Below are 57391 nucleotides of genomic sequence, written 5' to 3' on the forward strand. Positions count from 1 at the left end.
TCCCCAAAGGGGCGAGGTGGGGGCTTTCTGCCGTGCGTGTGGAGAGGGAGTCCCTCGGTCCCTTTGTCTCCTTGTCCTCTCCCCCAAACAGCAAAAAGCCGGGAGCTACCCGGCTTATGCCTCTCCTCTCGATTTTTGGGCCTGCCTCCACTACTGGAGCCGCAGAGCGATCCAAGCAATGCACTTGCGCTTTGGTTCGCAAGGTGTTTCCAGTCAAGCTCAATTCATGATCCGTGCCGCAATTGGCCGCCGGCGGAAACCCGGCAGAAGGGCCAGGCGGTAACCTTCATGCATGGCGAAAAAGCGGCCCATCAGAGCGGATGACCTGCTCAAGATCCAGTACCTCGGCGACCCGCAGATCAGCCCGGACGGCCGAATGCTCCTCTTCTCGAAGAAGCATGTGGGGAAGAAGAACAACTACGTGACGAACCTGTTCTCGGTGGATCTGGGTGGCCACGTTCAACAGTGGACCCAGGGTGAATCAGGCGCGGGCCACGGCCGTTTCAGCCCGGACGGCAGCCAGATCGCCTTCATTGGGGGAAGGGACAAGCCGGGCGCGCAGATCTATCTGCTGCCGGTGCACGGCGGCGAGGCGCGTAAGCTGACGGATCTGCCCGAGGGCTCGCTCGGAGAGTTCCGCTGGAGCCCCGACGGCAAGCGCATTGCCTTCACGTTCCGCGAGACCCACCCCGACTGGACCGACAAGGCCAAGAAAGAGCGCGAGGCGAAGGGGCTCTCGACCCCGCCCCGCACGTGTGACGACGCCTGGTACCGCCTCGATGGCGACGGCTATTTTTTGGGCCAAAGGCACGCCCTTTACACGGTCGAGGTCTCGGGCGGAAAGGTCAAGAAGCTCTATTCAGGTGGCGACCTTGGCATGTATAGCTTCGACTGGTCGCCGGACTCCAAGTCGCTCGCGGTGGCCCACGCCTTCGAGAACAAGCCGCTCTTCAAGCCCGATAACGATCAGATATTCGTCGTCACGCTCGACGGCAAGTCGTCGCAGCTCAAGGGTCTGCCCAAAGGTCCGAAATCCTCAGTTCGCTGGAGCCCAGATGGCAACTGGATTGCCTATGCCGGGGATGATCATGAAGACGACCCTTGGGGGGTGCGCAACACCAAAATCTTCGTCGTCTCACCGAAGGGCGGAGCGCCAAGGTGCCTGACCGACAACACCGACTACTGCTTGAGCGCGGCAACCCTCAGCGACACGAAGGAAGCCGGGTTCGACGCCGTGCTTGAATGGGCGCCCGATGGCCAGGCGCTCTATGTCCAGGTGGGCTGGCATGGCGAGCAACAACTGGGGATGGTGCCCCTGGCCAAGGGTGGCGTGGAGGTGCTGACCAAGGGCAAGCACTCAGTGACGGTGGGCAACGTATCCAAAGACGGCTCGAAGGTGGCCTGCCTCTGGGGCGACGCGCTGCACCTGAACGAGGCGGCCGTCTACGATCTCGACACCCACCCTGCTTCGCCGAAGGTTCTTACGAAGTTCAACCAGAAGTTTCACGACGAGGTGGCGCTGGCTGAGCCCAAGGACTTCTGGGTGGACTCGACCCACAAGGCCAAGGTCCACGGTTGGGTGATGAACCCGCCGGGAGCCTCCGCGAAGAAGAAGGCTGCTGCAGTGCTTGAGGTTCATGGCGGGCCGCACGCCCAGTACGGCTGGGCGTTCTTCCATGAATTTCAGCTTCTCGCGGCGAACGGCTACGTCGTGGTGTATTCGAACCCGCGCGGTTCGAAGGGCTATGGCGAAGGGTTCTGCGACGCGATCCGAGGCGATTGGGGCAAAAAGGACTGGGACGATATCCAGGCGGTCACCAAGCACATGGGTTCGCTGCCGCAGGTGGACCCGGGCCGCATCGGCATCATGGGCGGCAGCTATGGCGGCTATATGACCAACTGGGCGGTCGGCCACAGCAAGGCCTACAAGGCGGCGATCACGGACCGGTGCGTCTCGAACCTGGTCAGCATGGCGGGAAACAGCGACTTCCCGATCAACAAAAACTCCTACTTCCGAGGGATCGCCTATGGCGATATCAAGGACATCGAGCCGCTGTGGGCGCAGTCGCCGCTGGCATTCTTCAAGAAGGTGAAGACGCCGATGCTCATCATCCACTCGGAGGGCGACCTTCGGTGCAATGTAGAGCAGGGTGAGCAGGTGTTCAACGCGTTGCAGGCAGAGGGGGTGCCGTCGAGGTTCGTGCGGTACCCGCAGAGCACGTTCCACGGCATGTCGCGCAACGGCCCGCCAGACCTGCGCCTGCACCGCCTCGGAGAGATTCTGAGCTGGTGGGAGAAGTGGCTTAAGTAGGGACTACGAGCCCAAGTGAAGCATAGGAAGGGGGTTCCAACCCATGTAGCCCAGGCGTCTCGCCTGGGTAACTTCGTCGAGGCATCGTATAGCTTACTCCTTCCCTTTCGGTGCGACCGTGCAGGAGCCCCTTCGCGAGCGTCAGAATCCTAATTCGTGTCTGAGCCCAGATACTTGAACTTTTCAATAGAAGGCCCGGCGAAGCGCCGACGCAAGCTTCCTCATTGGGAGGCTGACGGCGTCGTGTATTTCATCACCTTTCGTCTGGCCGACTCCATGCCGAAAGAAGTACAAGAGCGCGCTAAAGAGTACAAACAGATCCTCGATCGGGTCCGAAAGATCGGTACAGCCGAAGACATCTCACGAGCGGAGCGCGAACTCCTCCGATACGTCGAGAAACACCTGGACGCAGGCTACGGAAACTGTATCTTGAAGACGCCTGGAGCTTCACAAATCGTCTGGGAAGCACTTCACTTTGGAGAGGGGTCCGGGCATCATCTCTACGCTTGCGCTGTGATGCCGAATCACGTACATGCCGTGGTCTCCCTTGAGCCTGACCTAACCTTGGACAGACTCACCCATTCTTGGAAGTCCTACTCGGCGCACAAAATTAACGCGACGCTCGGAAGGTCGGGCAGGCTTTGGGAGCCAGAGAGCTTTGACCACATCGTCCGCACCCCGGCCGCCCTTCAGCGATTTGTCCGGTACGTTGCCGAGAACCCGCGCAAAGCGGGTCTCTCGAATTGGGAATGGGTCTTTCCTAGCTTGGACGCGACCTGACAAAGCTTAGATCATGTTGTGGTGAGGCTTACGGTCAGGTGGTGAAATTGCCCAGGCGAGACGCCTGGGCTACATGGGCTGGGCTACGTGAGGTGGGCTACATCGGCTGGGTTTCGGTCGATGGTTGTTTCTCTGGGAACATCGTTGCTAAGCAAAGGGCCCGAGTCTCAATCCTTATATGGATCGAACTCGTTTTCCCCGGCCATCGCCACGCCGATGGGCGTGAGCGTGTGGAGCACGCGCACCGTGCCTTCGTGCTGCGCAAGCACCTCGGGGAGGCGCTTGTAGCAGTGGGGTGACTCATCGGTCCCCGCGCCGCGCAGCTCGACTCCGGCCTTGCGCACCCAGTCGTCCATCATCTCGCGAGAGATGAGTCCGCCGGAGCGAACGCCCTTGCGCTTCTTGCCTGCGGCTTGGGTGCGCGACATCACGCGCCCCGCGCCGTGCACGGTCGAGTAGAGCGCCTTCTGGGAATCCTCCGATTCGACCCCTTCCAGGATCACGGAGATATCGCCCATCGAGCCGCCCACGAACCCCTTCTGTCCTGGAAAGGCGGGCGTGGCGCCCTTGCGGACCACCCACACCTCATAGCCGCCATGCAGCTCCTTCCAAGCGAAGTTGTGGTGGTTGTGGACCTCCTCGAGCACGTTCGCGCCGAGGATCCTCGCCACCTGCGCGCACACCCAGTCGCGCCCCGCGTAGGCGTAGAGACCCGCCAGGCGCATCTGCTCCAGGTAGTCCTCGCCAAGCGCGGACTTGACTGAAAACACGACCGGATCGACGTGCATGCCGTCCGACCCGCCGCCGGCCTCCATGAAGTGCTTGGCGATGGTGTGCCCGATACCGCGCGAACCGAAGTGCACGCCGCACCAAACCCTGTCCTGCTCGTCCACAAGAAGGTCCACATAGTGGTTTCCGCTCCCGACGGTGCCCAGCTGGTTCTGGGCCATCTGCTTCTTCTCTTTGGCCGGGTAGAGCTTCCACGCCGGGTCGTCGAAGAGCTCGTGCTCAACTGGAGTCAGGTTGCGCCGTCCGATGCCGAACTCGAGGTTCGCCCAGACGTCGTTCATGATCGTTCCGATGTTCTTTCGGGCTTCGTCGGCAGGCACGTCGAGGCGCACGGCCTTGTTGCCGCACGCGATGTCGTAGCCGACACCCGACGGGCTGACCGCCTCCACATAGGCGATGACGCCACCGATCGGCATCGAGTAGCCGACGTGGTGGTCTGCCATGAGGGCAGCGCCGAAAGCCCCTTGCGCGCAGCGCTGAATCTGCCTGAGCGCATCCTGGTCGATCGGCACGCCCCAAACAGGAACGTTGTCGATGATCTTCATTGGTTCTTCTCCTGAACCCATCCCGAAACACCCATCCATTGGGCGCAAGGAATTTGGACGCGCTTTCGGCAGAGAAGTTTCGTGGGCGCTTTCACTTTGGGGGAATCGTGCCGCCGACCTCAACGCCCCTCGGGCGCTTCTTCTCTTCCTCGATCGCGGCGCGGATGGCCCTTACATACCGGGCCGGAAGTTGTTCCCATATGCCCACCCAGGGAGTGGCCTCGACGACGTCCTTCAGAGAGACTTCAACATAGAAATCGGAGCCAAACTCGACGAGGTAGGTGTATTCTCGCCAGCGTCGGGCACGTATCATCGAGTCGCCGGGCTCGTAGTTGATGTATTCGAACTGACGGCTCGGGTTCAGTACTTCCCAGGCGAGATCCTGCGAGGTTCGGTTTCCCAGACCATTTACCTTCCGCCTAGAGCAAAGGTCGAACTCGAAGACTTCCTTCGAGGTGCGGCTCAGGAGCGAGGTCGGTGGGATGCCAGCCCGGAAGACCTCGCTTGGTTCGTAGTACTGGATGCGCTCGAACGGTTCCGGCGCGTCTTTGTTCGGATTGGTCTTGGTCTGAGCCTTGGAATTCGGCGTTCCTCGCCTGAGGTTGGAGCCAGACTGGAGCGCATAGTGGCCTACCAATTCGCGAGCTGAAGACTGAATGGCCGAAAGCGGGAGCTGCGCCCCCGACCCCAAATCTCCGTGTTGCATCGGAGTCAGCGTTCCGTGCAGCTTTAAGAAGTCAAGCTCGAAACCATGGGGGATTTCAAAGTCGGCCCAGGCTTCGATGAACGACACTAGGGAGGTAAGGTGCGCGATCGAGCCCCAGCTCTGGTTCGTCACAGCATAGGCGGCCAGTTCGTCCAAGCTTGGCCTGCCGCCGTCAATCACTTTGCGCGCAATGGGGCCGAGTGTCCGGCGAAGACCACCCTCACGGTAATTGGTCTGCGGTGCGACTGGCTCGATGAGGAGCCAGTTCGGCTGGGGCCGGGTCTGGATCGCAAACCACCGAGTTCCGAGTTGACGGTCAAAGCCTTCGGCTGACATGGGCCCCCTTGCAAGGGTGTATGGCGACAGCAATGGAGCCTGCCAGCTCGGCGCAGCAATCACATCGATTCTGTCTGCCTTGGCTCTACCGAGTATCAAGTCGGACATGAGCGCCTCCGCCAAATCCCGTGTTTCGGGTTGACTCAATAGCTGTCTGAGACCTGGTGACAGGCTTTTGTAGGCAAAGGCGGGTGCGCTGTTCCGTCTCGATTCTCCAACCTTCACACACTCCTGGCCAAGAAGCGAAACCTCAATAGGCTCAACGCTTGGCGATTCTGAAGGGTCCTTGGCCCGGTTTAGGGCGGGAGGATTGACGCCGGAGATGTTGACTAAGGCCCTCTCCAGCACTGCTCCCTCGTTGTTCACCAGCAGGGCTTCGGCATAGCCCGAATTGTAGTAGTCGGGCCGGTTGATCGTGAAGAGCAACTTGGCATTAGGTGTTTGTACTAGCCTGGGCAGTCCCAGATTTTCGGGCTTCATACCTTGGCTAACATAGAACTCTGAGACCGGCCGGATGGCCTCGACCCATCGTTCCCACATAGAGTAAAACTCTATCAGGAAAGGGCGAAGCTCCTTCGGCATAGCAGTCTGTATGGGATTCTGTCGTTCGGCGAAAACAATGCGGCTGTACGGACGCAACGAGGCGATCTGAATCGGATCAATGTTTGCAAGGAGTGACCGGCAGAGCCAAATCAGCGGACTTTGGAAGTGCAGCGCGTCTCGACGGTTTTGGAGGGCCAGCGCGGAGTCATCATTTGTCAATGCGGATTGAGTGAGAGCTTCCAATGAGCTCTTGAGTGAAGCCGCAGCGCTCTGGTCGAAAGTGGGCAGCTTATCCAGCGCCGCCCGCAAGTCCTCTTGGAACTTGGCGATCTTGCCTGCCTGGATGGCATCGCGCCTTCGATCGCACTCTCTTTCGAGTTCGAGGGTCCTGACCAACCGCCATCCTGCTGGCTCGGAGCGCCACTCCGCCTCGAGCACACGGGCCAGGAGCGAGAGCACTTCGGATGTGGGCTTCTGGTGAACCCTTAGAATCACCGGCTCACCGGCGAGCTTCGGCGAGGGCAAGAGCTTGAGCCCGGTGGCCTCGGAGAGCTGCTCGAGAGCAGGTCCAAGGAGTTTGCCCCGAATCTCCAATGTAATGGGCTTTGCGGAAAAAGGCGTCGGTCCTTGTTGCGATGCGGCAACCGTGAGAACCAAGATTGAGAAAAGGCTTGCGATCATCTCGGAGTTCGAGCACACTCCCGCTCTCCATCATACAACTCTATGAGGGCTATGAATCTTACAAATCAGTCCGGTTTGATGGTCTGCGATTGGACGTTAATCTCACGGTGTTTCAACGCGTTGATCATCGCCTTACCCGGGATGCTGAGTTCAAACGGCGTGCAGCCTTTGCGCACCCGGCCGTGGGCCATCTCGATCGCGCAGATCGCGACCGGAAAGCCGGTCATGCGCTGCATTGCCGTCAGTCCTGTGGCCTCGTCGTAGCGCTCGTGAAGGTCCAGCCGCAACAAAGCCTTCCGTTCGGTCTCTCCATCCCTTTGTCCCTCCGTCTCCCTGTCCCCTTGTCCCTTCTCAGAGCGCAGGCTAAAGCCTGCGGCTACGGGTGTCATGTCCCCCTGTCCCTTGGCCCCTCTGCCGCTGACTTCGACCCGGAGCAGCAACTGATCCTTGTATCCCGGCTCAGAGAGGAAGGAGCCGATCAGATATTCAAAGAGTGCTCTCGGCTTGACGGGCCGACCTTCGACCTCCACTTCATCGATCCCCCAGAACCCGAGGTCGCGAAACAGCTTCATCTTCTCCCAGTGGCCGGGAAACCTGAGAGTGCGGTACTCGTAAGTCTTCAGCGGCCGCGTGCTGAAGCCCGCTTCCCTTAAAAGGCGGGCTAAAGCCCGCCCTCCGTCTGCTTCAGCGCCGTGGAGGGTCGGATGCTCACCGAAGAGGAACGGCGCGGTACCCGTGCCGCCGCTGGTGGTCGAGGCCTCCATCTTGCCGAGACCGGGCCAATCGAGCTCCTCCAGGTCCGTGAGCGACTCCATTTCGACCGCCTGGCCATCCGTCACCCCGAACGCCTTGTCGGCGTACTCGCTGATTAGGCCCTCGACGTTGAACGCCAGCGCGTAGTGAAACGGCGGTTTGGGGTCGAGCGGGAGGCCTCCGCAGTAGAGCTTGGCCTCTTCGGGCTCTTGGAACTGCGAGATCAGGTGGACCGCCAGGAGATTGATCAGGCCCGGCGCGACCCCGCCATCGGTGACGATCGAGATACCTCGGCGCTTAGCCTCGTCGTCACGCGCTAGGGTCCTGAGCGCGTCCTCGGTATCGCCTCCCATATCGACCAGGCTGCAGCCCGCCTTCAAGGCGGCCTCGGCAGCCAGCGGATGAAGATGGTAGGGGATGCAGGAAAGGCAGACGTCCACGCCATCAAGCAACCTTGCCATAGACTCCGGCGCGTGCACGTCGACGTCGAAGCAGGCGAAGAGGTCCGTGCCGGCAAGTGCCCGAAGCCGCTCGGCCGCAGACTCCGCGGATTTCAGCGACGCGTCTGCCAAGCGAATCTCCCCGGCGTCACCGTGCAGGGCGAGGTCATAGGCGGCGGCGAGCCCTTGGACTCCAGAACCGAGGATGGCGTAGGTGAACGGCACGAGAGTATTGTGCTCGCCGAACTAACGGACCCGCTTGCCCTCGACCCAGACCTCTACGGGCCGGATTTCGGACCAGTTGGGATTGGGAGCAAAAGGCGACTGGTTGAGCACGATGAAATCGGCGCGAAAGCCCGGAGCGATTTTGCCGATTTCATTCTCCATAAACATGGCATAGGCTGCCCGGCTGGTGTAGCTGCGAAGCGCCTCCGCGACCGTCAGGTTCTCCTGAGTCATCCAGAACCTGCCGTCGAGGGTCTTGCCCGTGACTGCCGCTTCTACCCCCAGAAACGGGTTGATCGAGACGACCGGCCAGTCAGACCCAAAAGCGAGCACGGCGCCCGAATCGAGAAGCGACTTGAAGGCATAGCTGGACTTGCTTCGCTCAAGGCCGATGCGCTGCTCGGCATAGCGGGCGTCGTCGGCTTTATGAAAGGGCTGCATGCTCGCGATCACGCCGAGCTTTCCGAACCTGGGGATGTCGGTGGGGAGCAGGTGCTGGGTGTGCTCGTCGCGGCATCTTGCGTCGCGGAGCTTTGGACCATAAGCTCTTTCCAGAATATTCAAGAGTTGGTGATTGGCTTCGTCGCCGATGGCGTGGCAGATCGTCTGAAAGCCGCTCTGCTGGGCTGCCCGGCAATTCGATTCGAAGGCGCCGTCGGTCATTCCGGCGCGCGGGAGGCCCCGGTTGGCCTCTTGTCCGGGAAGGTTGTCGGCGAAAGGCTCGTGCATGTAGGCGCTGCGCGAACCCAGCGAGCCGTCCATATACGCCTTGAACCCACCAACCTTCATCCAGCCCGACTTGCCCGCGAACGCCTTCATCCGATTTGCCCCTGAAGCGACCGAGCCGACCGTAGGGTAAAGAGAGAACCGGACAGACATTGGCCCTTTGGCGAGCCGCTCGTAGACGTCCAGGTCAGAGAGCGAAGGAATGTCGCTCACGGCGGTCACGCCGTAGCGGTTCGCCTCGCCCATCGCCCTCTTTAGGGCCGCCAAGTTGTCCTCTTTCGAGGGTGCGGGGATGAACTTCGCCACAAGGCTCGCAGCGGTGTCCACTAGGATGCCCGTGGGTTCGCCGGTGGCGGGGTCCCGTACGATCCTGCCGCCCGGAGGGTCCTTCGGTCCTTCTTTGGTGATGCCGGCGAGCTTGAGGGCGGCGGAATTCGCCAGCCCCGAATGGCCATCCATTCGCTCAAGCCAGACCGGCCGCCCGCCACTTGCGGAGTCCACCCATTCCTTCCTTGGGTCCTCTCTGACGGGCCAGCTTTCCACCGACCAGCCACCGCCCTCGACCCACTGGCTCGGGCGAAGCGTCTTGGCATAGGCCTCGATCCGGGCGATGAAGTCCGCCTTGTCCTTTGCCGGGCGAAGGTCCAACTGAGCCAAACTGGTTCCCCCTCCCAGCATGTGCGTATGGGAGTCGATCAGCCCGGGAAGGACAGTTCGGCCCCTTGCGTCGATGCGCCGGGTTTTGCGCCCAATGTAGGCCGCGCTTTTGGGGCCGACATAGACGAAAGTACCGCCACGGATTGCCGCAAAAGGAGCCATCGCGGGAAGGCCATCGCTCCAAATCTGAGCGTTTTCAATGACGATATCCGCCGGTGCTGCGAGGGCGACGGCGAGGAGGAAGGCGACCATGTGCGTGTTCTACCCTTCCGGGACTATCGTTCCCTCCTCAAAGACCTTCAAAATGACAGGAGATGGATCGTCGGCATGCCAAGGCTGAGTTGCTCAAGGTTTTGCCGGGCATTGGCGATTTGCTTCGCGCTCTGCCGCTGGAGTCGGCGATGCCCGACCTGTTCCCCCAAACGCCCCAAGAAGGACGGGCGAGCGTCGCTGCGCGCGAATTCTTGGCGACAGAGCCGGCCGCTTCGAGTCCAGCGATCCAAGCGGGAATCTGGCTCTATCTCGACGCCCTTCATGTCAGCCATTCGATCAGCCAAGGCATACCGGGCCCGACCGGCGCGGCGTGGCATGCGATCATGCACCGAAGGGAAGGCGACTTCTGGAACAGCAAGTACTGGTGGCGCCAGTGCCTGAACCACCCGTTCCGAACCCTGCTAGACCGTTATGATCCGTTCTCGTTTGTGGATCAGGTGGAAGCCGCGAATCCCGAGGGGCTTGAGGCGCTAGTCGAGAGGCAGCGTGACGAATGGCTCGCGCTCATGCTATGGTGTGCAAGGCAAGCCGTCGACCGAAGGTAGTTTCGAGGGGACGGATTCTTGACTGGCGCGTATACATAAGTGAGCCCGTGAAGCCCCGCGGGCAGGAGAACCTTGCCTCATACTGCTCTCTCGACCCATTTGGAGTACGACGTTCGGCGCGTTCGATCGGATTTCCCGTGCCTCGATCAGGAGGTTCGCGACAGGCCGCTGGTGTATCTGGACAGTGCTGCCACGGCGCAGCGCCCAAGCTGCGTCATCGGGGCTGTCGAACGCTATTACAGCACTTATAACGCCAGCGTCCATCGTGGGGTGCATGCCCTGGCGGCAAGGGCCACCGATGCCTTCGAGGGGGCCAGGCGTTCCCTTCAGGGCTTTGTGAACGCTAGGAGCGCCGATGAGATCGTCGTTACCAAGGGCTGCACCGAAGCACTGAACCTGGTTGCGTCGAGCTACGGATCCGCCCAAATTAAGCCGGGAGACCAGATCTTGGTGTCCACGCTGGAGCACCACAGCAACATCGTTCCCTGGCAGATGGCGGCTCAGCGTTCCGGCGCCGTAGTGCGTCCGATCCCCATCGACGATGCGGGAGTTCTGGATCTCGAAGCGCTCGACCGGCTGCTTCGGCGCCCGACGGCCGTCGTCGCGGTGAACCACGTCAGCAACGCTCTGGGAACGATCAATCCTGTCAAGGAGATCGCCACGCGGGCCCATCGGGCCGGAGCGATCATTGTGGTGGATGGCGCTCAGGCGGGCCCGCACATGCCGATCGACGTTCAAGCGCTCGATGCCGATTTCTATGCGATTTCTGGCCATAAGATGTATGGACCCACCGGAGTTGGAGTGCTCTATGGCAAGCTGGATCTGCTCAGGGCCATCCCGCCCTATCAGGGCGGCGGCAGCATGATCCACACGGTCACATTCGAAAAGACCACTTACGCCGAGCCGCCGGCCAAGTTTGAGGCCGGGACCCCTCCCATTGCAGAGTTCATCGGATTGGGGGCGGCCGCTGAGTATGTGCTTGGACTCGGCCGCGAAAACATCGTGGCCCATGAACACGAGGTGCTCGAATACGGCCGCGGCCTGGTAGGCGAAGTCGAGGGCGTTCGGATCGTCGGCAACGCGCCGGATCGCTGCGGGATTCTCTCATTCGTGATCGATGGGGTTCATCCGCACGACGTTGGAACGGTGCTGGATACGGAGGGTATCGCTGTGCGCGCGGGCCATCATTGTGCTCAGCCGCTGATGGATCGTTTGGGGCTGGCGGCTACAGTTCGAGCTTCGCTCGGGATGTATTCGACGAAGGAGGAAATGGAGGTCCTTGTGGCGGGGATCAGAAAGGTGAAGGAGGTGTTTCTGTAAGGAATCTGGGCCTTAGGGCATTGGGGCATTTGGGGATCGGGGATTGGAGATTGGGCCAATCATTCCAAAGTTCCGGGTGTCTCACAGCCATTTCATCCGAGAAGCCCTTCGTTTCTCTTTCGCCCGACTCCGGTCGCCCCTCCTCTCCCCCGATCTCACTTTTGAGAACAAAAATCTGAATCAGAGATTCAGAAAACAGGGATCCGCACCACTAAACAAGGAATCCGCAATCCGAAATCCGAAATCGACATGTCCGACCTACGCGATCTGTACCAAGAAGTGATCCTTGACCATAACAAAAGGCCAAGGAACAAGGGCGCCATGGTGCAGCCCACGAGCCAGGCTGCCGGCGTGAACCCCCTCTGCGGGGATCGGGTCACGGTGTATCTTGAAGTCAAGGACGGAATCATCGAAGACGTCATGTTTGATGGTATAGGCTGCGCGATATCCACGGCGTCGGCTTCGTTAATGACCGACGCGGTGAAGGGCCTCAAGGTAGAAGAGGCCGAGAAGCTCTTCGAGAGCTTTCACAAAGGCATGACCGAGGACCCCGGCGCCCTGGAGTCCGTGAGTGAGGACCATCCCGAGCTCATGGCGCTGGGCGGAGTCTGGGAGTTTCCTGTCAGGGTCAAGTGTGCGACGCTGGCCTGGCACGCCATGCACGCCGCGCTCTCAGGCGAAAGAGAGGTGAGCACCGAATAATGCCCGAGCCCATTCCTCCTCCAACTTCCGACACAGGGGCCAAGACCCTCAACCCCATCGAGAAGACCTTGCTCGAAAACGAGGTCATCGACATGCTGCGCACCGTCTTCGACCCCGAGATCCCGGTGAATGTGTACGACCTTGGACTGATTTACGAGGTCAACGTGAGCGACAAAGCCGAGGTGCATGTCGTGATGACGCTCACCACCCCCAACTGCCCCGTGGCCGACATCCTGCCCCAGGAGGTCGAGGACCGCGTCCGGCTCATACCAAGGGTTCGGTCGGCCTGGGTCGAGCTCACCTGGGACCCGCCTTTCACGCTCGATCGCGTCTCGGACGAAGTCAAACTGATGCTCGGCCTGCTTTGATCCGCTAGCGAAACGCAATTCGTTGCCGCTATGACGTCCATCATTACGTAGAATTAAGTATAGAGACCCAATGCGGTCTCTCAGGAGTCGGCTCCGTTGAAGTTTAGTACCCAAGAGGAATACGGTCTGCGATGTCTGGTTGCGATCGCGCGAAACAACGCGGATCATGATCTGACCATCCCGAAGCTCGCGAAAATGGAGAGCCTGAGCGAACCCCACGTCGCCAAGCTGCTCATGATCCTCCGGAAGGGAGGCTTCGTCAAGAGCACTCGCGGCCACACGGGCGGCTACACGTTGGGCATGCCGGCTGAGGAGATCGTGATCGGCAACGTCCTGGGGTGCCTCGGTGGGCGCATTTATGAAAAGGGCTTTTGCGAGCGCCACAGCGGCCTGAGCTCGATGTGCATCCACGAGAATTGCTGCTACATCGGCGAGCTTTGGTACCGGCTTCAGGAAGCGGTGGACAACGTGCTGATGAACGTGACCCTGGCCCAACTGCTCTCGCGCGAGCCTCGCGTATCGCCTCTCAAGATCAAGCCCAACTGCAGGCCGAGAAAGCCCGTCTTCGAGGGCCGGCTGGCCGAGCGCAAGATCAATGTCTGAGGCCGCGTTGCCTTCGTTTCCCGTCGCCGTCTCGCCCGCAGCGATCCCTCATCTGCGCCGCGTCTTGACCCGTGACGGCCGGCCGGACGTGTTTCTGCGCATCGGGGTGAAGGGGGGCGGCTGCTCGGGGTTTGAGTATGTGCTCAAGCTTGAGAGCGCCAAGCGCGCGAGCGACCTTGAAGCGGATTGGGACGGAATTCGTATCGTGTGCGACCCAAAATCCGCGAAGTTCCTCGAGGGTTCGACGCTCGTTTACACGGGCAACCTGATCGGGGGCGGATTCAAGTTTGAAAACCCCAACGCGGCGCGAAGCTGTGGCTGCGGGACCAGCTTCATGCCGAGGTAGGCCGCCGGGCCTGGCCGGCAGGACCAATCCCCACTTCCAGCGAACCTAAGTCTATGCCCGAAGCGCGGACTTGGAACGCCAATTGGATCGGCTATCACAAAGACCCCAGAGAGGACCTCGGCGTGTTCGCCTTTCGTCGCCGACTCGACCTGGCGAAGGCGCCCCAAAGCTATCTGATCCGCGTCTCTGCCGATCAGCGCTACAAGCTCTACGTCAACGGCGAGCTCGTCGGCTTTGGGCCGCAGCGCGGCGACGAGCTGCATTGGTTCTATGAGACGTATGACCTGGCGCCGTTTCTGAGAAAGGGCGAGAACTGGATCGCGGCGCTCGTTTGGAATTTCGGGCGCTGGGCGCCGATGGCGCAGCACACGGTGCGCACGGCTTTCGTACTGGAGGCCGACGCCTCAACCCTTTCCGAGAAGGGCAAAGACCCGATCACGCCGGAAGCGCCGCTCCCCGAACCGGAAAGCGGTAAGCGCAGCACGCTCGATATCTCCACGCCGGACGGTTGGGAGGTCTATCGGATCGATGGTTGGAGCTTCGACATGATGCACGCTGGAGTCGGCGAGTATTACATCGACGTCGGACCCGGCGAGATCATCCAATCGGGCTACGAAACGCCCAAGCTCACGAATCTCGCGCCCAAGGAGCCCGGAAAAGGGCTGGATTGGAAAAAGCCCCATGTCATCCACCATGCCCAAGACCGCGGCGCGAACGGCGGCGGCACGCCCTGGATGCTGATCCCGCGGAGCCTTCCTCCGATGAAGTATGAGCAGCGCGTCGAGGCCCCCAGGGTCCGGCGCGGGTTTGCAGGAGACGTTGAGGGAGGTGAGTTCAAGGATGGGGAACCACTTTGGGGCCCGGATAAGATGGGGCAAGACAGGAAGCTGGTTCTGACCCCCGATCGTCCCCTGCTGCTGGACTATGGCGAACTGCTCACCGCCTACCCCAGGCTCTTCCTTTCCTGCGAGGGCGATGCGGAGGTCACCCTGACCTACGACGAGGGGCTATGGGCGCCCGATGGGTCGAAGGGTAATCGCAACGAGGTTGAGGGCAAGGAAAGCCGAGGGTATCAAGATAAGTTCCTTGTGAAAGGCTGGTCGGAGGTTTTTGAACCGCTCTGGTGGCGGACCTATCGGTACCTGAAGATCGAGGTTTCTTTGGGAGTGCGCGAGCTTGCTCGCGCTTTGGACGATAAGGGATCTGACGGTGATGGAGAAAGCGCGAGCAAGCTCGCGCACTCCCAAAGAGCGCACTCCCAGAGCGGGGTGGTTCTCTATTCCATCGACGCGATCGAGACCGGCTACCCGCTCAAGGCGGAGTCGTCGTTTGAGGCGGACGACCCGTCGGTCAAGCCGATCTGGGACGTCGCGATCCGCACCGCCGAGCGGTGCGCCGGGGAGACCTACTTCGATTGCCCCTACTATGAGCAGCTCCAATACGCAGGCGACACGCGCATCCAGGCGCTCATCGGCTACTACTTGGGCCGCGACCGGGCGCTGACGAGAAATGCTGTGGAGACGCTCGGCTGGTCGCTGATGGACAACGGCCTGACGCAGTCGCGCTACCCCAGCCGCCAATGCCAGGTCATCCCGCCGTTCAGTCTGTGGTGGGTGATGATGGTGTGGGACCAGTTGCTATACGACGACCCTTCGGCTCTGCCGGACTTCGTTTCATTCCAGACTCTGAGTAGGATATTGGGCCGATTCAGGAAGATGGCGAAGGAGCCAGGGCAGTTCTGGCAATTCGGAGATTGGGTTCCCTCTTGGCGTTGGGGAGTGCCGCCTGGAGGAGCCCAAGCGCTGATGCACCAGATCACGCTGGAGATGGCGACGACGGCCGCGGAGAGGATCAAGGGATTTCTGGAGGTTGGCGAAGCCAAGAGGCGAGGAATCAAGTTCTGGCAGAGCTGGCCGCGAACGAGCCAATGGTGGACCGGCGACGGCGGCTATGAGAATGCGCTCGCCAACAACCCCAAGAAAGGTGTTGACAACGCGCCGTCAGAGCATGCTGAGGCACTCCTCCGCGTGCATCATGCGATGTACGATTACGACCTTGTGGGGAGTGATCCCTGGCCCACCGAGGCCCTCGCCAAGGCCAACGCCGCCAAGTGCACCTACTACTTCAGCTACTACAAGCACCTGGCGATGTTCGGGCGGCCGGTGGAGGGGATCGCCGGGTCGGGCCAGTCGGACAAGTCAGACAAGTCGGACAGGTCAGACGGGAGAAAGGCCCCCTACCCCTTCGACTACCTCCAGGAGCTTCAGCCTTGGAAGGAAATGATCGAAAACGGCCTCTCCACCTTCGCCGAGAACCCCGAACCCACGCGCTCGGACTGCCACGCCTGGAGCGCGCACCCCATCCTCGGGTTCTTCCAGATCGTCGCCGGAGTGACCAGCACCGCGCCCGGCTGGAAGAAGGCGCGAATCATGCCGCATCCCGGCTCGCTGAGGCGCTTCGACGCCAAGATCGCCCATCCGGATGGCGAGCTGCGCGTCAAGTGGGAGGACGGCCGCTTCACCATCGACTCGCCGATCCCGTTCGAATTCCGATGGATGGGTAAGCGCGAGGAGCTGGAAGCGGGGAAACATAAGCTGTGAGCACGTTCGCGATTATCGGCCTCGGCCGCATCGGCGGCGGCCTGGCGATGCAGGCTTTGGAGAAGGGGCATCGGGTCGTCGGGCTGGATGTGGCGGGGGCTTCTGAGGAACTGCTGAAGGCCGGGCTGGTTGAGGCTTCGGACCTGTCGGACCTGTCGGACAAGTCGGACCCTTCACTCGGACCCCGCATCATCTTCCTCTACATCCACGCCGGACCTGCGGTGGACGAGGAGCTGGCCAAGCTCGCCGAGCACCTGAAGCTCGGCGACATCGTCCTCGACGGCGGCAACTCCTATTGGGGCGACTCCAAGGTCAGGGCGGCCCGCATGGCCAAGAAGGGCATCCGCTTCCTCGACCTCGGCACCAGCGGCGGACTCTCCGGCGCGCGAAACGGCGCTTGCTTCATGTGCGGAGGCGAGAAGTCGGCGTTCAACGCCGTCGAGCCGATCCTCAGGGACCTTGCGGTTCCCGGCGGGGTGGTCTATGCCGGACCCTCCGGCTGCGGCCACTACGTCAAGCTCGTGCACAACGGCATCGAGTTCGGCATGCTCCAGGCCATCGGCGAGGGGATCGACCTGCTCGAGCAGTTTCCCGAAGATCTTCCGATCGCCGACGTGGTGGGCTGTTGGCGCAACGGCTCGGTGGTCCGGTCCTGGCTGGTGGACCTGATGCACGAGGCGCTGTCCGGTCCCCCCTCCCTTGTTTTTGCCGAAGGCGAAAATGAGGGAGGGGTTGGGGGAGGGAGACCTATCCCCGACCAGGCCGCCCGGAACCTCCACCCCCAACCCCCTCCCCCTATCGCATCCCGACAAGGGGAGGGGATTCTCAACTCCACTCCCGGCTTCATCGAGGACACGGGGGAAGTGAACTGGCTGGTCGAGGACGCCCTCAGGATGGAGGTGCCCATTCCGGTCATTTCGGCTTCAGTCATGCAGCTCTTCGCCTCGCGCGACGACCGCCGCGCCTGGGCTCGCGCGATCGCCCTCATGCGGAGAGGGTTTGGCGGACACCCTTTGGGACGCATGCCCGCGCTGGGGGAGGAGCGGCGCATATCGAAGGTGGGTCTTCGTGAAGGGGAAGCATAGGTACGGGGACAAAGGGACGGAGGGACAAAGGGACGGAGGGACAAGGGGACAGGGGGGACGGCAGGCGCGGGTTCCGTGCCCGCGTCCGGGCCATGGCCATGCGAGGAACAGCGCGTGTCTGATCCTAGCTTTTCAGCAGCACCGGGCAGAGACTCATCGGCGGAGCGGTGAAGGTGACTCGGCCCCTCGCGACCGTTGCCTGCACTGGCTTTGGTTCCACGAGACCTTGCGCGGTGTACGCCGACGCCATTGCTTTCCTTGCGACGAAGCCCTTAATCGCAAATTGGAATGCGAGGGGAGAGGAATTGCGGTTGATCACCACCAAGGTAGCCCAACCCGGGGTCTTGGGGTCCATAGCGGCATACACCGCTGCCTTCTCAACGGGTACGCCGCTGACGGCAAGTCCGAGACTGCCAAAGCGTCGCCCTCTGCCATCCATGTCGAGGAAAGCCCGATAACCCGCCAAAGTGCCTGTGTCGCCGGGCCTGAACCCCCAATTCGCCGCTGCAAACACACCGTACTTGCCGAACAGGCCCAGTACGTCGGCTTGGGCGATCGCGCCGGAGATGTCCGCTTTGCCGCCGAAATCGTATTCCGTGATTGCCAGCTTTGTACCCGGATACTGCTTCCTGATCTGCTCTTGAACACCTGGCAGGAGAGCAATCGGCCTGCCCTTCAAGAAGTCCTTTGTGATCCAACTGTCCTCGACGTAGGTGGGGTCCCAGAGGGACCGGGGAGCTTGGACCCGCGCCACGGGGGTGCCTGGCTTGTCGGGGCCGCCACCGGTGATGCGCACGCCGTCGCCCTTGGCCTCGGGGTACCAGTGGATGTCCAGAACGTCCAGCAGGCGCTTGCCCGCCTTGCGCTCAGCCTCTTTCATCGCGGCCAGATACACGTCCAGGAAGTCCCGCCCTTGAGCGTCCGGAGCGTCCTGAAACCTCCTAAAACCCATCCAGCCGTAGTTCGCCGGGCCGAAGATCAGGGCCTTCGGCGCGACCGCCTTGATCGCGCTCGCATAGGCGACGTTGTTGTCGATGATCTGCTGGTAGGTCAGCGGCTTGGGGCAAATCCTGGCATGGGTGCTGAACCAGAGGTCCGGCTCGTTGTCGAGCGAATACCAGACAGGGGTTTTGGGGGACTTGACGCTCTCGATGTGGCGGACCAGTTCGTCTTGATAGACGGCTTTGTCGCCTGTGTTCGGCGGAAACTCGAAATTGCCGTCCGGCTTTCGGGGATAGGACCTGAGAAACCTCGTTTCCAAATAGTTGGGGGTGTTCGCGACGTCGCCGTCACCGCGTTTGTCCGCGCTCACGTAGCCGAGGGTCGGCACCGTAAGGAGCACCGTGGCGCCGCGATTCTGAGCGGCTTTCATGAAAGTCTTCAGCGTCCAAGCGGGCTCGTAAGAGGAACCCATATAGTTGTCGTTTTGGTGCCGGAAGTCGTTGCCCGCGTTGCTGGCATTGGTCTCCCAGTTGTAGGCGGACATCCGGTTGCCGCCCTGGCGCGCGAACGGGATGGCGATCTTGAAACCCTCCCATTCAGGGTAGTTCACGCCATAGATATAGGGCGAGATGGCCGTTTTTTGGGTTGCGTCGATGGTGACGGCCAATGGAGTCTGAGAAAGGACCGCAGGGGCAAGGAGGAGAGTCAGGATCATTGAAGTGCCTCACCTCATTGAGCCATATCGGGCAGTGGATTCGCCTGTCGGGGCGTATCGGCATCCCGGCAATTGTGCGAGTCTTGACGCCAGAAAGCCAAGGAAATTGCCTGGACCGAGGCTTTTGGGCGCATACTAATTGCAGCTTGGCCACGCGGCTGGAGCGACGCTTGTCTTGTGAGATCGCTATTGGGTGATCGGAGCGCCGATCCGCGCAAGTTGCGCTCGCGTCGCCGGTTCTGATTGGAGGAACGGATATGGTGTTTTGTATTAGGTCGCTTGCGGCATGCGCTTTGGCTGCAGCACTCGTTGGTTCAGCTTCGGCAGATGTCATTCTCAGCCAGCCGGATTTCAGCGACTTCGGTTTCTATTCGCTTTCGGCGCCGGGCGATGGCATCAGCGAGCGTCAGGCAGAGAGCTTTGTCCTCACGCAGACGATGGTGCTGACGTCCGCCGGTTGGTGGGGCTACTCCGACAACTTCACGGTTTCGGACCTCAGCAACCAGAGCGCGTGGCGCATCCAAATCTTCGATGGCACCGCCAGCGCGGTGGGAGGGTCGGTGTTCGACGGCTCCGTGGCCATCGGCAACACCGGGGCGACCGACACGGGCTCCACGAGCATCACCGGCACACCGATTTATCAGCAGTCGGCGGGCCTGCCTGCCGTGCAGCTTGGCCCGGGCACCTATTGGATTTCCATCAGCGCCGACTTCATCGATGCCCAAGGCAGCTATTGGAACTGGTGCATCACGACCTCGACCTACGACAACACTTCGGCTTTTGAAGAGAACGTGAACTCAGGCGTTTGGCATGTGGCGTTCGACGATTTGGCGATTCAGCTCGAGGGACGCCCCGTTCCTGAGCCGGCCTCTTGGCTGGCGCTAGGGGGGTTGGCTCTGCTGGCCGTCAAGCGGCGCAAGTAACTGGCCGGCGGGCAACAAGATGTGGGCCGTAGCCTTCTGGCTGCGGCCCATTTAACCTTTGGGCGGCCGCCACCCCACAGGCGGTTCACTGCGTTCACCGACCTCTCCCCCACGGGGGCGAAGGGGTCTCCGGAGCTACGCCCTTCTTGTGTTGCGTCTTCGGACCTACAGCTTGTAGCGGATCAGGGTGACGCTGTAGCCGTCCACGGTGATCTGCCCATCCAGAGGCTGTGCTACACGCTGGACGAAATCCACTTTACGCGGCTTGCCGGGATCGTTGTAGGCCATCGGGTCGCTGTTCGTCATCACCCACTGTGTTCCTCCGGTGGTCTTGAGAACCCCTTTGATCTTCAGCGGGAACGTGACCTTGTCGGGCATCGGGTTGACGATGGCGAGCGTAAAGGCCTTGCGGTCCGAAGTGAACGCCGCCGAGACGTCGAGCGGATCGGGCGCGCCGCCCACCTCGACCGGGATCGTCCCAAAGTGCTGGCGATAGAGCTGGAGGACAAGCCCGGTGGTCTCCATTTCGGCATCGGTCTGGGTGGTCTTTATCGCGCCGATGACGTTCACCGTCTGGGCATACATCGCCATGAAGATTGCGTCGGTGTTGCGGAAGAACTCATGTAGGCCCTTGGCGATGCCCATGCCGTCCTTCCAAAAATACCGCGTGCCCAATTCGCCGAAGACGTGGGGGCCGTACCAGTAGTTCCACTCATCCATGGCGATCTGGACCTTTTTGCCTTTCATCGCGGGGATGGTCTTCATCAGCTCGCGGTGGTTGTTGGCCTTGCGCCGGATCTGCTCGGCGATCTGGCCGACGTGCCCAAAAACGCTGGGGCGCTCCTGGCAATAGAAGTGCTCGCTGATGAGGTCGATGTTATCGGCGCAGTTCGTGAACATCCCTCGCGTCCAGTCCCAGTTGTTCTCGCCCACGGCGATGACCTTAATCGAAGGGTCTACCTTTCGCATGGCCTGCACATATTGGTTGTGCCGCTTGGTGTATTCGTCGAGAGTCACGTGGCCAAGCTGCCAGTCGCCATACATCTCGTTGCCGATCCCCCACCACTTCACGTTGAATGGTTTCGGGTGGCCGTTCGCGGCGCGCTGTTTGCCCATGGGCGAGCTTGCCGGCGCGTTGCAGTAGGCGAGCTGCTCGGTGGCCCATTCCAACTTGCCGAGGCCCGTGTTCACCACCACCTCGGGCTCGGTGCCGATCTCCTTGCAAAAGTCGATGAACTCGTGCAGGCCAAAGTCGTTAGAATCGATGCCTTGCCAGGCCGGGTTCTTGCGGGTGGGGCGCTTGTCGCGATCGCCGAGGCCGTCGCGCCAGTTGTAGCCGCTGACGAAATTGCCTCCCGGCCAGCGATAGACGGGGGAGTTGAGGTCCTTCAGGAGCTTGAGGGTGTCCTTTCGCATCCCGCGGACGTTGTCGGCGGGCATGAGGGAGACAGGACCGATCGAGACCACGTCGCCGGTGGCTTTCAGCTCAAGAGTCGCGTCCTTCATGCTTGTTTTGGCCCGAAACTCGAAGGGCACTTTTCGCCACGCCTGGGTTCGCGGAGAGATCGCCTGTGGGTCTTTCGGCTTTTGAGGCTCGATCTTGAACTTGTGGGATTGGCCGCCAAGAGAAACGCTGACGGTCGATTGCCCGGCTCCCGGCCGAACCCACAGGTAGCCTACGTACTTCTGACCGGACGTGAGCGCCAGTCCGGATTGGCTTAGGGTTGTGGATGTTTCACCCCCAACGAGTCCAATGGAATGCTCGCCGGAAAGCGGGTCGATCGTGTCGAGGGTGAAGCCGTTGCCAGACGACTTCCAGGGCGAGTCCTTGGAACTCGGCGCATAGAAGAACTTCCGATCCTGAAGCATCTCCGCCCATATGCCGCCGTAGATGCACCGCCCCAGGTGCTCGATGAACTGGCCGTAGATGTATTTCGAAATGGGGTCCTTGGTCTTGCTGAGATCGATCGTGGCTTCGGGTTTCATTTCTTTGGTTTTGAGGAGCTCCAAGCTCAGGTCGTCGAACCAGGCTTTGCCTTTGGCGGTGCCGTAGTAGCCGACGAGGCAATTGACGAGCAGGCTGTCGTCTGCGCCGGTGTCCAGATCCATCTGAACCTTGGTCCAGTCGTTGGTCCCGGTCAGGGCAGAGGTGTGTTCGGGGCGGCCGTGCAGGTTGATGAGGGCGCCTTGGCCCGTCAGTTTCGCGATCCCATCGGTCTTGATCCAGGCCGTGAGCCGATAGGTCGAGAAGGGGCGAACCGTGGCCGAGGTCTGCCAGCCGCCATCCACTCCGGCATCACTCTCCACCATCGCGCAGAGGCCCCCGCCCCTACCGCCGTCGACGATGGCGTACCTCGCCTGGCCTCCCCAGCCTTGGGTCCGCCAAGCCGCGGGTCCGCCGTTCTGGGCTATCCGTTCGAATCCCGGGTTACTGAAGGGATTGGGGGTCTGAGGGCTCGGGGCCAGGGCCGGCATCGCAAGAAGCAAGATCGCAGAAGCTAGCATCAGGGCCAGTTTACGTGATTGCTCCTGTGTTGGGGGTATGGGAGGACCGTGATGCCTCCGCCCCTTCTGAGGTGGAGGCTTTGGCTCGGATGCCGGGGCTGATGATCGTGTGAGGACCCGATTCAGAGAATAGGCGCCTCCACTCCAGAAGGAGCGGAGGCATTTCACTTCGGGACCCTAACTCTCGCAAACCTAAAGTCGAATGCGAAGTTCCGGCCCTAACCCCCGCAATCTTGCTTGCCGAAGACTGATGTGGGGATGAATCGCGGAATTCAAGCTACTGCCAACGGAATGCTCGCCATGCAGCGCATGATGGACTCGGTCGCCAACAACCTGGCGAACGCCTCCACCACGGGCTACAAGCGCGACGTCTTGGTGTTCAACGACTCGTTCTGGCAGGCCGTCTACGGCGGCAAGAACGACAGCTTGATCGGCGCGGTGAGCGCCGGGCCGGACGCCCCCTATCAGGCGACGAGCTTTGAAGTGGGATCCATGAGGAGCACAGGGAGTCCGCTGGATATCGCGCTCTCCCGGCCCAACCAAATGTTCGCCGTTAGGGCGCCTTCTGGGGTGCTCTATAGCCGAAACGGCAGCTTCCACGTGGACAACCAGGGCGTCCTGGTGAACGTCGACGGTCTTCCGGTACTCGACGAGAGCAAGAACCCGATCCAATTGCCGCCCGGGCAGGTGCAGATCGAGCCGAACGGCACGATCCTGTCGGGTGGACAGGAGGCCGCAAAGCTCGGGATCTACGAGGGGGCGTTCGAGAAGGCAGGTTCAAACCTCTATTCCGGCGCCAGCGTGAAACCCGTGTCTGAGCCCGACCTGCACTGGAAGACGCTGGAAGACTCCAATGTCAACACCATCGAAGCGATGATCGAGATGATCACGCTGGGCCGCTCGTTCGAGATGGCCCAAAAGTCCATTCAGTCTCAGGATGAGCAGACCCAAAAACTGATCGAAAGCCTTCAAAACCGCTAACGCAGCCGGACCCATGAGACGGAGTCTCAGGGGGGTTGATCGAGGGACAGGGAAGAGAGAACCTTCGAGCGGTCGGAAGAGGCGCCAGAGCCGAGGCATCGGCAGGCACTCGCGGCACCCGTTATGGAATGCCGAGAGCAAGCTGCAGGATGCCAGGCAGCAAGGAGAACCGACACAAAATGATGCGAGCCCTGTCCACAGCCGGCACCGGCATGGTGTGCCAGCAGCTGAATCTCGACACCATCGCCAACAACCTGGCAAACGTCAACACCAACGCTTTCAAGGGTCAGCGCGCCGAGTTTCAGGACCTGATGTACGAGTCCTACCGGGCGAGCGGCGCCCAGGGCGCGGGCTCAACGAGACAGCCACTCGCCGTCCAGGTAGGCCTCGGGTCCAAGTTCGCGGCGACAGCCTCGTTGCTCGGCCAGGGGACCCTTCAGCCGACAGGCGGCACCTACGACTTGGCGATCCAGGGCGAAGGCTACTTTCAGATTGAGAAGCCTAACGGCCAGATCGCCTACACCCGCGATGGCTCGTTCTCGCTCGATGCGGATGGCAACGTCGTGACCTCCAACGGCTACAAGCTGTCCCCGGCGATCAACGTTCCGCGGGGGGCCACGGCAGTTTCGGTCTCTCCGAGCGGCGTCGTTTCGGCCCTGCTCCCCGGCAACAACGAGACTCAGCCGGTGAGTGAAATCAAGCTTGCCGTCTTTCCCAATCCTGGCGGCCTGACGCGTGTGGGCGAGAACCTCTACGAAGCCGGCGGCGGAAGCGGCACGGCGACCGAGGTCACCCCCGGAGACGAGGGTTCCGGCACGCTCGCCCAAGGCTTTGTCGAAGGCTCGAACGTGCAGATCGTCGAGGAGATGGTGAAGATGATCCTCGCGCAACGTGCTTATGAGATCAACTCGAAAGCCGTGCAGACCAGCGATGAAATGCTCGGCATCCTCAACAACCTTAAGCGGTAGCTCCTCATGATCACGATCACGGCCACCCTGCTCCTCTTGGCTCCGCCCTCGATCACGGTTCGCGTGGTGGGCGAGGGGTACCTGCGCTTCGGGCTCGAAGGGCGCATCGTCTACGCCAAGTCAGCGAGGCTCGACTTCGTCGAGGGCCGCGTGGTCGGCCCGCGAGGTGCGGCATTGCTGCCCTCCATGTCCGTCGCCAAGGATGCGATCCGGGTGGAGGTGGACCCGGCCGGAACCGTGACCTTCTACCAGGCTTCCGGTTCGCAGCGCGCAGGCCGAATCACGCTTGCCGGTTTTGCGGACTCCGCCTCGCTCACGCGCCAGGAGCCCTACTACATCGCGCAGACCCGTCCGAAGATTGCGTTTCCAGGCGAGGGCGGCCTTGGCTCACTGGAGACCGAGGGCATGGTTCGGGTGGCCGCAGAGCCTTCTGCCGCCACTTCTATCCAGAGCCCGACGCCAACTCACAGACAGGGCGTGGAGGGGCTTAGGCTCACGATCCCCGCGAGCGTGGAGATCGATGCCAATCGCCTGAGCCTGGGCGGCCTCGCAAAGATCGAGGGTGGCGACTTGCAGGCCCTGTCCTCAATCGATTTTGGCCCAATGCCCCCCGTTGGCGGTGTGATGCGGCTTGCCCGCGATCGCGTGGCCGCCAAGCTCAAGGAAGCTGGAATCAAGGCAAGCGACTTCGGACTGGACATGCCCGACAGTGTGGAAGTGCGCCGCAAGGGCCAGCGCATTGAGCACGTCAAGTTCGTCGAAGAAGCAATCCGCTCAGCGGAAGCGTCCTTCGGCAATCCCGGCGCTTGGGCGAGCCCGGATGCGGGTCCCGATTTCATAGGCCCGATCGGCGCTTTCGAGCTCAAAGCCGAATCCATCCGGCCCATTCCGGGCGGCGCGATTGCGACGGTTTCCGTATCCGTTGGCGGCAGGCGCCTCAACTCGCGAACTGTCAACCTGACGACCAGCCTCCCGCTGGTCGAGGGCGCCAAATCGGGCTCGCCGATCAAGGTTGTGTTTCGCCTCAACGGCATCTTGGCCGAAGTCGATGGCAGGGCCAAAGCGTCCGGCTACGTCGGACAGACCATCGAAGTTCTCGTTTCTCTCAATCCCGGCAGCCCGCCGACCAGCCATCTGGGAAAGATCGTGGCGCCTGGGAAGGTGGAGGTCAAGCTATGAAAAGACCCTCTTTGCTCTTGATTATCGCCGTGTCGGCGTGCGCACACGCGCAATCGACCGACCTCAACCCAGGCTCGCTGTGGCCGACGAAATACGTGAACCCGCTTCTGGACCGTACCGCAAGGACGGAGGGAGACATCATCACGATCCTCATCAGCGAGTCGTCGGTCGCCTCCTATGCGGCCTCGACCAAGGCCGAGAAGGGAGACTCCACGGAGGTGGACCAGCCGATCGGAAAGCTGCTCGGCAGCCTGTTCACTTCCTTCAAGACCGGCGCATCTTCGACCGTGGACGGCAAGGGCGCGACGTCTCAGACCGGGAGACTGGTGGCGCGCATGACGGCTATCGTCAAGAAGGTCCTTCCCAACGGCAATCTGGTGATCGAGGGCACCCGGTCGGTGCAGATCAACAAGGAAGTCCAGACTTTCCGCGTCAGCGGTGTGATCCGCCGTGACGACATCCGCAGCGACAACACCGTGCTCAGCGAGAGCATTGCCGAGGCCGCGATCACGGCTGACGGCAAAGGCATGATCAGCGAGCGCACGCGCAGGGGCATTCTCACCCGTCTGCTCGACTGGCTGTTTTAGGGGTGAACCATCATGAAAGCTCTTTCTCTCATTATCGCTCTCTCCTTTGCTGGGTCCGTTTGCAGCCAGGGGCCGGCCAACCCGCCCAAATCTCCTGATCAGGCGAAAGCAACGGCCACGAACAAGCCCGGGGGCCCGGCTTCGGCCGATCCAAAAGCTCCTGCAGACAAGAATCAAGAAGACCCGCAGGCGGCTTACGATCGCGCGGCGATCAAGGCTTACGAGGACCTGATCAAGAAGATCAAGGCCACCGAAGAGACCGGCATCGAGGTGCGCATCAAGGACATCGCGCGCTTCCGGGGTGTGCGTGGCAACCAGCTTCTGGGCTATGGCCTTGTTGTTGGCCTGGACGGTTCGGGCGACACCAAGAACACGCCGTTTACCCAGACACTCCTCGCCAACGCGATGAAGTTTGCCGGCACGGTCGTGGACCCAACCCAGCTCAAAGTGAAGAACGTCGCCGTGGTGGCGATCACCGCCGAGCTTCCTGCATTTTCGATGCCCGGCAACACCATCGACGTGACGGTGCAGTCCATCGGCGACGCAAAGAGCCTGCAAGGTGGAACGCTGCTTCAAAGCCCGCTCTATGGCGCGGCGAAGGACACGGTCTACGCCGTGGCGCAAGGCGCAGTGAGCATCGGCGGCTTCAACGTCGGCACAGGCGGCAACACGGTCCAGAAGAACCACACGCTCGTAGGCCGGATCCCTTCTGGCGCGATCGTGGAGAGCATGGTCCAGACGAAGACCGTGTTCGACGGCAAGATGTTTCTGGAGCTTGACGACGCCGACCTCACGACCGCTCAGCGCATCGTCGAGAAGCTGGCGAAGACGAGCCCCGCGCTTCACGCAACGGCAGTGACCCCTGGCACGATCCAGCTTGACGTCGCGCCCAACATGTCACCGATCCAACTGATGAGCGAGATCGAGCACGTGAAGGTGTTCGCCGACATCCCTGCCGTCGTGGTCATCAACGAGCGCACGGGCACGATCATTGCCGGCGGCAACGTCAAGCTGGGGCCCGCGATGATCGCCAAGGGCAGCTTGAATGTGACGATTTCGACCCAGCTCGAGATCAGCCAGCCGCTTCCGTTCTCGCGCGGCGAGACCGTTGTGGTTCCGCAGACCCAGGTTCAAGGAGGCGAAGACCTGGCGCAGGTGGCACTGGCACCCCCCACGACCACCGTGGCCGATCTTGCGGCGCTTTTCCGAACGCTCAAGCTCTCGGCGACCGACATCATCGCCATCCTTCAGGGCCTGCAGGAGCAGGGCGCCCTGAAAGCGAGGATCAAGATCCAATGAGCAAGACCGAACTCGCCTCACATGTGGCAGGCACCCTCGCGGCGGGCGCTCCGAAGCTTGAGAAGCTCAAGAAGGCGTGCCAGGACCTCGAAGCGGTGTTCGTCAAGGACCTGCTGACGATCATGTCCAAGTCCAACCCCAAGTCGCAATTCGGCGATGCCCCGGGGGCGGAAATCTACGAAGACATGTTCCATCAGGCGGTCGCCGAATCGGCCGCCAAGAAGGGGAGCTTCGGGCTCGGACAGTCTCTGTACCGAACCCTGGCGCCTTCCGTGCTGCGAGCCGCCTCACAGCCACAAGCAACTTCAGACAAAGCATCCATAGACCTGAAAAGGTAACGACCGACATGAAAACACGAGAACTGCAAACCCTTTGGTGGGATTGGCTGGGAACTTCCGAGCGACTGCTTCGGACCCTGCATGAGCAGACAGCCGCTCTCACCCTTCGCGACGTGGCGCGCATTGAGCGCCTTCAGCCCGATCTGGACAGCTTGCTGGACCAGATGCGACAGACCGATGACCGAGCTGCGGCTTGCGCCCGCAAACTGGCCGAAGACTTGGGCACCGAGCCCCAGCTTCGAAGTTTGGTGCGAGCCCTGGAACAGGCCGAAGCGCAGCAGGTACAAGCCCTGGCGAACCGAGTAATGGTCACCGCCCGCAACGTTCAGACGATCCTCGACCGCAATCGCCAGCTTATCGAAAGCGAACTGGCCTATGTGAACGGAACGCTGACCCTGGTGGCCAAAGTCGCCTCGGAGAACAAGTCTGCCTACACGCGTCAGCCGATCCGCGCCGCTGTCGTCGTCGACGCCGCCGCCTAATACCCAGGAGCCACCCATGCCCAGTGCATTTCACGGAATAGATTCGATCAGCCGGGCTTTGCAGGCCTTCCAAAGGGGCCTTGAGACTGCCGGACATAACCTCTCGAACGTCAACACGAAGGGCTACACGCGACAGGTTGTGGACTATGTGCCAACCATGCCGACGACCTTCATGGGAATCCGCAAGATTGCGCTCGGAACGGGCGTCGGTGTCGCCTCGATCACCCGGGCCCGCGACGCGTTCCTTGCCGATCGCATGGCGCGCGTGCAAGGGGACGCCGGCCACTTCCAGGCCAAAGCCAACTCGCTTGGAATGGTCGAAGAGGTCTTTGGGACGGCCACAGGCAACATCCTAGTGACCCGCCTAGGGACCTTCTTCAATGGCTGGTCTTCACTCGCGTCGAATCCCAGCGATGAAACCGCGCGGATGGAAGTGCAAACCTCCGGCGACGCGCTTGGGGCGGCCGTCCGGCAGAAGTACACGGACCTCAAGGCCGCAAAGGAGAACGTCCATGGACAGGTGGCCCAGACCCTGCAGCGCATTCAGGAGCTGGCCGACAGCATCGCCGGCCTGAATAAGTCCATTCGAGCGACCTCGGTCGACGGCACTTCGCCCAACGACCTCTTGGATCATCGAGACCTGGTGCTCTCCGAACTCAGCAGCCTCGTTTCGGTTCAGATCTTCCCGCAGCAGGACGGGTCCGTGTTCGTTCATGCGGGCTCGATGCCCTTGGTGGATTCCGTCGGTTCCTACAACGTGCCGCAGCAGTACGACGCCGCGAATGGCACTCTGACGGACGGCGTTACAACGTTTCGAGTCCACGGCGGCAAGCTCCAAGGGCTGTTCGAGAGCTGTACCCAGATCACTTCGTACCAGGGCCAACTCGACGCGTTCGCGATCACACTGCGGGATGAAGTCAACTACTTGCATCAATCCGGCATCGGAGCGGATGCATCGACCGGAGTCAACTTCTTCAAGCTTCCGTCGTCGCCGGGCCTATCCGCCGCGGAGTCGTTTGACCTAAGCGACGAAGTGCGGGCGAGCACGGATGCCATCGCGGCAGGAACTTCCGGAGCTTCGGGTGATGGGAGCCTTGCGCTGGCTCTCTCGCAGCTCCGCGACCAGAGTTTCGTGGCCTTGGGCTCAAAGACCGCATCGCAGTATTTGACGGCGATGGTCGCCAACGTGGGGCAGCAGGTTTCCTCAGCCGAAGACACCCTGGCGACCTACCAAGCCGTAAAGACCCAGATCGAGGAACAGATTCAAAGCGTCTCGGGAGTCTCGATCGACGATGAGATGGCGAGCATGGTCCGGCTGCAAAGAAGCTACCAGGCTGCGGCTAAGGCCCTCTCGGTGTTCAACCAAGTAACCGAAGATTTGATTAACATGGTGCGCTAGCTCGCACTTTTGCCAGGGTTTGGATCATGCGTATTAGCACGTCAGGGCAATATGATGCGGTCGTCCGCGACATGACGCTGGCCCAAGAGCAGATGGTGAAAGCTCAAAGGCAGGTGTCTTCGGGCAAGCGTTTCTCCAGGGTCAGTGAAGACTGGGTGGCAGCCGCCGAATCCCTCAGCCTTCGTACCGTCAAGGACGCCATCGGCCAGTACCAGACCAACATTGCCGAGGCCAAAACCGACGTCTCGTTTGCCGAGAGCGCCTTCAGCGACATGGGCGACATCCTCAAGCAAGCCTATACCTTGTCGGTTCAGGCAGCCAACGGGACACTGGATCAATCGGCAAGAGAGAGCATCGCAACCCAGATCGACCAACTGAAGACTCGGCTTGTGGACTTCGGCAACACACGCGGACCGCACAACGACTACCTCTTCGCAGGGCAGAAGACGGACACCAAGCCCTTTGCCGACACCGGCAGCGCCCTCACCTACAGTGGCGACACGGCGACCGTAGACATTGAAATGGCTCCTGGCCAGACGATGGCGAAGACCTTCGTGGCGAACCAGATGTTCACAGACGCCTACAATGCGCTGCAGAACTTCAAGACGAACCTTCAATCTGGAAATACCGGCGCGATCTCGGGGATCGACATCCAGGCCCTCCAGGATTCTCACAAGGCCTTTCGCACGGCGCAGGCGCAGGCAGGCGTGCGGATCGGCGCCCTCGAGGACATCGATTCCCAGCATGGCCGGCGGCTCGATGACCTCTCCGCGCGAATCTCCGAAGTGGAAGACGTGGACATGAGCGAGGCCATCGTTCAGTTTCAGCTTTCTCAAACCGCCTACCAGGCGGCACTTGCGGCTGCCAGCAAGACGTTTGGCCTGAGCCTCGTCGACTTCATCTCCTAACAACGAACCATGCCAGAAATCACCGAAACTCGCTTTGGACGGATCGAATTTCTCGACGAGGATGTCGTGACCTTTGCGGAGGGCCTAGTCGGATTTCCCGACCTGAACACCTTTCTGCTCCTCTCCACCAAAGAGAACAGCCCGTTTCGTTGGCTGCAAAGCCTCGAAGCGCCTGCGATGGCCTTTCTGGTCGTCGATCCCGAGGGTTTCGTGCCAAACTACGCGCCGCCAATCCCGTTTGAGGCTGATCCGGAGTCCGTTTTGGTCTATACGACCGCGACGATCCCGCACGGCAAACCGGAGGAGCTGACCCTCAATTTGGCGGGCCCCATCTTTATTGAGGCGCATTCGCGCCTCGGAAAGCAGTCGGTACTGGATGACGAAGCGTATACTATCAAACACCGCGTCATGGTCCAACCGGAAAGCGCCGAGGAGCGAGCCGCAGCTTAGGGCGATTCCATCGCGCTTTGCAGGTTCGAGGTGATCCCCGGCCGCCTGGAATCGGACCTACGACGCCGGGACAACCAGAGGCCACGGAGGGCGCTGAAGAATGCTCGTATTGACTCGGAAGGTGCACCAGAGCATCGTCATAGGAGACGACATCGAAGTTGTCGTCCTCGAAGTCCGCGGCGAACAGGTGCGGCTCGGGATCAACGCCCCCAAAACGGTCGCCGTGCATCGCAAAGAGATCTTCGAGCAGATCCAGCACGAAAACGTTGCGGCCTCCGAGTCGCGGCCTGAGGACGTTCCCGGTTAGTCGCCTGCCGACTGGGACTGGAGCTCATGTCTCGCACTTCCGGCGATCGTATCGAAATGGCAACGTTGGTCCAGGCCTTGGTTTGCCTTGCCCTTCTCTGGTTTTGGCTCCTCCCACGCCACCACCTGGACGGGAACGCATTCAAGATCCCGGCTCTGATCTGCATCGCCGGACTGGCCTTCATCAACCTTCTTCATGCCATCTTCAAGGTGGTCCGTCTTGGGCCGAAGGCTTGGCTGCCTGGATCCATTGTCGCGCCTGTCTTGCACGTCGTTCTGATGGCTCTCGTCGCGATGCTGGGCACGACGTCGCCCGTGGCGATTCAGCGGCCGGCCGATCCACTCGTGCCGGCGAACCTCTGGCTCGATCCCGCGATTTTGGGTCAGCTCGCGGCTTTGGAGTCCTTGGCACTGGCGCTGGCCGGAACCTGGGCCAACCGCGGAACGAAGCCCAAGGGCGAGGACCGGTAAAATCCAGCCTCCATGCAGATCGTGGTCGGCGCCGACGCCTTTGAGCCCACCTGGCCCTCGAGCGTGGTGTGCATGGGGGTCTTCGACGGGGTGCATCTGGGCCATCAAGAAGTGATCCGGGCCGCCGTGTCCAGCGCACTCGGCCGGGGGCTGCCGAGCGTTGTGGCCACCTTCGACCGACATCCTGCTTCGGTTCTGCGCCCCGAGAGATGTCCTCCCGCCATTGCGTCGCTCGACGCCAACCTTCGCTACATCGAGCGCCTCGGAGCAGACGTGGCCTTGGTGATTCCCTTCACGGCGGATTTCAGCAGGATCGAGCCGGAGCGGTTCCTTGAGGAAGTGCTCGTCGGCAAGCTGCGTGCGAGCCAGATGGTGGTCGGACATGATTTCGCCTTCGGACACGAGAGGCGTGGCACCGCCGAGTGGCTCGCCGGCCAAGTGGAGACCCGCATCATCCAGCCCTTTTTGCACGAAGGCATGCGCGTGAGCAGCTCCCACATCCGCGAGCTGATTGCCGCTGGCGACGTCGAGGCCGCCGGAAGGCTGCTGGGACGGCCGTTTGAGTTGGAGGGAATCGTCGTGGAGGGCGCCAAGGTGGGCAGAACCCTGGGCTATCCAACCGCCAACCTCGCCATCGAAAAAAGACAAGCCATCCCGGACGACGGGGCCTATGGGGGTTTTGCCGTGACCCCGTTCGGAGCTTTTCGTGCGGCGATCAGCATTGGCAACCGGCCGACCTTCAATGGCCAAGCGAGAACCATTGAAGCCTATCTTCTCGACTATCCTGGTGATAGCCTCTACGGGCGCCACGTTCGCTTCGGATTGCTCTCCAGGCTCCATCCGCAAGTCCGGTTCGAAAGCGTTCAGGGCTTGAAGGCTCAGATCGAAGAGGACGTGGCGCTCGTCCGGGGCTGGGAGTTGAGCCATGTCCTTTAGGCAGCGGGTGATCGTTTCCGTGGTCTCGGTGGCCGTTCTGGCCATCGCGGGGTTGCTGGTCTTTGGCCGCGAGCCATCCGATGAGCAACAGATTCGGGAGGCCTTGCGGGACTCCATTCAGGCTGGGAAGGAGGGCCGCCCCGGTGGGATGTTGGAAATCCTGAGCCGGGACTTCAACTACGACGCGATCCCCTATGAGCAGGCCCGCGCGGTGCAGCGATACATCCGGGACGGAAAGCCCGACGTCACCCTCGACAATTGGCGCCCGGAGATCGACGGCGACCTGGCGGTCATCAAGACCGCCGCGACGATCAAGGTCGGCATTCCTTTCAACACCACATTTACCTTTCCCGACTGTACGCTGACCTTTCGGAGGGAGAGGGCCTCGCGGTTTCTGGTGTTTCCAGGCACGAAATGGCGCCTTTGGCGCGCCGACACGAGGAACGCCAACCCCACCGACCTGATCCCCTAAGCACTAACAGGGCCTCCGGCAAGAATCTTCACCCCTGAGTATTCTTTGAGGGTGGATTGCTATGAGATTTGGGTCAACCTCCAGCCTGGGGTCAAGGACTTGGAGTTTGTGGAGGCCGTCAATGTCTATCTCGGCTACCTGAAGGGCATAGGGAAGGTCGAGGCCTATCGGGTCCGTCGGCGCAAGCTTGGGTTTGGGCCGGAATCGCTTGGCGAATGGAACATCACTATCGAGTGCGCCAGTCTCGCGCAACTCGACGAGGCGTTTCTGAGGGTCGCCACCCGTGAGAGCCAGATAGAAACGATGCATGCGGCTGTGTTCAGCAAGGTCTGCGGCTTTAAGTCGGGGCTCTACAGGGACTTTCCGGACGAGGTTCGTGCCCGTTCGCATGGTGGCGCTTAGGGCCGCTGGGTAAAGTCTGGCCATGATCGCACTCCTCTTTCCCGGCCAGGGTTCGCAGGCCGAGGGCATGGGAAAGGAACTCTTCGATGTGAGCGCCGCCGCCCGCGATGTGTTCTCCGAAGCCTCCGAGGCCGTGGGCCGCGACCTTCAGACGCTTTGCTTCACTGCAGACCTTGCCACCCTGTCCCAGACTCAAAACACCCAGATCGCCCTTTACGTGACGAGCATGGCAGCCCATGCAGCGCTCCTTGAGGCGGCCCCCGGGCTTAAGCTCTCCTATTGCGCAGGCCACAGCATCGGCGAATATGCGGCGCTGACGACGGCAGGGATCGTCCCGCTGAGCGAAGGGGCCAAAATGGTCCAGCGACGGGGCGACCTGATGGGCTCAGCCGGATCCGAACGGCCAGGGAAGATGGCGGCGGTCCTTGGGTTGGAGAGGGACGCCGTTCAGACGCTTTGCGAAGACGCATCGGAGGGTTCCAGCATCGCCGTCGTGGCCAACGACAACTGCCCGGGCCAACTCATCATTAGCGGCGACGCGGCGGCCATCGGCCGCGCGGCTGTGCTTGCCGCCGAGCGGAACGTCAAGTTCATGCCCTTGCCGGTCAGCGGCGCTTTCCACAGCCCTCTGATGCAAGCCCCCGCCGAGGCTCTGGGGGCTTTCCTAAGGGCGTTCTCGTTCGCTCCGGCCACTTCAGGCGTTCGCGTGGTCAGCAATGTGTCCGCTGCGCCTGTGGGCGATGAGGCGAGCTGGCCAGAGCTGCTTCAAGCCCAGTTGCTCAATCCAGTTCGTTGGACCGAATCCATGCGGACAATGGTCTCGCTTGGAGTTGACACCTTCATCGAATGCGGCTCGAAGACGGTGTTGTCGGGGTTCGTCAAACGGATCGCGCCGGAGGCCACGCGCCTCAACGTCGGCGACGCCGCATCGCTTCAGGCCACCGTCGAAGCCCTTCTCCAGGGAGCCACAGCATGACACTACAGGACCAAGTCGCCATCGTGACGGGCGCCTCGCGCGGCATCGGACGCGCCATCGCCCTCCGTTTGGCTCAGGAAGGCGCCAAGGTCGCCTGCGTCGCCACCACGCTCGATGGCGCGAGCGCCACGGCCGAGGCTATCCGCGATGCTGGCGGGGCCGCCGAGCCGTTCGCTTGCGATGTTTCCGATGGCCACCAGGTCGACACGCTCTTTGCCGACGTCGTCGAGAAGCTTGGCGGCTGCGCGATTCTCGTCAACAACGCGGGCGTCACGCGCGACACCCTGATCCTTCGCATGAGCGAGGACGATTGGGACCGCGTGCTGTCGGTCAACCTCAAGGGCGCCTTCCTGACGATCCGTGCAGCTTCGAAGCTTATGATGCGCGCTCGCTACGGGCGAATCGTCAACATTTCCAGCATCATCGGGATCGGCGGCGGCAGCGGACAAGCCAACTATGCCGCGGCCAAAGCGGGCCTTATCGGCCTCACCAAGACCGTCGCCAAGGAGTTCGGCAGCCGCAATATCACCTGCAACGCCGTTGCACCCGGATTCATCGAGACCGACATGACCGCCGACCTCCCGACGGAGTTCCGCGACTACGTCGTCAAAAACGCGCCTGCCGGCCGGCTGGGCTCTCCTGATGACGTGGCTTCCGCCGTCGCCTACCTCGCTTCACCTGGCTCAGCGTATGTCACTGGGCAGGTGCTGGTGGTCGACGGAGGACTCACGATGTAGCGCGCGTTGCCAATGGACGCCGGCGGGCCATGCCAGCCGGCGTCCGGCAATCCGCTTGCCGACTGTTCAGTCCCTTGACCTACTTTTGGTTCTTGCGGCTGCGCCTTCGGATCAAGCCGATCGCGCCCGCGACCAACACGCCCACCGTCGCAGGCTCCGGCACAGGGGCGATCTGAGCCTGGCCCTTGCTGCCCGTCGGCCTGAGGTAGCGGCTGTTGCCCGTCGGGTTCGTCGCAGCAGAGTAGTAGATCGTGGCTTGCGCCAGCACGGAGCTGGTCGAGCACTTGAACGCGCCGTGCGAGAAATCAGGAGTCGCGCCACCGTTGGCCACGCCGTCATACAGCGCTTCCCAAATGGCGACCTGAAGGGCCGCACACTTGGAGTTGCTGGTGCCCGCCGCTGCGAAGAACGCCCGGCAGATCTTGCCGGCCATTTCCAGCCCGCCGCCCGCGCCAAACGTGTCCGTGCAGCTTACGTTGAAAGCGCTGCTCCCAACGTTGCGGTCGAGGTCCACGCAAAGCGAATAGAACGTCGTTCCCAGGCCGCAGCCATTCGTAGGGTCCTGGAACTTCAGCTTCCCAGCCGTCACGTTGTCGTTGCTATAGTTGTGGTTCGAGCCGTGGAATGTGACCTTCACGGTCTGGTGCCCGCCCATGCCATCGTAGGTGATGCCCGCCAAGGACGCGGCAGAAAGTGCCGAGATGCCAGCAAGCAAGATGATTGCCTTCTTCATGTCTTCCTCCTTTAGGTTCAAAGGCGGACCTAGATCCGCCATCGGGACGCAACGCCCCCAAAAGAGAAAGAAGCGGAGGCATGGTCTGTGCCATCCGGATCGGCTTGGAATAGAACTGGCAGAGTTCCCGGGCTATTCCTGTCCCACACGGACAGATAACGCACGTAGGCGCCGAGCTGATCTGCTCGGCGCCTACGTGCGTCTGGAGGCTGCGGCTGTGCAGCCTAACGGCTGCTGTTGCCTACTTTCGCTTTCGCCTCGTCGCGGCAAGGAGCCCCAAGCCCAGCACGGCAAATGAAGCGGGCTCTGGAACAGGGGTGATCTGCGCTTGCCCCCGCGAGCCTTGCGGCACGGGCTTCAGTAGCAGGCTGTTGCCGGTCGGGTTGCTGGCCGCCGCGTAATAGGCGGTTGCCTGAGCAAGGATCGACGCGCTCGAGCACTTGAAGGCGCCACTGGAGAAATCCGCGACGCCGCCGTTCGCCACGCCGTCATAGACCGCTTCCCAAACCGCCACCTGCAGTGCGGCGCTGTTGGCGCTGTTGTTGCCGGCGGCTGAAAAGAACGCCCGAGCGATCTTCCCCGCCATCTCGATGCCGCCCCCCATGCCAAAGGTGCTCTGGCAATCCACCGAGAAGAAATTGCCATCGAGATAGTGGTCGAGGTCCACACAGACCGTCTGGAAGCTCGTGCCAAGCCCGCACGCGTTTGTTGGGTCTTCAAACTTCAGCTTGCCTGCCGTTACGTTGCTGTCGTTCCAGGAGTTGTTGGACCCGTTGAACGTGATCTTCACGGTCTGGGTGGCGTAAAGGCCCACGTACTTGATGTCGGCAAAGCCAACGGCGGTGAGGATGGCGGCAAGAGCCGCAACAAAAGTGCCCCTTTTCATAATGGTCTTCCTTTCAATTAGTTCAGCGCCAAGCGGCACTTGATTAATGATTGTCCTCAAGCCTGCAAAGTGTGACAGGGAGCGTCAATTATTCTCTCTGGGAAGCCACGACTGTCAGAATTGCCTGCCCAAGACTGCTCTTCTTCGATGACGACGCCACGGTGAGTTCAGTCCGACGTGCGCTGCAGCCCGCCAGTTGATGGAGGCGCACTACGATCAAGCTGGGCGGCCGCCTAGGCCCGATCGACCTTCTGCCAGGAAAGCTGGAGCACACAGCCGCCGAATTCTTGGCAGTAGTGGACGACGATCTCGTGAGGGCCAGAGGACAGGTCAACAAGCGCTTCGTCCCCGGTCGCGCCATGATGGTTCCAGCGCGAGATGACCTCCTTGCTATCGACGAAAAGGCGAAAGCCGTCGTCGGAGAGGCTGGAGAACTTGTATTTGCCCGCCTCAAAGCGAATCTTCGTTGCGGCAACCAGCGCAAAGTAGCTGGTTCCGGTCCCCGGTGCGGGCTCCTTTCCGTATTCGATGGCCGGCAGCTTGCGCTGAATGCTGGCGAACACGGGTTTGGCTTGGAAGACCCGATTCCAGGCCGCCTCGTCGGCGTAGGCTGAGGCTTCGTTGCGGGGCCATTTGAACCATGCGCAGTACCAAGAGGCGTTGAGGAGCCTGCCCTTCAGGACCTGCGTCTTTGCGCCGCCCTTGAGGGCAACCGAATAGTCGCGGTACTCGCCCGAGTCACTGGAAGACGGCTTCGCGGTGAGCTTGACTGTTCGGCCAGAAGCCTTCATCTCCATCCACACGGGTGCGGTGACGGTGGCTTTGGCGTCGAGCAGGAAAAGCTCGATGGACCCGGAGTCCACTTGTTTCCAGGCCGCCAATCCTCCGCGGAAGTCGCGTGGGGCGAAGTCGGCGAACTGGATCCAATCCCAGCCGGTGGGGCCTTGCGTGTCTCGATAGAAAAACCTTTCCGCATTTCTTACGCCGGCTTTGGATGGGGACCGCATCAACGCGTACACGCGCTCGATCGCCTCTGTCCGATTGAAATCTATCATGCTTTTGAGCTTGTGAGGACGCTCAACCAGAGGCAGGTTTGGGGGCAAAGGAGCTTCATTCTTTTCCTTTCCAAGGGCATCTATGGAATCCCAAAGGCAATCCGCCGAGTTATCCAGGTTGACCGCCCAGCGGCTCCCCTTGATGGTATTGCGAATGATCTCGTGCCCTTGCGAAGGGTTCCTCCGCATCAGATCAGAGTTTGGGCTGCTCCAGAGGTGTATTGCGGTCCCGGCGTTATCTTCGAAGTAGTTGCCCTCGACTCGCGTTCCCTGGCCCTGTTCCAGTGCGAAGCCGTCGAACCTGTTCCGCTGGACCCAGTTCATAAATATGCTCAAACGCATTCGCCGTCGACCAGGAGCCGTCGTTGTAGGCGATCACATTGTCGTTGCAACTGCCGTCGAAGCCGAGGGTTTTGGGGTCGAAGTCGCCACCATTGCGATGATCGGACAGGAAGAACCCGTCGCCGGAATGGGTCAGCGAGTTGCCGACGATGAAGTTCCGATGGGACCCGTTCACCACCACCAGCGCGGCCGAATCGCCTCCCCAACCGCCACCCCAGGGCCGGTTCACGAAGTCGCACTTGTTCCAGGAGGCGACGTTGTCCGAGGACCCGTAGAACCCGATCCCCCAGCCAGAGAGGAACGAAAAGTCGTTGCCGGAGACGTTACACTTCGACGAGTTGACGACCAGCGCGCCGTTTTGCGCCCCCGAACCAGAGCACCTGGCAACCTGAACACCCGAACACCTTTCCACCCAGATCCCCGCGCCGTAGCTTCGCCAAGCTTCCACGTTTCGCAGGTCGAGGAAGATGTTGATCGGCTGCTCGCCGTTCATGATCCTCTGCGAGCGGCTGTAGCCCACGTCGCAGTTTTCGAGCTTGATTCCCCGCGAGTCTTCGACCCGGATGTTCCACCTGTAGCCGCGCACGGTGGCGTTTTTCAGGGTGACGTTCCGCGCGTTCTTGATGAGGATTCCCGTTCCCTCCACCTGGTCGAGCTTGGCCTTGTAGCCGCTCTCCGAGATCAGCCACGCGCCCTTGAAGTCCACGGTGAAGTCGTGGCCTGAGATCTGCACCACGCCGTTCCGGTTGGGGTCTGAGACATTGTAGGTTCCCGATTTGAGGTTGGTAGAGGACTGAATCGCCACGTCGTCCCGCAAGAGCTGGCGGGGACCCTGGGGTGTCAACAGGAAGCCAACGAAAAAGAAGGCGCCGACCATGTTCGGATTATGTCGATTCCTTCGATGGCCGACGCGGGAATCCGCTTCGCAGCGCCAGCAGGAGGACGTTACTTGGTTCGCTCAAGGCAAGCATAGGCGTTGTGCGCGTGGATGGACTCGAAGTTCTCCACCTCGATCCGGTACCACTTGATCCGCTCCTCGGCATTGAAGCGGAGCGCGACCTCGCGCACCACGTCCTCGACGAACCTCGGGGTGTCGTAGGCCTTCTCGGTCACCCACTTCTCGTCGGGCCTCTTGAGGAGCGGGTAAAGCTCGCAGGAGGCGGCGTCTTCGATCTGCCGGATGATCTCTTCAAGCCATATGTGCTTGCGGAATCTGACCTGTGCCGTCACGAGGCCGCGCTGGTTGTGGGCGCCGTAGTCGGCGATCTCCTTGCTGCAAGGGCACAGGGTGGTAATCGGCACCTGCACCTGCATCACGAAGTCCATCTTGCCGTCCTTTTCGGCGATAAACGTGCAGAGGTACTCCATCATGCTGGCCATTCCAGTGACTGGCGCAAGCTTCTCGATGAAGTAGGGGAATGTGACCTCGATATGCGCCTTCTCTGCGTTGAGGCGCTCGCGCAGAGCGTCCAGAATCTCTGGAAGCCTCTTGGCGCTGACCTCGTGGCGGTGCGCGCTGAGCACCTCTATAAAGCGGCTCATGTGAGTGCCCTTGAACTGGTGTGGCAGGTCCACGGTCAGCGTGAAATCGCCGATGGTGTGCTGCGTTTCGTTTTCGCGGTCCATCACGACGATGGGATACTTGACACCCCGAACGCCGACGCGGTCGATGGAAATGTTGCGGGTGTCGTGCGTGCTCTGGATGTCTGCCAGCGGCTTGTGCGTGTCGCTCATGGGTTTACCTTTGGGACTCAGCTTACTACGCCGCCATAACCGACAAGATTCTCTGTCGGTTATTTCTGGTTCCTCGGGGCGGATCGTTCAGGGAACCTGGTGGGGCGTGTCGAGGAGTCTGGCCCACTCCTCAGCAGTATTGGCTCCTGCAAGCGCCGGAGGTTGAATCCCGGCCGAATGAAGCGCGGCCTCCGGGGCCTCGACGACCGGAAATTCCTTCAAGGCGGCCATGAGCGAACGAGTTCCCGACAAAAAAGACTGTCGGAAGATGGCGAAGCAGGAAGCTGGGTATAGGGCGCAAAGCGGCTGAAGCCTGCCCTTCAGGACGGGTGCGAGGGCCTTGCCTTCCTGCCGCAAGCTCCAGAGTTTGCGAAAATCCCCGGCGCTTGCGAGCGGAAGATCGCAGGAGCACACGAAGATCCAGTCGGCTGTTGGCTTAAGCCGTGCCAGAGCGGAGAGTGGGCCCTCGTAGTCCGAGGCGTCTTGCTGAAATGCGTGTCCCTCAAGGGGTTCGCGGCCCAACACCGTCACCTGGCCAAAGGCCTCCGCAAGCTCTCGAGCGAGTCGGACCGCCGCTTGCTCGCCGCCAACGAGGAGCCTGGACTTGTCGGCGCCCATTCTGCGGCTCGCGCCACCGGTGAGGAGTACCGCCTCGACCTCCATGCGCACAAGGTACCTGGGCTACTTGTTTGGGTTCTTCCAGGTGACTTCGAAGTGGCCTTGCAAGACTCTATGTACGCCCAATTGGACTTCTTTGATGTCGAGCTTTCTCACCTGTACGCCACAAACTTCTTGGCTTGGCTCCTCCTCATCGAGCTCGACCGTCGCCGTCTCTTTGGCGCAGGAGATCTCCAAAGTAGGCGCAGGGTCCACCTGTGCGAACCAGATCTTAGCCCTGCCCCCGGCCACCACTAGCGAGCCGCCCAGGTTCAGCCTCACTTCTTGCGGACTCTTGGCAAAGTCGCCCAGCTTGAGCTGATAGGCGAGCAGCATCGGAAGGCCGATCCCTGCGGCCATCATGCCGATCAGATACACCCAGATCTTCGTGCCCATGACGTGTCCTGCGGGAAGTGTCGGTTCCGCTCGGGGCCTTCGCCACGGCGAAGTTGCGGGTTTGCGCGAGAGTCCCCTGTGAGCAGATTGGGGTCACCAGCATCGGGGGCATTAGCCGCCGGGGTACAATCGGCTTCCGCGTCGGGATGTGGCTCAGCTTGGTAGAGCGCTCCTTTCGGGTGGGAGAGGTCGGCAGTTCGAATCTGCCCATCCCGACCAGTACTCTCCTCCCACGTTCCTGCTAAACTCCCAAGCCAATGGGCGACGGTTCGTTGGCGCGTCTATTGGCCTCCATCCTGATCATCGTGGCGAGCGCCTTTTTCGTCGCCGCCGAATACAGCTTGGTGGGTTGCCGCAAGTCCAAGATGGAAGCCTTGGCGAGGCGCGGCAACAAGATGGCCAGGCGCGTGGTTGCTGCGCTGAACGATATGAACCGCCACATCGCTGGCGTTCAGATCTGCATCACGCTCTGCGGCATCGGGGCTGGCTCGGTCGCCGAGCCCTATGTCGCGGGCTTGCTCAACACGGCTCTTGGGGTCGAGGTCGGGCACAGCATCTGGATGACCGCCCTTTCTCTGCTGGTCGTCACCTTCCTCATGGTGGTCATCGGCGAGCTGGTGCCGAAATACGTCGTCTTGCAAAGGACCGATCATCTGGCCCTGGTGGTCGTTCCACCGCTCAGCGTGCTCGTCGCCGCCCTGACACCCCTTATTTGGGTGATCGACCGAAGCGGCGCCGGCATCCTGCGGCTCTTCGGAATTCGAATTGACGAGAAGCGCTCGGAGGCGATTCCCAAAGAGGAGATGCTGCTCTTGCTCAAGGCGCAATCGGCCGAGGGAGTCCTCGAGGACGTCCATGCGAAGATGTTGGCCCGTGCCCTGCAGCTGGACAAACTCGACGCGAAGGACGTCATGGTCCACCGAATGGACATTCGGTGGCTCGACATCTCGCTTGGCCTGGAAGAACTGATCGACGGGCTGTCTCTCGTGCCGAACACGCGGATACCGGTTTGCCGTGGGGACGTGGACGACGTGGCGGGCGTTCTTTACATCCACGACTTTGTCCGGCACCTGAAGGACAAGCCGTTCGTTCTTGAGTCCATCCTTCGCCCCGTGGTGGTGGTGCCCGAGAACCTGACCCTTGACCGGATCGTGGAGCGGATGCAGGCGTCCCACACCCAAATCGTCATCGTGGTGGACGAATACGGCGGCACTGCCGGGTTGGTGACGCTCGAAGACGTGGTCGAGGAGATTTTTGGTGAGATCGAGGACCGCATGGAGTTCGACCGGCCCCCGATCGAGGGCCATGCAGGGGGTCGGCTTTCCGCGCGCTCGGAGGTCCGATACGACGAGTTGATCGAGTGGCTTGGGATCGAGCTTCCGGACGCCCCTCCGACCGATACGCTCGCGCAGATCATGTCCGAGCGGCTGGGGCGTGTGCCTCGCCTTGGCGACACCGCCGACCTGGCCATCGGCGTCATGCGGGTGGAAAACATGGCGAGGCGGCGCATCACGCGCGTGTCGATCCAGCTTAGCGCTGAGACCCGGGGCGCCGTGCACCGCCTGGAGCTCTTTGACGGAAGCTAGGATGCAATGAGCCCATACACGGTCTCGGTGGCGCTTTGCAAGTCGTCGTTGACCACCTGATGGGTGTAGCGGTCGGCGAACCCGAGTTCCCAATTGGCTTTGGCGAGCCTGCGCTGGATCGAAGCCTCGTCATCCCCGCCGCGCGCCCGAATGCGCCGCTCCAACTCCTCCATCGAAGGCGGCAGAATGATGATCGACAGCGCGTCCGGTCGCTGTCGGCGCACCTCGTTCGCCCCTTCCACATCTATCTTGAGCACGGCGATCTTGCCCTCCGATTCCATCCGCTCGGCATCCGTGCGCGGACTGGCGTACCAATCGTCTGCGAACACGTTCATGTACTCGAAGAAATGTCCTGCCTGCGCAAGTTCGAAGAACCGGTTCAGCGAGACGAAGTGATAATCGACGCCGTTTTGCTCGCCCGCTCTTGGTTGGCGGGTGGTGTAGGTCACCACACGGTGAATCCTGGGGTCTCTGGCGATCAGGGCATCGAGGATCGCGTCCTTGCCCACCCCGCTCGGGCCGCTGAGCAGGACCAGGCTGCCCCTCATCGCTCCACCAGCGACACGAGTCTGGCCGCCACCTTCATCGGGTCGTGGCGGACGAAATCAGATTCGCTCATCAGGTCGGAGCTGAGGGTCTTGTAGCCCATCGCACGGATGCGGTCGACGTCCGGGTCCACCAGAAACTGGCCGAACTCGCGGTACTTTTCGATGGCAATGGCGCTGGGCACGCCGGTATTCACGAGCACCGTGTCAAAAGTGCGGAATTCCACATTTGCCTGGATGGCGGTGACGTGCTCGGAGGCCGTAAAGGCGTCGCTCTCGCCGGGCTGGGTCATAACGTTGCAGACGTAGGCCTTCGTCGCTTTCGAATCGCGCAGCGCCTCGGCGATGCCTGGCACCAGGAGATTGGGAATGACCGAGGTGTATACGCTTCCCGGGCCGATGCAGATGAGGTCCGCGTTGTGGATCGCCTCAATCGCGCCGGCATAGGGGTCCACGCGCTCTGGGTCGAGGTAGATGCGCCGAATTCGTTTTCCGAAGCCGACGATCTTGGTCTCACCGCAGACCTCCGTGCCATCCTCCATCACCGCCCGGAGCCTAACGTGCTCCATGGTCGAAGGCACGACGCGGCCACGGATGAGAAGGACGTCGGAGGCGATCTCAATGGCCTTTTCGAAGTCGCCGTGAGCCTGGTCCACCAAGGCGGCTATTAGTAGGTTCCCGATGGAGTGTCCAGAAAGGCTCCCGCTGTCCTTTCCGAAGCGGTGCTGGAAGAGGTCGGTCATGGACTTTTCAGCGTCGGCCAATGCCACCAGACAGTTGCGCATGTCGCCGGGCGGGATGATGCCCTTATCCTTGACCAGCCGTCCGCTGGAGCCGCCATCATCGGTGACGGTGACGATGGCGGTGATGTTGGAGGAGTGGGTCTTCAGGCCGCGAAGCAGCGTGCTGAGTCCTGTGCCGCCTCCCAGAGCGACGATTCGAGGCCCCTGTGCCAGCCTCTGGCGCTGCACATACACGTCCACCATGCCGGTGCCGAAGCCCGTGAGCGTTCGTATCACTTGGAAGATCACCGCGCGCAGCCCGACGTAGCTGCAGTACATGCCCAGAAAGAGCAGCGCACCCCCCATCATGTGGGTCGCAAGTTCGAGCGAATTGGCGGGGACTAGCACCTGGAGGATGCCGCTCGCGCCCCGCTCGAGCCACTCCAAAACGGGGAGGATGACGAGCTTAAAGCTGAGCGCGGCGCCGACAAGGAAGAAGAAGAGCCCCGCCACAAAGAGCGCAACGGCCTTGCGCAGGCCGGCGGTTGGGGCGAAGAGTTTCTTCAGTCGGTGCCGGTTGATCATCGCTGGGTGTCAGTCCTTGTCGCCGTTTTTGCCGTCGCCGAGGAACGACCCGAGCAGACCATTGATGAAGCTGATGAGCAGGCTGCCCACAAACGCCGCCAGGAACTTCTGCATCTCGTCGCCCGCCAGGTGGTAGCCGAGCCCCAGGCTCGCGGCAAACATGAGAACCAGGGCGTTGACGACCAATGAGAACAGCCCGAGGGTCAGGCAGTTGAGGGGGATGGTGAGGAACTTGAGCAGATTGCCGAGAGTGGCGTTGAGGAGCGCAAGCACCGCTACGCCGAGCAGGAACCTGAGGGTGTCATCCGAACTCTTGAGGTCGGTGACGAAGCCGAGTCCCAGGATCCGGCAGAGTTGGGCTGCGCCCCAGACGGAGAGGGCCAGCAAGATCCAGCGCAGCAGCAATCTTCCCATGGAGCCTCCCGGCGCGAAAATCCCGCGCCGCCGATAGGAGATTGTATCCCCAACGGACATGTGCGCTCCGGCGGGTTCGGCCCCGGACGAATGCACTGCTGAGGGGGGGCCGCTCGAAAGAACGTACAATAGCCGCAGAGCCCATGACCATTGCCGAGATCTTTAACAACCTGAATTACGGGCCCGCTCCCGAGGCGGCCGAACTGGCGCAGGCCTGGCTGGAGGCGCACCAAGGATCGTTCGGGATCTATATCGGCGGGGAATTTCGGGCGTCGCACTCCGGAGGGCAGTTCGAGACCGACTGCCCGGCAACGGGAGAACCCTTGGCGAAGATCGCGCTAGGCGGGCCGGAAGACGTCGATGCAGCGGTAAAGGCGGCGCGAGCGGCGCAGCCCAATTGGGAGTCCCTCGGCGGACATGGCAGAGCGAAAGTGCTCTATGCACTGGCACGGCAGGTGCAGAAGCACTCCCGGCTTCTGGCGGTCTTGGAGACCCTCGACAACGGCAAACCCATCCGTGAGACCCGGGATATCGACGTGCCGCTGGTAGCGCGCCACTTCTATCACCATGCGGGCTGGGCGCAGATCTTCGAGACGGAGTTCTCAGGGTACAGGCCTGTGGGCGTTTGCGGCCAGATCATCCCGTGGAACTTCCCGCTCTTAATGCTGGCCTGGAAGATTGCGCCAGCGCTTGCAGCCGGGAACACGGTGGTGCTCAAGCCCGCCGAATTCACGTCGCTCACCGCGCTTTGCTTCGCTGAGCTCTGTGACGCCGCTGGCGTGCCTCCGGGGGTCGTCAACATCGTTACCGGCGAGGGCGAGACGGGACGGCTGATCGTCGAGCACCCTGGAATCGACAAGATCGCGTTCACCGGGAGCACCGAAGTGGGCCGCCTGATCCGCAAGGCGACGGCGGGCACGGGCAAGAAGCTGAGCCTTGAACTCGGCGGCAAGTCGCCGTTCATCGTGTTCGAGGACGCCGATCTCGACAGCGCCGTCGAGGGGCTCGTGGACGCGATCTGGTTCAACCAGGGCCAGGTTTGCTGCGCGGGGTCGCGGCTGCTCGTGCAGGAATCCTGCGCAGAGAGGTTCCTCTCCAAGCTCAAGGACCGGATGGCGACGCTTCGCATGGGCGACCCTTTGGACAAGGCCGTCGACATCGGTGCAATTATCGCTCCGGTGCAGCTTGAGCGGATCGCGGGACTGGTCGAGCAGAGCCGCAACGAGGGAGCGGAGGTCTACCAGGCGCCCTGCGAGATCCCGGCGCGGGGGTGGTTCTACCCGCCGACGCTTCTCTCCAACGTTTCGCCGGCCTCGACCGCCGCGCAGGTAGAGATTTTCGGCCCGGTGCTGGCCGCCATGACCTTCCGCACTCCCGCCGAGGCGGTGGCGCTCGCGAACAACACGGTCTACGGGCTCGCGGCGAGCGTATGGAGTGAAAACCTGAGCCTGGCGCTGGACGTCGCGGGACAGGTGAAGTCTGGGACGGTGTGGGTGAACTCGACGAACCTCTTCGACGCCGCATCTGGTTTTGGCGGCTATCGGGAGAGCGGCTTTGGCCGCGAAGGCGGCAGCGAGGGACTTCTGGAGTATCTGGTTTTCGACCGTTTGGGCTCCTCGCCCCGCAAGCCGGCGCCCAAGCCGTCCAAGCGCGAACCAACCTCGCCTCCCGGCATCGACCGAACCTACAAGCTCTACATCGGTGGCAAGCAGGTGCGGCCTGACCAGGGGTTTTCGCTCGAAGTGGTTGGTTCTTCGGGCAGACGGCTGGGCGAGGTGTCTCGCGCCAACCGCAAGGACGTGCGGAATGCCGTCGAAGCGGCGAGGAACGCGCAGCCAGGCTGGGCGGCCCAGACCGGCCATGCGCGGGCGCAAGTTCTTTATTACTTGGCAGAAAACCTCTCGGCGCGCGGCGCCCAGTTTGCCGAGCTGTTGGCGGCGATGTCGGGTTCAGGGTTCGCCGATGGGGAACGAGAGGTCGGGCTTTGTGTGGAGCGGCTGTTCGAGTGCGCGGCCTGGGCGGACAAGTACGACGGGCGCGTGCACGGGACGGCCTTCCGGGGGATCACCTACACCCTGAACGAACCGGTCGGCGTGATCGCGGCAACCTGCCCCGATGGTCCGGGGCTCCTGCCCTTGGTCGCCACCCTGGGAGTCTGCATGGCGATGGGCAACGCCTGCGTGGTGGCCCCGAGTGAGACGACGCCGCTGGCGGCGGCGGAGTTCATCCAGGTGCTCGAGACCTCGGACGTACCTGCCGGGGTCGTCAACTTGCTGACGGGACTTCAGTCGGAGCTTCGAAAGACGCTGGCCGAGCATGACGGCGTGGATGCGATGTGGCATTTCGGCGACGCTGAAGGGGGCCGGCAAGTCGAACTGCTATCGGTAGGCAACCTTAAGCAGACTTGGCTCGGGCCCTCAAAGTCCCACGACTGGAGCGAGCGGCCCTGGTCGGCCAGCAAGGAATTCCTCCGCCACGCCACTCAGGTGAAAAACGTTTGGGCACCTTTGGGCGAATAGGGCTCCTTGAGCCGTGCAATGGTGAAGTCACGGTGGGTACCCAGGCCGTTCAGGTACAAGAAAGCTTGATGACGATCTCCTCGAAAAACATCGCCGCCCGTGACCGACTCATTGTTGCCCTCGACCTGCCGACACCGGAAGAAAACTGGAGGCTCGTCGAGTCTCTCGGCGATGAGGCAGCCTTCTATAAGGTTGGGTGGCGGCTCTTCCTCTGCTCGGGCTTCGACCTGGTCGATCGGCTCAGAGGTTTGGGCAAGAAGGTGTTTCTCGACCTAAAGATGGACGATATCGGGGAGACGATCCAGACGGCGGTGGCGGTCATCGCTGGCCGGGCAGACCTGCTGACCCTTCAAGGCGGGGCCGCGACACTCCGTGCCGCGAGGGCCGGCGTGGGGGCTGCGCCCGGGCCAAAACTCCTCTCGGTCACGTTCCTTTCCAGCATGAACGCGCAAGACCTCTCGGACGTGTACGGCGTCGTCACTCGGGGGGAGCAGGCGTTCGATTTCGATGCCTTTCTGCTTCACCGGGCCTCGATGGCGATGGAAGCGGGCGCGGACGGCTTGATCGCATCGGGCGGCAGCATCGGCCTTTTGCGTGAGAAGCTAGGCGAGCGACCGCTGATTGTGACGCCGGGAATCCGGCCTACGGGATCCTCCACCGATGAACACAAACGAAGCCTTACCCCGGCCGAGGCCATCAAGATGGGCGCGGACCACCTAGTCGTGGGAAGGCCGATACGATCGGCGGCCGATCCGCTGGGTGCCGCGCGGCAGATTCTTGAAGAGATCGAAGGCGCCATAGGATAGGGCGGTTCGTGGCGCGTGGTGCGTAGGTTCGTGGCTCGTGAGCTCTGATCCGTGGCTCCGAGTGGGTCCATAGCCGCCGGTTCCGTGCCGGAGCAGTAGGGGACTTCTCGCAAAGCCGCCAAAGCGTAAAGGACCGCCAAGGTGATGAGTTCGTGGACCGTGGTGCGCGGTGCGTGAATCGTGGCTCCGAGAACCACCTCTCCCGACTTGGAGAGGTCGGTGGACGCATTGAACCGGATGAGGGCACGGAGTGTGGTCCGAGGTTCGAGGTTCGAAGTTTCTGGGCCAGTTCCCTTAGGCCCTTTGTCCCTTGGTCCCTCAGTCCCTCAATCGTTCGCGGCTTTGGCTTTGTCGATGTCCAGGTCCATCGGAATGCGAACGTAGAACGTCGAGCCGACGCCGACCTCGCTCTCGGCCCAAATCTTGCCGAGGTGAACGCTCTCCACGAGGTGCTTGACCAGAAACAGCCCCAAGCCGGTGCCATAGATCTTGCGGTTGTCCTCGTTGTGGACCCTGTGGAATTGGTCGAAGACCTTGTTCAGGTGGTCCTTGGGAATGCCCATTCCGTGATCTTGCACACTGATCAGCAGATCGTTGCCTTGCTTCTCAGATTTCACCCGAATCGTGCCCCCATTCGGCGAGTACTTGATGGCGTTGCTTAGCAGGTTGGTGATGACCTGGTCGAACTTGTCTTCGTCGGCGGTGACAAAGCGAATGCTCTGGTCCGCCTCGAGCGTTAGCCGGTGCTTCGGCGCTGCCTGCCGCTGAATGCGAACGGCCTTGTCGAGGAGCTTGTTGATCTCGACTTGCGTGTAGTTCGGCTTCAGGCTCTGATTCGATTCGATTCGCGCGGTGTTCAGGAGGTCGTTGATGAGCCGGGTCAGGCGGTCGCACTCCTGATCGATGATCATATAGAACTCTCGCCGCTCGTCCAGCGTGAAGGTCTCGTCCATCAGCAGTGTACTGACGAAGCCCTTGATCGCCGTGAGCGGCGTCCTCAGCTCGTGTGAGGCCATGGCCACGAACGAGCTCTTCATGCGCTCAACGTTCTTGACCTCGGTGATGTCGCTAAGGATCGCCACAACGCCGAGGTCCTTGCCCTCGTCGCTGCGAACACGTGCGGCTTGGATCTGATAGACCCGCTCGACCCCGGCGATGCTGACCGAGATCTCCTGCCTAGGAGGCTCTTCACTCTTGAGTGTGGCGTCAATGACGCCGCCGAACCCTTCGAAGTTGATGATGTCTCCGTAGGGCTTCCCGACGACAATCTCTGGCGCCTGGAAGATGGTCCGCGCCGTGGCGTTCATCTGGCTCACCAAGCCTTCCGGTGAGATAAGAACCAGCCCGGCGGTCAGCGATTCGAACGTCTGAAGCAGTTCTTCGCGCTCTTCTACGACTTCGCGGTACAGCTGGAGGTTGGCGATGATGGAACCGACGTTGCGCGCCATGCGCTCTAGGAGCCGGACGTCTTCCTCGATGAACGACTCGCCGTGACGCTTGTTGAAGGCGTGGAGCACGCCGATGGGGGTGCGCTCGACGACCCGGTTCTCTTCATCACGCCGCTCGATGACCAAAGGAACGGTGATGCCATTGTTGACATGCAAGAGGGAAAAGGGATCGTCTTTCGTGCGCGGGTCGGTTGTCGCGTCGTGGAAGATCACAGGCTTGCTGTCGCGAAACACGAGCCCTGCCACGCCGTGTGTGGCGCGTGAACGGAATATCTTGAGCTGGTCCTCTTCGACGCCATAAGCGGGAGGAATGCCGTGCAGTTCACCGGTTTCCCGGTTGTAGAACATGATCACGATTTTCTCCGCTTGAAGAATCATCGCGATGCGCTGGACCAAGCGCTTGAGCGTTGCGTCCGCTTCGCTTAGGGGCGTGGACCCCAGGCCGCCCTCTTCACTCGACGCCGGGGCGGGCTCACCGGTCTTTTTCGGGGCTCGGTCTTCGACTTCGTGTAGCCGAGCTTCCAACTCGTGAATGCGGGCTTGTGCCGCATCGAGTTGCTCGCGGTATTCGTTCGTTTCGGAGGGCATGGAGTTCTCGCTCAAAAGAAATACAATTGTGGCGGGCGCTTCCGCACCCGCAATGCCGATAGACTTTACCAGCAAAGGGGGTCCGACTTCCGGGAGACCGACCCTATTTGGGCCATGCCCGCGAAATCCAAGTCATAATCCGGTCTATGGCTGGGCCCTTGGATCGCTCGCATCAATCGTCTGAGGAGCTGCCCCTGTTCCTGCTGGAGACCGTTCTCTTTCCTTACGCCACTCTGCAGCTTCATATCTTTGAGGCTCGTTACCTTGAAATGGTTCAAGAGTGCCGGGAAACCGGCCGCCCGTTTGGGGTCGTTCTGATTCGAGATGGGCGAGAAGTGGGAGGCTCCGCGGACCCCTACATGGTGGGTACTTCAGCCCGGATCTTGAAGGTCCACGAATACGACGACGGCCGGCTGGACCTTCAGGTACAAGGGGAGGGCCGATTCCGCATCCGCAGCCTGGACGAGTCGCGGCCGTTCTTGGTCGGGCGGGTGGAGCCGGTCGTCGAGGACGATGCCGACGAATCGCCGCGAGGCTATGCGCTGCTCTCCCGCGCCCAGGAGACCTTCCAACTGCTGATCCAGCACCTCTTGTCAAAGCCCAACTACAGCATCGAGGTGGTGTTTCCACAAGATCCCGAGGCGTTCTCGTTTACGATCGCCAATCTGCTCCGGATGGATAACCGAAAGAAGCAGCTCCTGCTGGAGATCACCGACACCACTGAGCGCATCGCCAGCATCCTTCCGCTCCTCGAAAGCCAGCTGGCGGAGGTTCAGGAGGGGGGTAGCCAGCAGGCGCCCGTCACGATCCCAGGGCTCTCGCACGAAACGGATATTCGGCGGCTCTCCTCACATGAAATCCGGGACATGCTTTGCAACAACTGAGGCGAAGGGCGAAGGGTCTGGACCTCTCACCACGAACCACGAACCTACGATCCACGCACCCTAGCTCCTGGCTACTTCACCCGCAATTCCCAGATCCGGACCGTTCGGTCCAGGCCCGCCGAAGCCAAGTTGCGGCCGTCGGCGCTGAAGGCCACCGCCAAAATCGGCCTGATGCTCGCCTCCAGGTGCACTTGCCCAAGGCCCTCGGCGGCATTCCAGAGGCCCACGTTGCCGTCCCGGCTGCCGGTGGCGAACAGCCATCCGTTCGGGTGGAACGCCATGCACTCGATCGGCTTGGTGTGGCCGGTGTAGGTTCGTCTGAGCGCACCGTCAGAAAGGCTGAACACGCGGATCGAAAGGTCGGCGCAGGCCGCAGCGATAAAGGCGTTATCCGGCGAGATCGAAAGCGCGGTAACCGTCGAGAGAATCTGCCCGAAGGTGTGGATGACCGCGCCGGTCTCGGCATCACGGAGCTTGACCGTGGCGTCTGCCGAGCCCGACACGATGTACTTGCCGTCGTCAGACCATTGGACCGCGGTTACCGAGGCGCCGTGATCCTGCTTGCTGAAGATGACCTCGCCCTTACGCGCGTCAGCGACGGTCAGTGCATGGTGGACCGTCCCGGTGGCTAGGCGCTCACCGTTCGGCGAAACCGCCACGCAGGTCGCCCATTCGGCGGCGCTGTTGCGCCAAGACTCGGCGATTCGGTTGCGCAACCGGCAAACCGTAATCATGCTCTCGGCGGTACCGGCGGCGACCAGGCGCTCGTCGGGCAAGGCGCGGATCGTGGAAATCGTGCCCGATTCGAGCTTCACGCGGCGCTCTTGCTCGCCGGTCGCCGGGTTCCACCAAAGGATCTCGTTATCGAACGAGCTGGAGATGAGGGTGGAGGAATCCGGAGAGAAGCAGAGGGCATAGATGGGCGTTCGGTGAACGCCAAGACGGTGGCTCAGGCTCACGGCGACAGGCGCGCGCATACGGCGGCGGCCTGCCACTTCGGTCTGCCCCAGGCCGGCTTTGAGCATGGAATCGTACTCCGTGCGTCGATCAGGATCGATGAGCGTCCGGTAGGCCTCGTTGATTCGGGCCATGATATCCGTGCTGCCTGGTTCAGCGTTGAGATCCGGGTGGTACTTCCGGGCCAGTTTTCTGTATGCGCGGCGCAATGCCAGTACGTCGGCGGAAGCTTCCACCCCTAGCGTATCGTAATAACTTGCCAATGTCGGGGTGCTGCCTTTTGTCGTCGTTGACAACGTCGATTTTGGCATATGGGACCCCGTGATTCATAGCCTTTGGGACGGGGTTTTGCACGAGTTTTTTGTAAATTTGGACGAGGACCCGCGTCTAGTTTGCCGGCGTTGCCGGTTGGCGCTCAAAGAGCGCGTCCTTCAGCTCTCCGGGCTCAAGGGTCTTGACGTTTCCGCCCGCGAAGGCGACGATCGCGCGGCCCTTGGGCGTGACCTTCTTGGCCTTCTCGTCGACCAGAGCCGGGTCCCCGTGCCGGAAGTCCACATTCGGGTTGCCACGCCAGTATTTGGGAGGATCTACAAAGCCGAAATCGTAGCGGCGGCCGTTCCCCCCATCCAACCATGAGGCGAAATAGTAGATGCTGGTGGCGAAGGCGACGGTTCGGGAGGGATCGGCGAGCTCGGTGCCTCGCGCGGGGTTCTTGAGGTTCGGAAATCCGGTGTAATCGAGGGTGATGTTGGTGTCGCTTCCTAGGTAGCCCCAGTTGTAGCCGAAGCCCGAGTGGTCGCCGAAATAGGTTGAAGCGTCGTGGGCCATGTCGCGCGCCGCGCGCCCGGAGGTGTAGGGCGCCAGGATGCCCTCTTTGGGATCAAATTCGGAATTCGCCACACCCTTGCCGAACCAGGCCTTGACCTCCTCGCCCTCTTGATACATCGCGATAGGGAAGGTGTCGTCGGCGTCGGCCATGTAAAGGCTGGTGGCGTCGGTGAGCTGCTTCATCGAAAGCGTCGCATTGAAGGTCACGGCGGCGTTCTTGGCCGCGCGCACCGCCGGCATGAAAATGGCCGTCAGGATGGCGATGATCACCATCACGTTAAGCAATTCTATGAGTGTAAATCCCTTTCGCACCAGTGCGCCTCCCACAACGCCGGAATGGTCCGATCAAGATTTTCGGCGCTTAGCCAACGCTCAACTCTGTGAGAATGCGGGTTTTGGGGGGAAGAGGTGCTCGGTGCCAGGTTCTCAGGTGATGGGGTGTCGGGGCCCTAGCGAAGGGCGAGGGATCGCGTATCGCTCGTCGCCCTTCGCGCTTCGCCTCCTTCTTATCTGCGGATCTCTGCCAACAACTCTTGAGTCTTCGCTTCCATAAGCGCCCGATTGCCTCGCGTCTCCACGTTCAGCCTAATCACCGGCTCAGTGTTCGAGCCGCGGAGGTTGAACCGCCAATCTTCGAACGCGACGCTCAAGCCGTCGATCCGGTCAATCTGGCCTCCCGCTGCGAACTTCTCCTCCACTCGCGCCAAGACCGCCGGTACGCTCTCGACCGTCGAATTCACCTCGCCGCTGCAGGGGTAGCGCTCGATCATCTCGCCGACGAGTTCGCTCAGCGACTTGCCAGAGCGCGAAACGAGGTCGGCGATCAGGAGCAGCGGGATCATGCCGCTGTCGCAATACCAGTGATCCCGGAAGTAATGGTGGGCGCTCATTTCGCCGCCATAGATGGCGTTCTCCGCCCTCATCCTTTCCTTGATGAAGGCGTGGCCGCTCTTGCAGACCACCGCCCGCCCGCCCCGCCGCCCCACGATGTCCAGGGTGTTCCAATAGAGCCGCGGGTCGTAGATGATCGTGTTGTTCGGGTCCTTGCTGAGGATCGCGTCCGCCAGAAGCCCGACGATGTAATAGCCTTCGATGAAGTTGCCCTGGCCATCCAGGAAGAAGCAGCGATCGTAGTCGCCATCCCAGGCAACCCCAAAATCGAATGCCGGCGACGCCTCTCTCAAGCGCTTCTCCGTCCTCTCGCGGGCCTCTTCCAAGATCGGGTTTGGTACGCCGTTCGGGAAGTGCCCGTCCGGCTCGAAGAGCATGCGATCTACCTTGAAAGGAAGGTAGGGAAGGAGCGCCTCGAGCGCGATTCCTGCGGCTCCGTTTCCTACGTCCATGAGGATGTTCATGGGCTTGAGAGCCGCCGGGTCCACTAGGCTCATCAAGTGCTTGACAAAGTCCCCGTAGACTCCTTTTTCGATGATTTTCCCGTCTCCCGAGCGCTCCCATCGTCCCTCGTGGGCTCGACGTTCGATCTCAAAAAGGCCCGTGTCGCCGCTGATTGGGCGGCTTTCTTGGCGGACCATCTTCATGCCGTTGTACTGGGGCGGGTTGTGGCTCGCGGTGATCATCACGCCGCCATCGAACCCATAGAAGGCCGTCGCGAAATAGACCATCTCGGTGCCCACCATGCCGAGGTGCGTCACGTCGACTCCAGATTCGTTCAGTCCCCGCGCCATCGCCTGATAGAGATCCGGCCCCGAAAGCCGGATATCGTAGCCGATGCACACACTCTTGGCGCCCGTCTCGTCGGCAAACGCTCTCCCGATTCGGTAGGCGAGATCGGGGTTCAGTTCGTCGGGCACGATGCCGCGGACGTCGTATGCCTTGAAGGCAGGCAGGTATTGGCCCATCTGCGAGGGTGATACCCGATGGCGAGCCATTCGCCGCTGGTACCCTTCTCCCCTATGCCCGCGAAGCTCCTTGGCGCTCACATGCCCACGGCCGGAGGTCTGGACAAGGCCATCCGCAACGGCAAGGCCATCGGCTGCACCGCCGTCCAAGTGTTCACCTCTAGCCCGCAGCAATGGAGGGCCAAAGAGGTCACCGATGAGATGGCCTCCAAGTTCAAGGATGCGCTCAAGGAGACGGGTATCACGTCGGTCGTCAGCCACGACAGCTATCTGGTCAATCTGAGCGCCCTGGACACCGAGATGCAGGCCAAGAGCATCGCAGGGCTCAAGGGCGAGCTTAACCGGTGCGCTGCCTACGGCATTCCCTTCGCGGTGTCCCACATTGGAGCCCACATGGGCCGCGGCATCGAGGAGGGCCTTCGCATCGCGGCAGAAGGGATCGCCGAGGTGCTTGCCGATACGCCGGACTCCGTGACTCTGCTCATGGAGACAACCGCAGGGCAAGGGAGTGTCCTCAACTCGAAGTTTGAGGAGCTTGCCTGGCTGCTCGATGCGCTCAAGGGCCACAAGCGGCTCGGGGTCTGCCTCGACACTTGCCACGTTTTTGTCGCCGGATACGATCTGCGCAATCAGGAAATGTTTGAAGCTACATTTGATCGTTTTGGCAAGGCGGTTGGACTGGACCGGCTCAAAGCGATCCACTGCAACGACAGCAAGAAGGGTCTTGGCTCGCATGCCGACCGCCACGAGCACATCGGCAAAGGGGAAATCGGCGAAGAGGCGTTCCGGCTGCTGGTCAACGACCCGAAGTTTGAGTACGTGCCGATCCTCCTGGAGACTCCGGAAGCGGAAACCATGCACCAGGTGAATCTGGAAGTGCTGATGGGGCTAAGAGAAGCCTGACTACAACCGTCAAAAATAAACTCGAGTTCGATTTTGTCGGTTGTTTGGTCCTTGGATGAACCGCTTCATCCGCTATCCTCTCATCTATGACCGCCGAAATCGTCAGCGTCGGAACCGAGATCCTGATGGGCCAAATCGTGGATACGAACGCCCAGGCCATCGGGAAGCTCTTGCCGGAGCTCGGCATCACGCACCGCTACCGACAGACGGTTGGCGACAACCTGGAGCGCGTGACTTCGGCGCTCAACCTGGCCCTGAGCCGTTCCGATATCGTGTTCACCATCGGCGGTCTCGGCCCGACCCAAGATGACCTCACCCGCGAAGCCATCGCCGAAGCGCTCGGCGATCCCCTGGTCGAAGATTCCAAGATCACCGAACGCCTCAGCAAGCTCTTTGCTTCGCGGGGGCTCACCTGGACGGAATCGCAGCGCCGGCAGGCGATGCGTCCCGGGTGCGCCGAGCCGATCGACAACCCCAATGGGACCGCGCCTGGGCTGGTTTGCCGCATGGGCGGCAAAACGATCTTTGCGTTACCTGGACCCCGAACTGAGTTCATCCCAATGCTCGAAGGGCCGGTGCGTGAGATGCTGAACGGGCTGACGCCGGGGGTCACGATTGTGTCGCGACTTCTGCGCGTCATAGGGCTTGGAGAAAGCCTTGTCGAGCAACGGGTGGCCGAACTGCTGGCGAACGAAAACCCCTCCATCGCGCCCTATGCCCATCCCGGCGAGGTGCACTTGAGGCTGACGGCTTCGGCGCCCAGCGAGGCCGACGCGAATGCGCTCCTCGATCCGTTCGAGGCCAAGGTGAGGGCCATTCTGGGATCGGCAATCTATGCGTCGGGCGATTTGACGATCGAGGGCCACATCCTGAAGCTCCTCTATGCGCGCGGGCAGACGCTGGCGGTCGCAGAAAGCTGTACGGGCGGAGGCCTCGGGGCGCGGCTGACCGGCGTGCCGGGCTCTTCGGCGGTGTTCCTCGGCGGGGTGATCAGTTATGCGAACGAGGTCAAGGAGAGGCTTCTCAGTGTGCATCCCGGCGTACTGCTGGAGAAAGGCGCGGTTTCGGCGGAATGTGCGCGTGAGATGGCGGAAGGCGCCAAAGGACTGATCGGCGCGGACTGGGCGTTGAGCATCACCGGTGTGGCGGGTCCCGGCGGCGGCTCGGAAGCAAAGCCGGTGGGGCTGATCTACATCGGTTGGTCTGGGCCGGACTCGTCTGGGGCGCAGGAGTTCAAGTTTCGGGGGTCGAGAGAGAGCATTCGGATACGAAGCATTCAGTCGGCGCTCGTGCTGCTCAGAGAGAAGCTGGAGGGGCTGTAGTTCTCATGTAAGCGTATAGGTCGTATAGGACCTATTAGTCGTATAGGACCAATACCGATCAGCTCAAAGATCAGCCCCTGTCCAGCGGCGTCATCTCACCCCAGTTGGGGCCCGCCTTCGCGTCCACCTCCACGCGGACGTCCATGGGAAGGGCGTTCTCCATCAAACCGCGGATCGGCTCGATCAGCGCTCGGTCGTCGTGCGGCATTTCAAACAGCAGTTCGTCGTGAACCTGCAGCAGCATCCGGGTCGCTGAGGCGTCGAGGCGTCCGCGCACGTCGACCATGGCCAGCTTGATCATGTCGGCGGCGG

Annotated in this window: 53 protein-coding genes, 1 tRNA gene and 2 pseudogenes (1 of these 56 cut by a window edge); 35 read left to right on the forward strand and 21 right to left on the reverse strand. The window is 61.6% G+C overall.

Annotated features, from left to right (window positions below):
• Positions 1-292 precede the first annotated feature (292 nt).
• Together HZC36_07110 and HZC36_07115 are read left to right on the forward strand one after the other, a co-directional pair.
• A complete protein-coding gene (locus HZC36_07110) occupies positions 293-2311 on the forward strand; it encodes a S9 family peptidase (protein MBI5706745.1) in 2019 nt (672 codons plus the stop codon).
• 156 nt (positions 2312-2467) lie between these two features.
• Positions 2468-3091 (forward strand): transposase, encoded by a 624-nt coding sequence (locus tag HZC36_07115; GenBank protein ID MBI5706746.1) that lies wholly within the window; start codon positions 2468-2470, stop codon positions 3089-3091.
• Positions 3092-3258: 167 nt separating this feature from the next.
• Here the strand turns inward: HZC36_07115 and HZC36_07120 are convergent, their stop codons facing one another.
• From HZC36_07120 to HZC36_07135, 4 genes are all read right to left on the reverse strand, one after another.
• Positions 3259-4425, reverse strand: a complete 1167-nt coding sequence (locus HZC36_07120) for an RtcB family protein (protein ID MBI5706747.1) — start codon at positions 4423-4425, stop codon at positions 3259-3261.
• A 91-nt stretch (positions 4426-4516) separates the two neighbouring features.
• Complete coding sequence (locus tag HZC36_07125) at positions 4517-6691, reverse strand: hypothetical protein (GenBank protein MBI5706748.1); 2175 nt, start codon at positions 6689-6691, stop codon at positions 4517-4519.
• A gap of 65 nt (positions 6692-6756) precedes the next feature.
• The gene (locus HZC36_07130; protein MBI5706749.1) at positions 6757-8109 is read right to left on the reverse strand and encodes a saccharopine dehydrogenase NADP-binding domain-containing protein; all 1353 of its coding nucleotides are present in this window, start codon (positions 8107-8109) and stop codon (positions 6757-6759) included.
• A 21-nt stretch (positions 8110-8130) separates the two neighbouring features.
• Entirely contained in the window at positions 8131-9744 is a 1614-nt protein-coding gene (locus tag HZC36_07135; protein MBI5706750.1) for an amidohydrolase, read from the reverse strand.
• A gap of 62 nt (positions 9745-9806) precedes the next feature.
• Between HZC36_07135 and HZC36_07140 the strand changes: the two genes are divergently transcribed.
• The 8 genes and pseudogenes from HZC36_07140 to HZC36_07175 all read left to right on the forward strand — a co-directional run bounded on the left by HZC36_07140 (position 9807) and on the right by HZC36_07175 (position 16929).
• A complete protein-coding gene (locus HZC36_07140; GenBank protein ID MBI5706751.1) occupies positions 9807-10310 on the forward strand; it encodes a hypothetical protein in 504 nt (167 codons plus the stop codon).
• A 99-nt stretch (positions 10311-10409) separates the two neighbouring features.
• Positions 10410-11630: a cysteine desulfurase gene (locus HZC36_07145; protein MBI5706752.1), complete on the forward strand. Its 1221-nt coding sequence runs from the start codon at positions 10410-10412 to the stop codon at positions 11628-11630.
• A gap of 249 nt (positions 11631-11879) precedes the next feature.
• Positions 11880-12332 carry an SUF system NifU family Fe-S cluster assembly protein gene (locus HZC36_07150; protein ID MBI5706753.1) on the forward strand — a complete coding sequence of 151 codons (453 nt, stop codon included), beginning with the start codon at positions 11880-11882 and terminating at the stop codon, positions 12330-12332.
• Positions 12332-12700, forward strand: coding sequence for a DUF59 domain-containing protein (locus HZC36_07155; protein MBI5706754.1), 369 nt, complete (start codon positions 12332-12334; stop codon positions 12698-12700). Before HZC36_07150 ends, HZC36_07155 begins: the two co-directional genes overlap by 1 nt.
• A gap of 96 nt (positions 12701-12796) precedes the next feature.
• A complete protein-coding gene (locus HZC36_07160; GenBank protein ID MBI5706755.1) occupies positions 12797-13303 on the forward strand; it encodes an Rrf2 family transcriptional regulator in 507 nt (168 codons plus the stop codon).
• Positions 13296-13649, forward strand: a complete 354-nt coding sequence (locus tag HZC36_07165; protein MBI5706756.1) for an iron-sulfur cluster assembly accessory protein — start codon at positions 13296-13298, stop codon at positions 13647-13649. Before HZC36_07160 ends, HZC36_07165 begins: the two co-directional genes overlap by 8 nt.
• 53 nt (positions 13650-13702) lie before the next feature.
• The gene (locus tag HZC36_07170) at positions 13703-16249 is read left to right on the forward strand and encodes a hypothetical protein (GenBank protein MBI5706757.1); all 2547 of its coding nucleotides are present in this window, start codon (positions 13703-13705) and stop codon (positions 16247-16249) included.
• A gap of 47 nt (positions 16250-16296) precedes the next feature.
• Positions 16297-16929: pseudogene (locus HZC36_07175) on the forward strand (6-phosphogluconate dehydrogenase).
• 529 nt (positions 16930-17458) lie between these two features.
• Here the strand turns inward: HZC36_07175 and HZC36_07180 are convergent.
• Positions 17459-18991, reverse strand: coding sequence for an endoglucanase A (locus tag HZC36_07180; protein MBI5706758.1), 1533 nt, complete (start codon positions 18989-18991; stop codon positions 17459-17461).
• A gap of 257 nt (positions 18992-19248) precedes the next feature.
• On the opposite strand from HZC36_07180, the gene HZC36_07185 reads away from it, so the two are divergent.
• Entirely contained in the window at positions 19249-19914 is a 666-nt protein-coding gene (locus HZC36_07185) for a PEP-CTERM sorting domain-containing protein (protein MBI5706759.1), read from the forward strand.
• Positions 19915-20079: 165 nt separating this feature from the next.
• Here HZC36_07185 and HZC36_07190 read toward each other — a convergent pair whose 3' ends face one another.
• Positions 20080-22419, reverse strand: a complete 2340-nt coding sequence (locus tag HZC36_07190) for an alpha-L-arabinofuranosidase (protein ID MBI5706760.1) — start codon at positions 22417-22419, stop codon at positions 20080-20082.
• Between the two features lie 258 nt (positions 22420-22677).
• On the opposite strand from HZC36_07190, the gene HZC36_07195 reads away from it, so the two are divergent.
• The 17 genes from HZC36_07195 to fabG all read left to right on the forward strand — a co-directional run bounded on the left by HZC36_07195 (position 22678) and on the right by fabG (position 35310).
• Positions 22678-23400 carry a flagellar hook-basal body protein gene (locus tag HZC36_07195; protein MBI5706761.1) on the forward strand — a complete coding sequence of 241 codons (723 nt, stop codon included), beginning with the start codon at positions 22678-22680 and terminating at the stop codon, positions 23398-23400.
• 179 nt (positions 23401-23579) lie between these two features.
• On the forward strand, positions 23580-24368 hold the full coding sequence (gene flgG / locus HZC36_07200; protein ID MBI5706762.1) for a flagellar basal-body rod protein FlgG: 789 nt from the start codon (positions 23580-23582) through the stop codon (positions 24366-24368).
• A gap of 6 nt (positions 24369-24374) precedes the next feature.
• Positions 24375-25547 carry a hypothetical protein gene (locus tag HZC36_07205; protein ID MBI5706763.1) on the forward strand — a complete coding sequence of 391 codons (1173 nt, stop codon included), beginning with the start codon at positions 24375-24377 and terminating at the stop codon, positions 25545-25547.
• On the forward strand, positions 25544-26134 hold the full coding sequence (locus tag HZC36_07210; protein ID MBI5706764.1) for a flagellar basal body L-ring protein FlgH: 591 nt from the start codon (positions 25544-25546) through the stop codon (positions 26132-26134). The genes HZC36_07205 and HZC36_07210 overlap by 4 nt, the downstream gene beginning before the upstream one ends.
• Positions 26135-26146: 12 nt before the next feature.
• On the forward strand, positions 26147-27433 hold the full coding sequence (locus HZC36_07215; GenBank protein ID MBI5706765.1) for a flagellar basal body P-ring protein FlgI: 1287 nt from the start codon (positions 26147-26149) through the stop codon (positions 27431-27433).
• Positions 27430-27771 carry a rod-binding protein gene (locus HZC36_07220; protein MBI5706766.1) on the forward strand — a complete coding sequence of 114 codons (342 nt, stop codon included), beginning with the start codon at positions 27430-27432 and terminating at the stop codon, positions 27769-27771. Before HZC36_07215 ends, HZC36_07220 begins: the two co-directional genes overlap by 4 nt.
• Before the next feature lie 8 nt (positions 27772-27779).
• On the forward strand, positions 27780-28253 hold the full coding sequence (gene flgN, locus HZC36_07225; GenBank protein MBI5706767.1) for a flagellar export chaperone FlgN: 474 nt from the start codon (positions 27780-27782) through the stop codon (positions 28251-28253).
• 16 nt (positions 28254-28269) lie between these two features.
• Positions 28270-29652: a flagellar hook-associated protein FlgK gene (flgK, locus tag HZC36_07230; GenBank protein MBI5706768.1), complete on the forward strand. Its 1383-nt coding sequence runs from the start codon at positions 28270-28272 to the stop codon at positions 29650-29652.
• Between the two features lie 26 nt (positions 29653-29678).
• The gene (gene flgL, locus HZC36_07235) at positions 29679-30560 is read left to right on the forward strand and encodes a flagellar hook-associated protein FlgL (protein ID MBI5706769.1); all 882 of its coding nucleotides are present in this window, start codon (positions 29679-29681) and stop codon (positions 30558-30560) included.
• Between the two features lie 9 nt (positions 30561-30569).
• Positions 30570-31010 (forward strand): flagellar assembly protein FliW, encoded by a 441-nt coding sequence (locus tag HZC36_07240; protein ID MBI5706770.1) that lies wholly within the window; start codon positions 30570-30572, stop codon positions 31008-31010.
• 100 nt (positions 31011-31110) lie between these two features.
• Positions 31111-31317 (forward strand): carbon storage regulator CsrA, encoded by a 207-nt coding sequence (gene csrA / locus HZC36_07245; GenBank protein ID MBI5706771.1) that lies wholly within the window; start codon positions 31111-31113, stop codon positions 31315-31317.
• 26 nt (positions 31318-31343) lie between these two features.
• Positions 31344-31787: a hypothetical protein gene (locus HZC36_07250; GenBank protein ID MBI5706772.1), complete on the forward strand. Its 444-nt coding sequence runs from the start codon at positions 31344-31346 to the stop codon at positions 31785-31787.
• Between the two features lie 12 nt (positions 31788-31799).
• Positions 31800-32723: a bifunctional riboflavin kinase/FAD synthetase gene (locus HZC36_07255; GenBank protein MBI5706773.1), complete on the forward strand. Its 924-nt coding sequence runs from the start codon at positions 31800-31802 to the stop codon at positions 32721-32723.
• Positions 32713-33195: a hypothetical protein gene (locus HZC36_07260; protein ID MBI5706774.1), complete on the forward strand. Its 483-nt coding sequence runs from the start codon at positions 32713-32715 to the stop codon at positions 33193-33195. Before HZC36_07255 ends, HZC36_07260 begins: the two co-directional genes overlap by 11 nt.
• Positions 33196-33246: 51 nt before the next feature.
• Positions 33247-33597 (forward strand): hypothetical protein, encoded by a 351-nt coding sequence (locus HZC36_07265; GenBank protein MBI5706775.1) that lies wholly within the window; start codon positions 33247-33249, stop codon positions 33595-33597.
• A 22-nt stretch (positions 33598-33619) separates the two neighbouring features.
• Positions 33620-34573, forward strand: coding sequence for an ACP S-malonyltransferase (gene fabD, locus HZC36_07270; protein MBI5706776.1), 954 nt, complete (start codon positions 33620-33622; stop codon positions 34571-34573).
• Entirely contained in the window at positions 34570-35310 is a 741-nt protein-coding gene (gene fabG, locus HZC36_07275) for a 3-oxoacyl-[acyl-carrier-protein] reductase (GenBank protein ID MBI5706777.1), read from the forward strand. Before fabD ends, fabG begins: the two co-directional genes overlap by 4 nt.
• A 79-nt stretch (positions 35311-35389) precedes the next feature.
• Here fabG and HZC36_07280 read toward each other — a convergent pair whose 3' ends face one another.
• From HZC36_07280 to HZC36_07310, 7 genes are all read right to left on the reverse strand, one after another.
• On the reverse strand, positions 35390-36043 hold the full coding sequence (locus HZC36_07280; protein MBI5706778.1) for a PEP-CTERM sorting domain-containing protein: 654 nt from the start codon (positions 36041-36043) through the stop codon (positions 35390-35392).
• A gap of 241 nt (positions 36044-36284) precedes the next feature.
• The gene (locus tag HZC36_07285) at positions 36285-36929 is read right to left on the reverse strand and encodes a PEP-CTERM sorting domain-containing protein (GenBank protein ID MBI5706779.1); all 645 of its coding nucleotides are present in this window, start codon (positions 36927-36929) and stop codon (positions 36285-36287) included.
• Between the two features lie 233 nt (positions 36930-37162).
• Positions 37163-37984 carry a hypothetical protein gene (locus tag HZC36_07290; protein ID MBI5706780.1) on the reverse strand — a complete coding sequence of 274 codons (822 nt, stop codon included), beginning with the start codon at positions 37982-37984 and terminating at the stop codon, positions 37163-37165.
• 235 nt (positions 37985-38219) lie between these two features.
• A complete protein-coding gene (locus HZC36_07295; GenBank protein ID MBI5706781.1) occupies positions 38220-39203 on the reverse strand; it encodes a right-handed parallel beta-helix repeat-containing protein in 984 nt (327 codons plus the stop codon).
• Between the two features lie 68 nt (positions 39204-39271).
• On the reverse strand, positions 39272-40060 hold the full coding sequence (locus tag HZC36_07300; GenBank protein MBI5706782.1) for a GTP cyclohydrolase I FolE2: 789 nt from the start codon (positions 40058-40060) through the stop codon (positions 39272-39274).
• An 87-nt stretch (positions 40061-40147) separates the two neighbouring features.
• Entirely contained in the window at positions 40148-40723 is a 576-nt protein-coding gene (locus tag HZC36_07305) for a molybdenum cofactor guanylyltransferase (GenBank protein MBI5706783.1), read from the reverse strand.
• 18 nt (positions 40724-40741) lie between these two features.
• The gene (locus HZC36_07310; protein MBI5706784.1) at positions 40742-41113 is read right to left on the reverse strand and encodes a hypothetical protein; all 372 of its coding nucleotides are present in this window, start codon (positions 41111-41113) and stop codon (positions 40742-40744) included.
• A gap of 142 nt (positions 41114-41255) precedes the next feature.
• Here HZC36_07310 and HZC36_07315 point away from each other — a divergent pair.
• Positions 41256-41332: transfer RNA gene (locus tag HZC36_07315), tRNA-Pro, on the forward strand.
• Between the two features lie 38 nt (positions 41333-41370).
• Positions 41371-42699, forward strand: a complete 1329-nt coding sequence (locus tag HZC36_07320) for an HlyC/CorC family transporter (protein ID MBI5706785.1) — start codon at positions 41371-41373, stop codon at positions 42697-42699.
• Here HZC36_07320 and gmk read toward each other — a convergent pair.
• From gmk to HZC36_07335, 3 genes are read right to left on the reverse strand one after another with little or no spacing between them, the layout of a single operon-like run.
• A complete protein-coding gene (gene gmk, locus HZC36_07325; protein ID MBI5706786.1) occupies positions 42696-43247 on the reverse strand; it encodes a guanylate kinase in 552 nt (183 codons plus the stop codon). The genes HZC36_07320 and gmk overlap by 4 nt on opposite strands.
• Positions 43244-44551: a YvcK family protein gene (locus tag HZC36_07330; GenBank protein MBI5706787.1), complete on the reverse strand. Its 1308-nt coding sequence runs from the start codon at positions 44549-44551 to the stop codon at positions 43244-43246. Before HZC36_07330 ends, gmk begins: the two co-directional genes overlap by 4 nt.
• Before the next feature lie 9 nt (positions 44552-44560).
• Complete coding sequence (locus HZC36_07335) at positions 44561-44965, reverse strand: phage holin family protein (protein ID MBI5706788.1); 405 nt, start codon at positions 44963-44965, stop codon at positions 44561-44563.
• Positions 44966-45108: 143 nt separating this feature from the next.
• Here HZC36_07335 and HZC36_07340 point away from each other — a divergent pair, with 143 nt between their 5' ends.
• Together HZC36_07340 and pyrF are read left to right on the forward strand one after the other, a co-directional pair.
• Positions 45109-47484, forward strand: a complete 2376-nt coding sequence (locus HZC36_07340) for an aldehyde dehydrogenase family protein (GenBank protein MBI5706789.1) — start codon at positions 45109-45111, stop codon at positions 47482-47484.
• 68 nt (positions 47485-47552) lie between these two features.
• Positions 47553-48290 (forward strand): orotidine-5'-phosphate decarboxylase, encoded by a 738-nt coding sequence (gene pyrF / locus HZC36_07345; protein MBI5706790.1) that lies wholly within the window; start codon positions 47553-47555, stop codon positions 48288-48290.
• Positions 48291-48616: 326 nt separating this feature from the next.
• Here the strand turns inward: pyrF and HZC36_07350 are convergent, their stop codons facing one another.
• On the reverse strand, positions 48617-50341 hold the full coding sequence (locus HZC36_07350) for a GAF domain-containing protein (protein ID MBI5706791.1): 1725 nt from the start codon (positions 50339-50341) through the stop codon (positions 48617-48619).
• A 131-nt stretch (positions 50342-50472) separates the two neighbouring features.
• Between HZC36_07350 and HZC36_07355 the strand changes: the two genes are divergently transcribed.
• Complete coding sequence (locus tag HZC36_07355; GenBank protein MBI5706792.1) at positions 50473-51210, forward strand: LON peptidase substrate-binding domain-containing protein; 738 nt, start codon at positions 50473-50475, stop codon at positions 51208-51210.
• Between the two features lie 71 nt (positions 51211-51281).
• On the opposite strand, the gene HZC36_07360 is transcribed toward HZC36_07355, so the two are convergent.
• The 3 genes and pseudogenes from HZC36_07360 to HZC36_07370 all read right to left on the reverse strand — a co-directional run bounded on the left by HZC36_07360 (position 51282) and on the right by HZC36_07370 (position 54854).
• Positions 51282-52463, reverse strand: coding sequence for a DnaJ domain-containing protein (locus HZC36_07360; GenBank protein ID MBI5706793.1), 1182 nt, complete (start codon positions 52461-52463; stop codon positions 51282-51284).
• Positions 52464-53202: 739 nt separating this feature from the next.
• Positions 53203-53310: pseudogene (locus tag HZC36_07365) on the reverse strand (prepilin-type N-terminal cleavage/methylation domain-containing protein).
• A gap of 191 nt (positions 53311-53501) precedes the next feature.
• Complete coding sequence (locus HZC36_07370) at positions 53502-54854, reverse strand: phosphomannomutase (GenBank protein ID MBI5706794.1); 1353 nt, start codon at positions 54852-54854, stop codon at positions 53502-53504.
• Positions 54855-54908: 54 nt separating this feature from the next.
• On the opposite strand from HZC36_07370, the gene HZC36_07375 reads away from it, so the two are divergent.
• Complete coding sequence (locus HZC36_07375) at positions 54909-55757, forward strand: deoxyribonuclease IV (GenBank protein ID MBI5706795.1); 849 nt, start codon at positions 54909-54911, stop codon at positions 55755-55757.
• Between the two features lie 86 nt (positions 55758-55843).
• Positions 55844-57079 (forward strand): competence/damage-inducible protein A, encoded by a 1236-nt coding sequence (locus tag HZC36_07380; protein ID MBI5706796.1) that lies wholly within the window; start codon positions 55844-55846, stop codon positions 57077-57079.
• Positions 57080-57149: 70 nt separating this feature from the next.
• Here the strand turns inward: HZC36_07380 and polA are convergent, their stop codons facing one another.
• Positions 57150-57391 carry the 3' end of a DNA polymerase I gene (gene polA, locus HZC36_07385; GenBank protein MBI5706797.1) on the reverse strand. 1978 nt of this gene lie beyond the right edge of the window, so 242 of the gene's 2220 nt are visible here — the last part of the coding sequence; its start codon lies off the right edge, out of view; its stop codon occupies positions 57150-57152.

It is taken from the genome of Armatimonadota bacterium (genome assembly GCA_016223145.1).
Taxonomy (GTDB): domain Bacteria; phylum Armatimonadota; class Fimbriimonadia; order Fimbriimonadales; family Fimbriimonadaceae; genus Nitrosymbiomonas.

Coding starts and splice junctions, on each gene's coding strand:
- HZC36_07110 (MBI5706745.1), top strand. CDS start 293: ATGGCGAAAAAGCGGCCCATCAGAGCGGATGACCTGCTCAAGATCCAG.
- HZC36_07120 (MBI5706747.1), bottom strand. CDS start 4,425: ATGAAGATCATCGACAACGTTCCTGTTTGGGGCGTGCCGATCGACCAG.
- HZC36_07125 (MBI5706748.1), bottom strand. CDS start 6,691: ATGATCGCAAGCCTTTTCTCAATCTTGGTTCTCACGGTTGCCGCATCG.
- HZC36_07135 (MBI5706750.1), bottom strand. CDS start 9,744: ATGGTCGCCTTCCTCCTCGCCGTCGCCCTCGCAGCACCGGCGGATATC.
- HZC36_07140 (MBI5706751.1), top strand. CDS start 9,807: ATGGATCGTCGGCATGCCAAGGCTGAGTTGCTCAAGGTTTTGCCGGGC.
- HZC36_07150 (MBI5706753.1), top strand. CDS start 11,880: ATGTCCGACCTACGCGATCTGTACCAAGAAGTGATCCTTGACCATAAC.
- HZC36_07155 (MBI5706754.1), top strand. CDS start 12,332: ATGCCCGAGCCCATTCCTCCTCCAACTTCCGACACAGGGGCCAAGACC.
- HZC36_07165 (MBI5706756.1), top strand. CDS start 13,296: ATGTCTGAGGCCGCGTTGCCTTCGTTTCCCGTCGCCGTCTCGCCCGCA.
- HZC36_07170 (MBI5706757.1), top strand. CDS start 13,703: ATGCCCGAAGCGCGGACTTGGAACGCCAATTGGATCGGCTATCACAAA.
- HZC36_07180 (MBI5706758.1), bottom strand. CDS start 18,991: ATGATCCTGACTCTCCTCCTTGCCCCTGCGGTCCTTTCTCAGACTCCA.
- HZC36_07185 (MBI5706759.1), top strand. CDS start 19,249: ATGGTGTTTTGTATTAGGTCGCTTGCGGCATGCGCTTTGGCTGCAGCA.
- HZC36_07190 (MBI5706760.1), bottom strand. CDS start 22,419: ATGCTAGCTTCTGCGATCTTGCTTCTTGCGATGCCGGCCCTGGCCCCG.
- HZC36_07195 (MBI5706761.1), top strand. CDS start 22,678: ATGAATCGCGGAATTCAAGCTACTGCCAACGGAATGCTCGCCATGCAG.
- flgG (MBI5706762.1), top strand. CDS start 23,580: ATGATGCGAGCCCTGTCCACAGCCGGCACCGGCATGGTGTGCCAGCAG.
- HZC36_07205 (MBI5706763.1), top strand. CDS start 24,375: ATGATCACGATCACGGCCACCCTGCTCCTCTTGGCTCCGCCCTCGATC.
- HZC36_07210 (MBI5706764.1), top strand. CDS start 25,544: ATGAAAAGACCCTCTTTGCTCTTGATTATCGCCGTGTCGGCGTGCGCA.
- HZC36_07215 (MBI5706765.1), top strand. CDS start 26,147: ATGAAAGCTCTTTCTCTCATTATCGCTCTCTCCTTTGCTGGGTCCGTT.
- HZC36_07220 (MBI5706766.1), top strand. CDS start 27,430: ATGAGCAAGACCGAACTCGCCTCACATGTGGCAGGCACCCTCGCGGCG.
- flgN (MBI5706767.1), top strand. CDS start 27,780: ATGAAAACACGAGAACTGCAAACCCTTTGGTGGGATTGGCTGGGAACT.
- flgK (MBI5706768.1), top strand. CDS start 28,270: ATGCCCAGTGCATTTCACGGAATAGATTCGATCAGCCGGGCTTTGCAG.
- flgL (MBI5706769.1), top strand. CDS start 29,679: ATGCGTATTAGCACGTCAGGGCAATATGATGCGGTCGTCCGCGACATG.
- HZC36_07240 (MBI5706770.1), top strand. CDS start 30,570: ATGCCAGAAATCACCGAAACTCGCTTTGGACGGATCGAATTTCTCGAC.
- csrA (MBI5706771.1), top strand. CDS start 31,111: ATGCTCGTATTGACTCGGAAGGTGCACCAGAGCATCGTCATAGGAGAC.
- HZC36_07250 (MBI5706772.1), top strand. CDS start 31,344: ATGTCTCGCACTTCCGGCGATCGTATCGAAATGGCAACGTTGGTCCAG.
- HZC36_07255 (MBI5706773.1), top strand. CDS start 31,800: ATGCAGATCGTGGTCGGCGCCGACGCCTTTGAGCCCACCTGGCCCTCG.
- HZC36_07260 (MBI5706774.1), top strand. CDS start 32,713: ATGTCCTTTAGGCAGCGGGTGATCGTTTCCGTGGTCTCGGTGGCCGTT.
- fabD (MBI5706776.1), top strand. CDS start 33,620: ATGATCGCACTCCTCTTTCCCGGCCAGGGTTCGCAGGCCGAGGGCATG.
- fabG (MBI5706777.1), top strand. CDS start 34,570: ATGACACTACAGGACCAAGTCGCCATCGTGACGGGCGCCTCGCGCGGC.
- HZC36_07280 (MBI5706778.1), bottom strand. CDS start 36,043: ATGAAGAAGGCAATCATCTTGCTTGCTGGCATCTCGGCACTTTCTGCC.
- HZC36_07285 (MBI5706779.1), bottom strand. CDS start 36,929: ATGAAAAGGGGCACTTTTGTTGCGGCTCTTGCCGCCATCCTCACCGCC.
- HZC36_07290 (MBI5706780.1), bottom strand. CDS start 37,984: ATGATAGATTTCAATCGGACAGAGGCGATCGAGCGCGTGTACGCGTTG.
- HZC36_07295 (MBI5706781.1), bottom strand. CDS start 39,203: ATGGTCGGCGCCTTCTTTTTCGTTGGCTTCCTGTTGACACCCCAGGGT.
- HZC36_07300 (MBI5706782.1), bottom strand. CDS start 40,060: ATGAGCGACACGCACAAGCCGCTGGCAGACATCCAGAGCACGCACGAC.
- HZC36_07305 (MBI5706783.1), bottom strand. CDS start 40,723: ATGGAGGTCGAGGCGGTACTCCTCACCGGTGGCGCGAGCCGCAGAATG.
- HZC36_07310 (MBI5706784.1), bottom strand. CDS start 41,113: ATGGGCACGAAGATCTGGGTGTATCTGATCGGCATGATGGCCGCAGGG.
- HZC36_07320 (MBI5706785.1), top strand. CDS start 41,371: ATGGGCGACGGTTCGTTGGCGCGTCTATTGGCCTCCATCCTGATCATC.
- gmk (MBI5706786.1), bottom strand. CDS start 43,247: ATGAGGGGCAGCCTGGTCCTGCTCAGCGGCCCGAGCGGGGTGGGCAAG.
- HZC36_07330 (MBI5706787.1), bottom strand. CDS start 44,551: ATGATCAACCGGCACCGACTGAAGAAACTCTTCGCCCCAACCGCCGGC.
- HZC36_07335 (MBI5706788.1), bottom strand. CDS start 44,965: ATGGGAAGATTGCTGCTGCGCTGGATCTTGCTGGCCCTCTCCGTCTGG.
- HZC36_07340 (MBI5706789.1), top strand. CDS start 45,109: ATGACCATTGCCGAGATCTTTAACAACCTGAATTACGGGCCCGCTCCC.
- pyrF (MBI5706790.1), top strand. CDS start 47,553: ATGACGATCTCCTCGAAAAACATCGCCGCCCGTGACCGACTCATTGTT.
- HZC36_07355 (MBI5706792.1), top strand. CDS start 50,473: ATGGCTGGGCCCTTGGATCGCTCGCATCAATCGTCTGAGGAGCTGCCC.
- HZC36_07370 (MBI5706794.1), bottom strand. CDS start 54,854: ATGGGCCAATACCTGCCTGCCTTCAAGGCATACGACGTCCGCGGCATC.
- HZC36_07375 (MBI5706795.1), top strand. CDS start 54,909: ATGCCCGCGAAGCTCCTTGGCGCTCACATGCCCACGGCCGGAGGTCTG.
- HZC36_07380 (MBI5706796.1), top strand. CDS start 55,844: ATGACCGCCGAAATCGTCAGCGTCGGAACCGAGATCCTGATGGGCCAA.